The following is a 52,039-nucleotide window of genomic DNA, read 5'->3' as shown; positions in this document are numbered from 1 at the left end:
CATCAATTTTCTGACAAATATTTCTCAAATAAACTTCGAGTAATTTCTACCATCAATCAATGAAAATAATTTCGATCAATCAACCAGTAAAAATCCACACAAGTTGTTCTTCATAATCTCTTAATGATCTTTCTAACACCTCGTCAGTGCTAGAAGCTGGACTTCGATAAACTTAACAACTCCGCCATTCCGCTTCGTTCGTTTCCGTCTATCTCGTCGGTATGTGCTCATTATAGGGCAATTTCTTACACGTGCAAGCGCTTTTAACGCACAGGAATCACGAGTGTTTTATTTTTATGCACCAAATTGGTTCAATTACATACAATCTATTACATAAGTACATATTTTTAAAACAGAAATATAAATGAAATATTTCTGCTTTATTCTATGCCTAGTTTTTCACGACTGGTGCTTTAATCGTCACACTGGTGATTTTTACAGGGTTCACCGGCACATTTTGATGCATTCCATAGTTTCGGGTCGGTACTTTGGCAATCTGGTCGACGATATCCATACCTTTAGTGACCTTACCAAACACCGCATAGCCGGCATTTCTAGCAGAACGATCCAGGAAATCATTATCGACCAGGTTCACAAAGAATTGTGCTCGGGCAGAATCCGGCTGATTGGTACGGGCCATGGCTAAAGTACCGCGTTTATTTTGCAGACCATTCGACGATTCGTTTTTAATGGGTGCTTGAGTATTGGCTTTTTCTTGCATGTTCACATCAAAGCCACCACCCTGCACCATAAAGCCTGGAATGACGCGGTGAAAAATCGTGTCCTTATAGAAGTTGCTCTTTACATAGCTTTCGAAGTTCTTTGCCGAGATTGGGGCTTTGTCATTAAAGAGTTCAATTTCAATATTTCCAGATGAAGTCTTCATCTCAATAATCGTATTGGCAGCAAAGCTTGGCAGACTGACCGCAGCAAGTGCGATGACACATAATGATTTCTTTAACATTTATTAACTCATCTACTTAGAAGTAATGGTTGTGAATGACTATATATTAATCTTTTATAACTCATAATGCAGTGACCTGCCGACTAAAGACAAGAGAATAAGAATGAAGCATGCATTATTACAGGAGCAAAATATCCACCAGTTTCCACCGTGGCGTTTGCAGGGTGAGGGTTTTATTCTGAATTATTGGCTGACCCCCAGCTTTATTGAGCAAGCAAAACAGTTCCGTATTGCCCCTTCTCCACTGGGTCGTATGATTCAAGTCTTATTGGTGCGTTATCACACCTCGCCGATTGGCCCTTATGATGAGTTACTGATTCTGGACCATCCTTTAATTAGTAAACGGCGCCTCAGCTCGATTCCTAAAATTTATGTATCTACCCATGAGTCTGTGGTACATGGTCAGCATTTATGGGGCATTCCCAAAGAACATGCGCAGTTTGAATGGCAGGAAAAGGATCAGGAAGTACTGTGTCAGATTCAGCACCAGAACCAGCATATGACGATTCGATTGAAGAAAACTAAATCTGCACGCCAGTTCTATATTAATAGTCATCATATTCCAGCGTCTATGTTGAAAATCCAGCAAGCCTGGAAAGGGCAGCGTTTTCAGTTTAGTCCACAGTTCCGCGGTCATCTCTCCAAACTCTCACAAGTAGAGTGGAAAGATGCCGAGAATATATTTCCAGATTTTTCCAAAGCCAAATTGCTGCAAAGCTTTTATGTCCCCAAATTCAATCTGATCTTTCCTGAAGCGCAGATCAGTAGCAAAGTGTAAAGACTGATAAAAACTTAGCTATAAAAAAAGGTGTTTCATGAGAAACACCTTTTTGCATTCATGCTTTCGATTTAACTATTTTTGTCCCAGAATTTGCGGAAGTTTTTGCTGATCTCAATCACATATTTTTTGGCACGGCGGGAGATCGGCGTCAGATTGATAAAACCATGTGCCTGATCGGTATATTCATCATAATGAACACTCACGCCATTCTGACGTAGTTTATGTGCATAGATTGAACCTTCATCATGCAGAACATCATGACGTGCAGTAATTACATAGCTCGGCGGCAAGTTCTGCAATTCACCATAGGTCGGCGAAATCAGTGGGTCATCCAGTTCAATCTGATGAGTTTGGGCATACATGAAGGTCACCAGATCAATATCCTGCTCCGAAAGTACCAGTCCATCTTTATAAGCATAAAAAGAAGGATGGCGACTTTTAAAGTCGAGCGCCGGATAAAGCAAAAGCTGTGCTCGTGCGGCATAAGATTTACCGGCACTGCGCTGTGCCACGACAGTAGCCAGATTCCCGCCCGCGCTGTCCCCTGCCACGGCAATGCGATTTTTATAGACTTTTAGCTGCTTGCTATGCTGATGTGCCCAAGCCAAGGCATCTTCACAGACTTGTACCATTTGTAAGGGACTAAATTCTGGCGTCAGCGGATAAGCCACACTTAACACCTGTACTTTGGCATGCACTGCCAGCAAGCGACAGAATTCATCATGACTGTCCAGACCACCCACCATAAATGCACCACCATGATAAAAAATCACCATCGGCAACTTCTTTTGTGGAGCTGGATGATAATGCCGGGCAAAGATGCTGCCACTCTGTAGAGGAAGGCGAAGCTCTTCGACAAATTTGACCGCGGTCGGTCTAGCCCGGATGGCTTTCATACGTGCATCAAACAATGTGCGCGAATGTGCCAGATCCTCACTGATAAAACTGCTATGCCCCTGTTTTATCTGGATGGCCATCAGACATTTAACCAAAGGGTCTAAATCAGGATAGACATGAGGATAATCCAGAGTCTTAACCAATGCTTCCTGTGCAATGCCAGGTAAACGGTCCAGCATACGCGCTGCCGTCCCTTGTCCTTTTTCCATCACACTTTTCAGAACCGGAGGATTCACAGTCATTATTTTTAGTCCTTATTCTCTTAATTCTTCATAGTTTCTACACGATTAGCGTTTCAGTGACCATATTCTTATAGAAGTCTTAATATCAATGTACATATAGCTTCTGCCCGATACGTTACCCTCATTTATAGAAGATGTCATTGACCGTTTAAAGGTTATTTTTGACGTACTTTTGCGAGCTTAAGTATATTTTTTATTACAAATCGGGAGGATGCCTATGGCTAGCAAAATTATAGCTTTGTCTTTGGCGACTGCATTTTTAGCTGTAGGCTGCGTCGCATTTCCTGAAGATGGTGGCTATTATGATGGCCGCTATGATCAGCGTTATGACCGTCGCTATGAACTGGACCGGCGTTATGAACAAGATCATCGCTATGAGCGGCAACGCTGGGAATATGAACAGCAACGCAAACGCATTGAACTGGATCGACGTAAACAGGAATTACAACGTCGCAATTGGGAGCAGGATCGTAAAAGACAGTTAGAGCTGGATCGACGTAAAAGCCAACTGGAACGGCAGCGCCATGAACAGCAACGTAAAAATATCATGACGCAACGGCAAAAACAGGTAGAGGCAGAACGTAAACGTCGTCAGGATCTGGAGCGTAAACGTGCAACAGATCAGCGCAGTAAAAAAGTCCAGCAAAACCGTTCTAATCAACGCTGGAATGACAACCGACGCCATCAGGAACAACGCTCACGCGATCGTCGTGATTAAGACTTGAATTGTCTTCTCTATTAAAAGCCCAGACTGAGCTTTTTAAATCGAAAAAGATAGCTTCCTGATAAACAAAGGCCCTAAAGAAAATTTCTTTAGGGCCTTTGTAGAGGGTTATGTTAAACGAACTTCCACTTCGCTTATGCTTCTCAGCAATTCAACCAGAACATCCTGTTCTCTACATAAATTATCCTATCGGATCAACTGGCTCTGATGAAGCCGAGATTCACTATCCAAGCTGTAAGTTTTATCTTACATAACGCTAAAATAGAGACAACTGATTCCAACAAATTCAAAATCGGTAAATTCTAGGCAAAAAAAAGGCTTATCTAGAGAACAGGATAAGCCACGAAAACACATTTCAAAATAAGAAGAAACTACAGCGATAGAATCTGGAATAAATATTAACTAAAAGTTCATCTATTGTGAAAGACTTTATTGCTTAGATATTAATCGTTTTTATGTCTAATAAATAAACAGGCAAAAAAAAGCTGAGTTTTGGGGATACTCAGCTTGAAAAAAGCAACTTTAAAATAGGGCAACAGCAACCCGGTTCGGCTCTCTCCTCTGAACAAGGTCGCTGTTAATAGGAATATAATGCAATTTTTTTACCCATACTTAAAACGGATTAAAATTATTAATTTGATTCAAAAATACGATTATTAATTTTTTATATTTATTTTCAAATAATTAAATCTTGGATTTAGTCGCGAATTAAATCTATTTAGCTCAAAATCCGGATTCATGGCTGCTTATACCCGTGTATTTTATTCTCATCCCATCCTGTTGTTGTGTTCTGAATAGCTTGTTCTGCTGTCCGCTGGATTCAGTATTTTGCATAAATCTTAAATTTAATCTGGGTCGACGCTTGAATTTTTACACCCTGCCCCGATTTCTTTAGGTAATCAAGAACTTCACAACCATGGCAGTTCAGCATAAACGCAGTGAACACTGAGGCCTAAGGACTGTACATGTTTAAGAACCCATTTAAACGGAGTAAATCAATGGCGACTGAGCAAAACGAGCAAGCTCAACAACTTGAGCAAGAGCAAGCGGAACAAGATACAGCGCAAACTCAAGCTGAAACCGAGCAGGCTGAAGTTTCCGTTGAGTCTTTACAAGAGCAGATTGCGCAGCTTGAAGGTGACTTGAAGTTAGAAAAAGCCCGTACCGCCAATGCAGTCTATGAAGCACAAAAGAGTGTTGAACGTATTCAGCGTGAATCTGAAAAGCATAAAGATACGGTTCTGGAAAAGTTCTCTAAAGAGCTTCTAGAAACAGTCGACAATCTGGAGCGTGCCATTGTGGCTGCAGGTGAAGAGCAAACACCATTGCGTGAAGGCGTTGAACTGACGCTTAAATCTTTATTGCATACCTTGGAGAAATTTGGGGTTGTGGCAGTAGACACCAACAACGGTTTCAATGCTGACCTGCACCAGGCAGTCGGGATTGATCCAAATGCCAAAGCAAATGAAATTGGGACTGTTTTGCAAAAAGGCTACACGCTTAACAGTCGCTTATTGCGTCCTGCCATGGTGATGGTCGGCGCTTAAGCCAAATAAATTCGGGAGTTTGTGAAATTTTTCAAAAATTTTACTTGAAAAAAATCGAACGGCTCTCATATCGGATAACAAGTGTAAATCACAAAAAAATTTTAGAGGAAACATCCAAATGGCTAAAATCATTGGTATTGACTTAGGTACTACAAACTCATGTGTTGCAGTACTTGAAGGCGACAAAGTTAAAGTAATCGAAAACGCTGAAGGCGCGCGTACCACTCCATCTATTATTGCCTATAAAGATGGCGAAATTCTGGTAGGTCAATCTGCAAAGCGTCAAGCAGTAACGAATCCGAAAAATACATTGTTCGCGATCAAACGTTTGATCGGTCGTCGTTATGAAGACCAAGCGGTACAAAAAGATATCGGTCTGGTTCCTTACAAAATCATCAAAGCTGACAACGGTGATGCTTGGGTTGATGTCAACGACAAAAAATTGGCGCCACAACAGGTTTCTGCTGAAATCTTGAAAAAGATGAAGAAAACTGCTGAAGATTACCTGGGCGAAACCGTAACTGAAGCTGTTATTACTGTTCCTGCTTACTTCAACGATGCACAGCGTCAAGCAACTAAAGATGCAGGTAAAATTGCAGGTTTAGAAGTTAAACGTATCATCAACGAGCCAACTGCTGCGGCACTTGCGTTTGGTATGGACAAGAAAGAAGGCGATCGTAAAATCGCGGTTTATGACTTGGGTGGTGGTACTTTCGACGTTTCAATCATTGAAATTGCGGACCTTGATGGCGACCAGCAAATTGAAGTATTGTCGACTAACGGTGATACATTCCTAGGTGGTGAAGACTTCGATAACGCGTTAATCGAGTTCCTGGTTGAAGAGTTCAAGAAAGAACAAAACTTTAACCTGAAACAAGATCCACTTGCACTTCAGCGTTTAAAAGAAGCTGCGGAGAAAGCAAAAATCGAGCTTTCTTCTTCAAATGCAACTGAAATCAACCTTCCATACATCACTGCTGATGCGACTGGTCCTAAACACTTAGTGATCAACGTAACACGTGCAAAACTTGAAGGTTTAGTTGCTGACCTGGTTGCTCGTACGATTGAGCCTTGCCGTATTGCGCTTAAAGATGCAGGTCTTTCGACTTCTGACATCTCTGACGTGATCCTGGTAGGTGGTCAGTCTCGTATGCCAATGGTTCAACAGAAGGTTCAAGAATTCTTCGGTAAAGAGCCACGTAAAGACGTAAACCCTGACGAAGCAGTAGCCATGGGTGCTGCGATTCAAGGTGCGGTACTTTCAGGTGACAAAACTGACGTACTTTTACTTGACGTAACTCCGCTGACACTTGGTATTGAAACCATGGGCGGCGTATTGACTGCAATCATCGAGAAAAACACCACGATTCCTGCGAAGAAATCTCAAGTGTTCTCAACTGCTGCGGACAACCAGCCTGCTGTAGACATTTCGGTTTACCAAGGTGAACGCAAAATGGCGCAGCAAAACAAACTGTTGGGTAACTTCCAGTTAGGTGACATTCCACCTGCGCCACGTGGTGTGCCACAAATTGAAGTATCTTTCGACATCAATGCTGACGGTATCTTGAAAGTATCTGCAAAAGACAAGAGTACTGGTAAAGAGCAATCGATCCAGATTAAAGCAAACTCAGGTTTGTCTGATGCTGAAATCGAAGCAATGATTAAAGATGCTGAAGCGAATGCTGAAGAAGACCGTAAATTTGAAGAGCTTGCAAAAGCACGTAACGAAGCGGATGCTTTAGTTGCTTCTTCACAAAAAGCAGTGAAAGATCTTGGTGAACAAGTGACTGCAGACGAAAAAACTGCAATCGAAACTGCGGTTTCTGAGCTTGAAGCTTCAACCAAAGAAAATGACGTTGAAGACATCAAAGCGAAAACTGAAGCGCTGCAAAACATCATCATGCCAATTACACAACGTGCATATGAAGCAGCTCAAGGCCAAGGCGGTGCGCAAGGTTTTGATCCAAACGCATTCCAAGGTGGCGAAGGTCAATCTCAAAAAGCGGACGACGGTGTTGTAGATGCCGAGTTCACTGAAGTGAAAGATGACAAAAAATAATTTGTCGCTTTAACTGAAAAAACCGCGCGAAAGCGCGGTTTTTTTATGTCTCTAATTAAAAGAATAGAAGAAAAATGACCAAAATTTGATCGTATTTTCAGAAAAAGCTGTTTAAGTTAAATCAAACATTAAAATACCCTGAACCCATGAAAATTCTGATTTTGCTACCTTTACTGAGTTGCTTGGGCCTGACAGCGTGTACCTCACCTGTTTCATCTTTCCCTTCTCAGATCACTTCAACTCAATCGACTCAAGCCATTGCCCAATTATTTGATCAGGCGCAAAGTTCTGGCGTTTTAGTGATTCAGCGTGGTCAAAAAGTACAGGTCTATGGCAATGATTTAAGCCGTGCAGGTACCGAATATGTTCCAGCCTCTACTTTCAAAATGCTCAATGCCCTGATTGGTCTACAACATGGTAAAGCCACAACCAATGAGATTTTTAAATGGGATGGCAAGAAACGCAGTTTTGCAGCCTGGGAAAAAGACATGACGCTCGGCGAAGCCATGCAAGCTTCTGCTGTACCCGTCTATCAGGAACTGGCACGTCATATTGGTTTGGAATTAATGCAGCAGGAAGTACAACGCATCCAATTTGGTAATCAGCAGATTGGTCAGCAGGTCGATAACTTCTGGTTGGTAGGCCCTTTGAAAATCACTCCAAAACAGGAAGTCGAATTTGTCTCTGCTCTAGCCCGAGAGCAACTAGCCTTTGATCCTCAAGTCCAGCAGCAAGTCAAAGCCATGTTACTTCTACAGGAACGGCAAGCTTATCGCCTGTATGCCAAATCCGGTTGGGGCATGGATGTAGAACCGCAAGTCGGCTGGCTCACCGGGTGGGTCGAAACACCGCAGGCTGAAATCGTGGCATTTTCTCTAAATATGCAAATGCAAACCAATATGAATCCAGCCATTCGCCTTGAAATTTTACAGCAGGCTCTGGGCGAATTAGGGCTTTACCCAAAAGTGGGGCAGCAAAGCAAATAGGCATGGGAAAAGTATTAAAATTAAGCTATATTTTTAAAAAATAAACATTTAAATAAAAAATATGCGTCTTCTGCTCTGTCTGCTCGTGGTGGGATTGATCATGTCTGCCTATCTGCATATGCAGGCCAAAACCCATCCTCAACTGCGCTATAACTCGCTGGCTGATCGTTTGACTCATCCTTTCGATACCCGCTTACGTTTCCGGATTGATCAGGTCGATTCAGGCTTTGGACTGAGTAAAGATCAAGTGATTCAACTGAGCAAGGAAGCCATCGAGATCTGGCATCAGGGAAGCAATCGTGACGATTTGATGGTCTATGATGAAAATGCTAGGCTGAGTATTCACCTGATCTATGATCAGCGCCAGCAAGACTATGATGCCTTAAAGAAAGTCGAAAAACAGTTGCTGGCAGATGACGCCAAGTATCAACGTCAGGTCAAAAACCTGGAAGCATCCCATCAGCATCTGGAAAGTCAGCAGCAACGCCTGATCCAGCAAAGAGATCAGATCAATAGTGAATTTCAGGCCTTACAGCAACGACGCCGTCAGCCGAATTTATCTGCTTATGAGCGTGAGCAAATTGAATATGAAGTTTTGGCTTTACAGCGTAAATCGGAAAATTTTCAACGGGAACTTCAATACCTGCAGGAACAGCAAAGTTCCTTTAATATGAATGTTTCCATGCATCAACATGGTCTGCAAAATCATCAACAGAATATCATTCAAGCCCAACAGCGTTTCCCTGCCCGCGAATTTCATAAAGGTGTGTTTATGGGCAATCAAATTCATGTCTATCAATTTGATGCAGAAGATGATCTCCGCCTGACTCTGGCACATGAACTCGGACATGCCTTGGGTCTGTATCACCATAATGACCCGGAAGCACTGATGTATCCGGTGCTGGGTAAACAGAATCTGCAACACTTCCAGCTGCGACCTGCAGACAAGACCTTGCTTTATAACCGTTAAATGATCAGCTTGAATTCCTTAATTAATTTAAGTGTATAAGTATTATAAAAAACACTCTATTCTGATTTCATGTTATTGTGATTGGCTACATTGTTTAGGCCATCTTTGGAGATTCGTGTGAGTTACTACCATATTTTAATTGAAGTAAATGACCACATTAGTACGATTGATGAAACCCGTGATATCGAGATCTTTGATATCGAGGACATCCAACCCTATCTTCATTCGATTTTGCTGCCTTATTTCAATGAACAACTGATTGAACTCGACGATGAAAATCTGGAATATAAAGATATTCTGCATTTGGAAATCAAACAGACCTTATTGCCGATTAATGACCTGATCGAAGAAGAACAGCGTCTGTTACCAAGTGATACCGACATTACCATTAGCGCCTATGAAATTTTTAATAACCGCGAGTTGAATCAGGATGTCACCAGCGTGATCTTTGACCTGCTTGAAGCGGTAAAACTGGATAGCTAAACTTTTTCCATGCATAAAAAAAGTCCTCATTGAGAGGACTTTTTTTATGCATGGATTTAGATCGAGAATGAAGATCCACAACCACAGGTCGTGGTCGCATTCGGGTTTTGTACCACGAAACGTGAGCCTTCCAGACCTTCTAAATAATCTACTACCGAACCAACCAGATACTGATAACTCAGTGAATCGACCAGGACTTTAACATCGCCATTGGCAAATTCTGCATCATCTTCATTCTGGCTTTCCGCAAAGTTAAAGCCATAAGAGAAACCTGAACAGCCGCCACCGGTCACATAGACACGGAGCATTAAGTCTTGGTTACCTTCACTGTCACGCAACTGGCGTACTTTATTTGCGGCATTGTCGGTGAGCACAAGCGCTTGGGCATTCATGGCGGATTCCTCTGTTGAATGGAATGTCTTTAAAAAGAAAAGACCATATTTAAGTATAGCACACTCAATATATGGTCAGTCTCTACAGATTAAAAGTCAAATCAGAGTAATTTTATCAGGATTATTTGTAGTTCTCATCCTGTAAGGCACATTCAAAATTTGTCGGATTCTGTTTGCAACGGAATTGCCACAGCAATTTCATCATGCGTTTGTCATAAACGCCGCGTTTGGTCAGGTCAATTCGGGAATCCCGCATCATTTTCTGATAACCTGGTTTATCTGCCGCAGGAATATCCATCCAGTATTTCGAAGGAATATCCGCTTTCATTTTACCCAAAATACCAAAGGCACGTGGTAACTGGCTCTTGACCCATTCACGTGATTTTTGTCCGTATCCTGCCGGGAATTTATCAGGACGGATAATAATATTACCTGTAACCTGCAATACCGGATAATTCACAATCGCACCTTTACTACCCAACCCTTTATGTAATTCTAAAGGCTTAAATGCTGCAGCTGGTGCACCGATAATATCCACCTGACCATTGTTAAACATACTGGCAAAATTGCTGATTTCGGCACTCACTGCTTGTGCACCAACCTGCTGTACCATGATTTTTTGTGCTTCGTCATGGCTTAGTACCGCAATTTTTTTACCGGCTGCTTTGGCAACAGTATTGATACTGCGGTCGTTCACTAACAGAAAAGCATCACCTACCGGAATCACTCCAACAATTTCATATTTACCTTGCAGCATTTGTTTGGCGAAGGTGGGACTGGCCAGGCCCTGCATGACTTTAACCGCCAGATTCAGATCGGTGATAGCCCCGATTGCATCCAGAGAACCGGTAAACTTGTTAAATTGACGGCCACGCATTCCAGTCACACTAATGCCGTCACATTTCCCGGCTTTAAAATCTTCTGCGACCACGGCTTCATTAGTATTCACCCGCAATTCGACATCTGCCCCCCAGTTTTTGGCCGCCAACTGATAGTCTTTCATCACACTATAGACATCACCGTTTTTACCGACCAGATCAAATACGCAAATCACCTGTTTGGCTTGCGCCAGACCTGAAACAGCCAGTGTCGCTGTAGCCAATGCCAGTACTTTCCATCCTCTATGCATCATCTTCATTTCCTTATCGCTTGTTTTTGTTATTGAAGTTTTAGTCACATGTGATTGTTTTTTATATGAAACATTCGAATTTAATATTTAGATTAAGCTTAAGCTATTTTATTTGCTGCACAATGGCAGATCTGACCTGGTTCAGCCATAAAAAAAGCCTAGATCACTCTAAGCTTTTTGCTTTAAAAATCAGATTATTCGCCAGCCATTGAACATTCAAAGTTGGCCTTATCGACAGAACAACGGGCACGTTTTAATACTGACATCATGCTGGCATCATAGATTCCACGTTTGGTCATGTCCATCCGGCCATCACGTAACATTTTCTGATACTTGGTTTTATCTTCAACGTTCAGGTTCATTTTATATTTCGACGGAATACCGGCTTCCAGACGTTTGATCATGGCCATGCTCTTTGGCAGGTTTTTGATAAACCAGTCACGCGATTTCTGTCCAAAACCTGCGGGGAATTTTTCTGGACGAATCACAAAATCAGACGTCACATGCAGCACCGGGAAATTAAACATCGCGCCGTTATTACCCAGACCTTTATAGATTTCTAATGGCTTGTAGGCATAGGCAGGCGCACCCACCATATCCACCTGACCATTGTTAAATTTGGCCACAAAGTTGGACACATCGGAAATGACGGCCTGTGCACCGACGCGCTGTACCATGATTTTCTGGGCATCGTCATAGCCGAGTACTGCGAATTTTTTACCTGCAGCCTTTTCAATCGAATTGATATTTTTGTCACGAACAAAAATAAATGCCGAACCCAGCGGAGAAATACCGGCAATTTCATATTTTTTGCCGCCCATATTGGTCACCATTTTGCCTGCATTACGTTTGTCGAGAGCAAAACTGATCGCACGCTGGGCAATAGCATTACTTGGTGCACCACCCAGTGCATCAATAGAACCGGCAAATTTATTGTATTGACGGGCACGCATGGCGGTCATAAACACGCCATCACATTTACCGGCCTTGAAGTCATTGTCGGCAACCGCTTCATCCTGACGGGCAATCAGATTAATTTCTGCGCCCCAGCCTTTTGCAGCCAGTGCCCATTCTTGTGCCATCTGGAAAGACTCACCGGATTTACCCAGTAAGTCAAACACACAGATATCGACTTTTTCTGCATGCGCCGCACTTGCAAAACCAAATGCAGAGAATGCAGCCAATGATAAGAGTGTTTTTTTCATTGTAGTTATCCTTTGAAATCTTGTTATTCGCTGAGTGTCCGTACACGGGACAAATATTAAGCAAGTTTAATTAAAAAAAATAGAGCATTTACTCCATTTAAAACCGGCATTTTGGCCTATAAAGATAAATCAGCAATAGTTGCCTAAGTTATTTTTAAATATATATTTAAATATCAATATCTTAATATTTAAAACTGCTTTCTTATAATTACATTTACCCAGATATAGTTACAAAGATATACATGATTTCAGATTTATTCGCCACCAATCGAACATTCAAAATTGGTTCTTTCTACCGTACAACGCGCGCGTTTCAATACGTTCATCATGCCCTGATCATAAATCCCCTGTTTGGTTAAATCGATCCGCCCATCACGCAGAATCTTTTGGTAGGCCACACGATCTTCACGGCTTAGATTCAGAATATATTTGCTTGGAATCTCAGCTTCCATGCGCTTGACCATGGCAAAGCTGCGCGGTAACTGTTTCACAAACCAGTTTCGGGATTGTGCGGCAAAGCTTGCCGGAAACTTTTCCTGACGAATAATCAGATCAGCAGTGACATTAATCACCGGAAAATTAATCATTGCGCCTTGACGGCCTAGTCCTTTCTGTAATTCCAGCGGTTTAAATGCATAAGCCGGTGCAGCGACAATATCCACTTCGCCCTGATTAAACTTGCGAATAAAATTGGAAATTTCCGACATGACCGGTACTGCTTCAATCCGGTCGACCATGATTTTTTGCGCATAGTCATAATGCAGCACGGCAAATTTCTTGCCTTTGACCTGTTCCAGTTTATTTAGAGTACGATCACGAACAAAAATATAGGCTGGGCCAATCTGACCAATACCCGCCACTTCGAATTTTTCTTTGCCAATCTGGGTGATCAGGCGTTTGCTATTGCGTTTATCCAGTACATAGCTGATGGCTTTCATGGCAATGTCATTATTCGGCACGCCGCCAATTGCATCAATCGATCCAGCAAATTTGTTATAAGCCCGGGCACGCATTGAGGTCATATAGAAGGCATCACATTTTCCGGCTTTGACGTCCTGATCGACCTTGGCTTCATCCTGATAAGCGCTTAGCTGAATTTCGGCACCCCAGCCTTTTGCTGCCAGCGCCCATTCCTCCAGCAGTTTGTAAGACTCACCAGATTTCCCCAGTAAATCAAAAACACAGACATTCACTCTGGCTTGAGTTGAAGTCGACACCAAAATGCCCAGTGCCGATAAAATTAAACATCCCTTTTTCATTTTTATTTGACTCTATGATATTTTTTGCTCCATCAGCCTGAACTATAAACCACTGTTCATGCATAAAATAGAGCTTTTACTCAACTTATGCGTCTATCCCAGATGAATTGACAGAGATGAAAAGCACAATCATTTCAGCAAAACCGGTAAGATTTTTCATTTTCACAGGGCTTTCCTTTAGAATAGGCGCATCTTATTTCTTAGCTTTGATTTCTCAATGATTCAGTTAGACCAGTTATCTATACGTCGCGGTGGACGTGTTTTATTTCAAAAAGCGTCGATGCAGTTACACCCAGGATGGAAAATTGGCCTAACCGGTGTCAATGGTGCCGGGAAATCAACCCTGTTTTCAGCCTTGCTGGGCGGCATGGAGTCAGATACGGGTTCATTGACCCGTCCTGCGGTGTGGACCGTGGCGCATATGGCTCAGGAAATTAAAGCGCTGAATATGAAAGCCATTGATTTCGTATTATCAGGTGATGAAGAATACTGGGAGATTCAGCAGAAACTTGAGCAGCCAGATCAACTGGATGATGCAGAACTAGGGCATTTATATGGCCGTTTTGATGAAATTTCAGGTTATTCAGCTCCTGCCAAAGCCTCGCAATTGATGGCGGGTCTGGGCTTCTTTGAACATCAATCACAACTGGATGTTTCAAGTTTTTCCGGTGGCTGGCGTATGCGTCTGAATCTGGCACGTACCCTGATGAGCCGCTCAGACTTACTGCTCCTCGATGAACCGACCAACCATCTGGACTTGGATGCGATTCTCTGGCTCGAAGACTGGCTCAAGGCTTATGAAGGTACGCTGGTGCTGATTTCACATGACCGAGACTTCCTCGATGCGATCACCGATCATATTTTACATATCGAAAATCAGGAACTGACTTTATATACCGGCAACTACTCGACTTTCGAGCGTACCCGCAGTGAACGTCTGGCGCAGCAGCAACAGGCGTATGAAAAGCAGCTGGAAACCCGCGCGCATCTGCAAAAATATATTGACCGTTTTAAAGCGCAAGCGACCAAAGCCAAACAGGCTCAAAGCCGGATTAAACAGCTGGAACGCATGCAGGAACTGTCTGCTGCGCATGTCGATACACCATTTACTTTCAGTTTCCGTGAACCGACCAAAATGAGTTCACCGTTATTGCAACTGGAACATGCCGATATTGGTTATGGCGACAAGCTGATTGTGACCAATGTAAATTTACAGATCACGCCAAACAGCCGGATCGGTTTACTCGGGATGAATGGTGCTGGTAAATCCACACTGATTAAATCGCTGGTCGGTGACCTGAAACTGATTCAAGGTCTGCGTAAAGATTCAGAACTATTGAATATTGGTTATTTTGCCCAGCATCAGATGGATGCATTGGATGGCAATGCCAGCCCGATGTTACAGCTGGCACGTATTGCCGATAAAAAAATCAATGAAGCCAGTCTACGTTCATTTTTAGGCAGCTTTGGTTTTAGCGGCGAACGTATGGATACGCCGAGTGAAAGTTTTTCGGGTGGTGAACGTGCACGTTTGGCCTTGGCACTGATTGTCTGGCAGCGTCCAAATGTACTGATTCTGGATGAGCCGACCAACCATTTAGACCTGGATATGCGTCATGCACTGACTATGGCCTTGCAAGATTTCCAGGGCGCGGTGGTTCTGGTTTCGCATGAACGTCAGCTCATCGCCAGCGTCTGTGATGAACTGCTATTGGTACATAATGGTCAATGCCGTGAGTTTGATGGTGATCTCACTGCCTATGCTGACTGGTTACGCCAGGCCCGTATTGAAATGATCAAAAATGGACAGAAGCCAGCAAAACCGGTGAAATCCCAAGTCGAAGTCAAACCGACCATTTCCAAACTGGACAAGGAAGCACAACGTAAGGAAGCTGCTCGCCAGCGTGAGATAAGTCGTCCGATTCGCAAGAATATTGAAAAATGCGAAGCACAGATGGCCAAACTGCAGCCACGACTGGCTGAAATTGAAACCCTGCTAGGTGACAGTGCTTTATACGAAGCATCACGTAAAAATGATTTGCTGAAACTGATGAATGAGCAAACCGAGCTAAAAGCCAAACTGGAAACAGCCGAAGAGCAAATGCTAGAACTGATGATGGAACTGGAAAGTCTGGAACAGACGTTCTAAAGCTCTTTTAGTAAGATTTAAGATAAGAGATGAATGACCAACGTTGTTCATCTCTTTTTTATTCACTATTTTTAATGTTTTCTCTTCCATTTTCCCCCCTGTATTTTTTCATCTACGTCTAGATGTTTCTTTAATTCTGTTCTTTTCTATTCATTCGACACATAAGGTCATGAATTACGCAAACCCTATATAAGTTTATTTTTTAAACAGTTGGATGCCTTATTTCATACATTAATTTACAGCGCGCTGTTTCATCCTAAGGCTCTAATATAAGTGTTTTTTAATTTTTGGCAGCCTTGCTACGAGTCTGTTTAATGTTGAACTAGAGAGAGGAAATCCGCATGCGTGCTCTTACCTATCATGGTGCTCGGGATGTACGAGTTGAATCCGTTCCAGATCCAGTGATTCAGGAACCAGATGACGTTATTTTAAGGGTGACAGCCACCGCCATCTGTGGCTCAGATCTGCATTTATACCGGGGGAAAATTCCGGCCACTGAAGACGGTGATATTTTCGGCCATGAATTTATGGGAATTGTAGAAGAAGTCGGCCCAGAAGTAACCGAAGTCAAAAAAGGTGACCGGGTGATTATTCCCTTTGTGATTGCATGCGGTCACTGTTTTTTCTGTGAACATGAACTCATGGCTGCCTGTGAAAATACCAATACCGGTCGTGGTGCAATTCTCAACAAAAAACAGATCCCACCAGGGGCAGCTTTATTTGGCTTTAGCCATCTGTATGGTGGTATACCGGGTGGTCAGGCTGAATATGTACGGATCCCCAAAGGCAATGTCGGACCATTTAAGGTGCCGGGTTCCCTGCCTGATGAAAAAGTATTATTCCTGACCGATATTCTGCCAACTGCGTGGCAAGCAGTGAATAATGCCCAAGTCGGTCGAGGTTCCAGTGTGGCGATTTATGGTGCTGGCCCGGTCGGTCTGCTGGCTGCTGCCTGCGCGCGGATGCTCGGTGCCGAGCAGATATTTATGGTCGATCACCACCCTTACCGTTTGCGTTTCGCGCATCAAACCTATGGGGTAATTCCCGTCAATTTTGATGAAGTCGATGCCGCTGAATTTATCATTCAAAATACCACGGGTTATCGTGGAGTCGATGCCGTCATTGATGCGGTCGGTTTTGAAGCCAAAGGTAGCATGCTGGAAACCGTAATGACCAACCTGAAATTAGAAGGTTCGAGTGGTTCAGCGCTAAGACAATGTATTGCAGCGGTCCGTCGCGGCGGTGTGGTGAGTGTACCTGGAGTTTATGCCGGTCCAATTCATGGCTTCCTGTTTGGTGATGCCTTTGACAAAGGTTTGACCTTTAAAATGGGACAAACCCATGTGCATAATTACTTGCCGCAGTTGCTAGAACATATTGAAAATGGAGATCTGTCTCCAGATCTGATTATTACCCATCGCATGAAACTGGAAGATGCTGCGGAAGGTTACCGTATTTTTGATAAAAAGGAAGAAGACTGTCGTAAAGTCATTCTAACACCATAAATATGATTAAAAAAAAGCGCCGTCAGGCGCTTTTTTATTTTTCATCGTCATTTTATCAATCCTCTTTTTCTTGTTCCTAATCAATATCATTTCAGCGATTCCCTCCCTCTTTTCTATCGAGTAATAAAAGAAATGCCCGATTTTCAATAATGAAATCAAGAAATAACTCAAAAATGAGAAATAAAAAAGTTAAGCAAAAATCGATAAAAGTATGATTTTAAATAAAAATGAAAGTTCACTTGATTATTAAATCAATTATGTAGTTTAGCTACATCTTGAGTTTTTAGTTAACAATATGTTCCACGGTAATGATTAGAGAAACTACACTATATTTACAAGTATTTAATTTATAATAATTTTTTATTTTAAAGCCAATCCAAGGAATAGTCTGGTCATACTAGCAATATATCGCCAAATCTAGCTTTAAATTTAAAATGCTATTTTAAATTTAAAAACACTTATCCACAAGATAATCGATTTCAAATTTGAATTTAAAATAAAGAATTAATACGTGGATTAAAGCTTGCGGAAAAATACTATCTTATTCACATAAAAATTATGGATAACTTTAGAGTTATCCACATCTCTGATCAGGCTTTCTAGATGCTTGAAGCAATATTATTCACGTATTATTTAGCGTATTAGACCAAGTTTCTTATAAGCTATTGAAAATTGAAAATTTAAAATTTAGTTTTAGCAGCTTTTTATTTATTTTTGAGATATTGGATCTTCTGAATAGGCGATTTATTATTTTTTAGTCGAATCCACCTAAAGTATTCGATCTGTTTTTATTACACGCATCTTTAAATACCACTTTGACTGATCCAGTTTTCACCTAGTGTCGTGAACTGCATGCAAACTTCTCATCGTATAAAGAACGTCTTTCTACCTCACTTTCCTATTCAAAAATTATTTTAGAAGTTCTGATGCAGATCATTTTTATAACGATAGATTCACTCCAGATTTCAGGTATTCTCCCGAGTTGGTAATCTCTATACATAAACCCTTTCTTAGAGTCGATTTGGCTTACTCAACTTGGCTTTTTAAAACCTAAATGAACCCGTTCCATATCTAAAAATCGGTCCAAAATTACTTTATTTTGCCTAGCTCACAGGATATGAGTAAAAAATTGGTCTAAAAAAAGCGCCTCGAAAGGCGCTTTTTTATATCTGATTTTATCCTGAAGGGTTATGCATCAATATCTGCATTCAAGGCATTTTCTTCAATGAAAGCACGACGTGGTTCTACGTCATCGCCCATCAAGCAAGAGAACATACGATCCGCTTCAATCGCATCGGTAACTGTCACTTGCAGCATGTTACGGTTGTCTGGATCCATGGTGGTTTCCCACAACTGTTCCGCATTCATCTCACCCAGACCTTTATAGCGCTGGATCATCATGCCACGACGTGAGTCCTGCAAGATATGCTGCCAAACCTGATGGAAATTGCTAACCTGAATCTTGCGGTCGCCTTTTTGTAAATATGCACCCTCTTCAAGCAGGCTAAACCAACTCTTCGAGTTCTTTAATAAACGTGCATATTCACTTGAACCTAACAGTACTGAGTCTAACAGGTAGCTATGTGGCAAGTTATGTACATAGATCGTGATACGTGGCAACCAGCTTGCAGTTTTTTGACCATCTGCCAGTTCTTTTTCAAAACGTTCTAGGGTTAATTCTGGACGTAATGTAGGCTGAATGGCTTCAATCGCTACACGTAGATTCTCACCCCATGTTTCCACATAGTTTTTGTCTTCCAGCTGATCCAGCTTAAAGCCTTCCAGTGACAGTAGGGCATCAAGCAGACTCGCAGGATAACGTTGGGTCAAACGTGCCAAGCTCTTCTGGGAAGTCTGATAATCAGCAATCACATTCGCCAGTGCTTCACCACGAATCGCAGGCGCTTCTGCACTGATATGCAGTTCCAGCTCATCAATCGCATTCGAAATTAGGTAAGTCTCCAGTGCATCATTGTCCTTGATGTACTGTTCCTGCTTACCTTTTTTCAGCTTATATAATGGTGGCTGTGCGATATAAATATGACCACGTTCCACAAGTTCCGGCATTTGACGGAAGAAGAACGTCAACAGTAAGGTACGGATATGCGAACCATCCACGTCAGCATCGGTCATGATAATGATTTTGTGATAACGCAGTTTGTCCGGATTATATTCTTCACGACCAATACCACAGCCCAATGCGGTAATCAGCGTACCGACTTCAGCAGAGGAAATCATGCGGTCAAAACGGGCACGTTCCACGTTCAGGATCTTACCTTTCAGCGGTAAAATCGCCTGCATTTTACGGTTACGACCTTGCTTTGCCGAACCACCTGCAGAATCACCCTCGACCAAGTATAGCTCAGACAATGCTGGATCTTTTTCCTGACAATCGGCCAGTTTACCTGGAAGACCGGCAATATCCAGCGCACTCTTACGACGTGTCATTTCACGTGCTTTACGCGCTGCATCACGCGCACGTGCTGCATCAATGATCTTGCCAGCAATCGCTTTGGCTGCTTGTGGATTTTCCAATAAATATTCAGAAAATGCCTTATTCATGGCCTGTTCGACAGCCGTTTTTACTTCACTCGACACCAGTTTTTCTTTGGTCTGTGAAGAGAATTTTGGATCAGGCACCTTGACTGACACAATGGCAGTCAAGCCTTCACGTGCATCATCACCCGATACCGCAACTTTTTCCTTTTTCAGGATATTTTCGCTGTCCATGTAGTTATTTAAACCACGGGTCAACGCAGCGCGGAAGCCGGCCAAATGCGTACCACCATCCTTTTGCGGGATGTTATTGGTAAAGCAACGCACATTTTCCTGATAAGAATCATTCCATTGTAATGCGACTTCTACCGTAATACCGTTGTCGGCCTGTGCAGCAGTGAAGTGGAAGATATCATTCAGGTGCGTTTTGCCTTCGTTAATATATTTAACGAACTCAGATAAACCACCTTCGTAGTCATAGACATTCTCAAGATTGACGCGTTCATCACGCAGGACAATACGTACACCCGCGTTTAAGAATGACAATTCACGTAAACGACGCGCTAAAATATCAACATTGAAAATGGTTTGACTAAAGGTTTCAGCACTTGGGTAGAAACGTACTGTTGTACCCGATTTATCAGTTGTACCTGTTTCACGTAATTTATAAACAGGATCACCATGACGGTATTCCTGTTCATAAGTTTTGCCCGCACGGCTAATATTTAATAGCAGTTTTTCAGACAGCGCATTGACCACCGAAACACCAACGCCATGCAGACCGCCAGAGACTTTATAACTGTTGTCGTCGAACTTACCACCGGCATGCAGAATGGTTAAAATTACTTCTGCTGCAGACACGCCTTCTTCAGGGTGAATGTCGGTCGGAATACCACGACCATTATCAGATACTGAAACCGATTCATCTTCATGGATCGTCACTATAATTTCATCACAGTGGCCTGCCAAGGCTTCATCAATCGAGTTATCGACTACTTCAAACACCATGTGGTGCAGGCCTGTACCATCGTCTGTGTCACCAATGTACATGCCCGGACGCTTACGTACTGCGTCTAAACCACGTAATACCTTGATGCTAGAGGAATCATAAGCCTTTTCAATGGTTTGTTCTGTTTGAGAAGCAGCTTGATCTTCTGAACTCATGGTTTCTCCCTAGTGAAAAATAGGTCTATCCAAAGATGGGTAAAACTCAAAAAATATTATTGCACAACTTGAACTGTACCGTTTTCAACACTGAATAACTGATATGAGATAGACAAATCATGTAAGTGCTTTTGTACTGATTCATGGTCTAAGGTGGTAATAAAAACTTGACTACCAAGTTGGCTCAATCGCTCAATTAAACGTTGTTGTGCGGTTAAATCTAATTCTGCTGTCACATCATCTAATAATACCACAGTTTCCTTATTACAAGAATGGAGCATTGCGATTTGCGACAGTTTTAGTGCGATCATCAGCAGCTTTTTCTGACCCCGCGACAGGATCACGTCGGCATCCCCCATCGGGGTCTTTAAACGCAAATCCGCGCGATGTGGACCATATTCGGTATAGCGTCGCTCACAGTCTTTTTCATGCTGGTTGGTCAGATCATTCAGCAGGCCAGTTTCACTGTGAAAGCCCGGACTGTATTCCAGACTGACTTGCAAATCAGGTAATAACTGTTTCAGGTCATCTTCAAAAAAGGGCTTCCATTGTTCCACGATCCCGACACGTTGCGAATGTAAAATTTCACCATATTCACTGAGCATCTGGTTCCACGGTTCCAGATCTGACAGACTGAGAAAGCGTTTGCTTTTGAGCAAACTATTTCGCTGTTTCAGCGCACGAGAATAATATTGCCAGGCATGATAAAACTCTGGTTCCACGTGGAACATTAACCAGTCAAGGAGTTGGCGTCGTGGTTTAGCACCATGATCGATAATATCGGTGCTTTGCGGATCAATCAGCTGCAAGGGCAACAGTTTGGCCAGCTGTCCCTGGGTTGCGACCAGATCACCATTGACCTTGATCAGTTGCTCCCCACTGGCCATTTTTTGCATGCCAATTTTTTCAGTCGCAGACTGTGCAAATACAATCGCATCCTGCGCGCCATGCTGGATATAATTTTTGGGAATATGAGTACGGAAGGAACGACCGGCAGCCAGTAAATGAATCGCCTCTAAAATCGAGGTTTTACCTGAACCATTTTGCCCATAAAAAACATTAAACGGCTGCAATCCGTGGAGAGCAACCGTCTTTAAATTCCGCACACGCTCAATATGTAAACGCGTAATATGCATGTCTTATATGAATATCAGAAGCCGCGGCTTAAACACGCATCGGCATGACGACATAAGTCTGATCAGTATGCGCCGGGTCTTGTACTAAGACAGACTGATTCGCTTCAGTCATAGTCATTGACACATCATCGCCATCCAGCACACCGAGGACTTCAATCAGATACTGCGCATTGAAGGACATTTCTAGCGGTGAATCGGCATATTGAATCGCCAGGTCTTCAATCGCTTCATCCTGCTCCGGGTTATTGGCACGAAGTTGCAAAGAATCAGCATTGAAGTTCAGAAACACACCGCGAAGTTTTTCATTACTTAAAATCGCCACACGCTGCAAAGACTGCTTGAACACGTCATGTGCGATCATCACGACTTTGTCGCCCCCACGTGGAATCACACGGCGGTAGTCCGGGAACTTACCATCAATCAGCTTGGTAGTGAAACGCACGGTAATGTTCGCCTGTTCCTTGTCACGGCTTGGCATATTGATGGTCACATTGAGCAGTTCACGACCAATCAATAGAGATAATTGCTCATCTTCAACGCTGAGCAGGCGCTGTAATTCTGCAACGGCCTTACGTGGCACAATTGCCTGAATCGGCTGTGCTGCAGTGGATTGTGCTGCTGTTTCACACAGTGCTAGGCGGTGGCCATCGGTGGTCACAGCACGTAGCTGATTGGCATCAATTTCCAGCAAAGTACCGGTCAGGTAAAAACGCACATCCTGAACTGCCATGGCAAAGGCGGTTTTTTCGAACAGGCGTTTAAGTTCACGCTGTGTCACCGTCACTTGCGTGCCTTGGGTGTTTTCAGTGTTCAGTAATGGATAATCATCAGCAGGCAAGGTACCCAGTACAAAACGACTGTTGCCTGATTTAAGGATGCAGCGCTGATCTTCAGTAATATGCAAATCCACCAATGCCGCTGAAGGAAGTGACTTACAGATATCAATCAGCTTACGTGCAGGAACTGTGGTCTCGCCTTCCTGCAGACATGCACCTTCAGCCAGTGCTGTACTCGCCACCAGTTCGACTTCCAGGTCGGAACCGGTCACGGTCAATGCTTGCGTAGTCACCTGAATTTTCAGGTTAGACAGGATATTCAAGGTATGGCGACGTTCAACCGCTCCTACGACATGTGAGAGAACATTCAGTAAGCTTTCTTTCGCGATTTTTAAACGCACAGTGCATTCCTCTAAAGCTGAAGATTAATATAGAAAAAGTGATTTTTTTGACGGTTTACTATGCGGCAAAAGCAGCCGCATAGCAAGAATAGAATTTGAGCGATTTAGGTCAACTTTGCAACAGACGCTGCAGGTTTTTATAGTCTTCGTTAAAGATCGGATCTTCTTCACGCAGGCTTTGTACTTTCTCGCAGGCATGCATCACGGTACTGTGATCACGACCGCCAAAAGCCATGCCAATTTCCGGAAAACTGTCGCCGGTTAATTCACGTGCCAGCCCCATCGCCAGCTGACGTGGGCGGGCATAAATCCGGGTACGTTTTGGACCGACCAGTTCTTTCAGTGGAATCCGGAAATACTCACTCACCACACGCTGAATATTTTCAGTACTGATGGTACGGGCACGAATTGCCAGCACATCTTTTAAAGATTCACGCACCACATCCAGATCAATTGGCGTACCTTTAAAACGTGAAATCGCCACCACTTTGTTCAGCGCACCTTCCAGCTCACGCACGTTAGCCACCACCTGCTGGGCAATAAACAGCGCACAGTTACGTGGTAAATCGACCTGGTTGCTTTCTGCTTTTTTCAGCAGAATTTCAATTCGGGTTTCAATATCTGGCGGTTCAACCCCGACCGACAAGCCCCAAGAAAAACGTGAAACCAGACGTGGATCCAGCTCTGTCAGCTCTTTAGGATAACGATCCGAAGTCAAAATAATTTGCTTGGATTCATCCAAAAGTGCGTTAAAGGTGTAGAAAAATTCGACCAGACTGGCCTCTTTACCGGCCAGCAAGTGAATATCATCGACCAGTAATAAATCCAGAGAACGGCAGTTTTTCTTAAACTCTTCGACTTTACCCTGCTGCAACGAGCTGACAAAGTCCTGTACAAAACTTTCTGCGGTCATGTACATGACGCGTGCATTCGGCTTGGCCTGCAACAGCGCATTGCCGACCGCCTGCATCAAGTGGGTTTTACCCAGACCGGTCGGACCATATAAAAATAACGGGTTGTGCTGTGAAGCCCCCAGCTGGGTCAGTACCTTGCGACAGGTTTCTGCTGCCATCTGGTTCGATCGGCCTTCCACAAACAGCGAGAAGGTAAACAATGGATTCAACTGACGTCTACGGCTATTTTTGCCGCTGTCTTCTTTTTCTTTCTTCGGCTTCGGCACTGGCATCGGTGTCGAGGTCAATGCCGCAGTCGTGGTCGCCGGTTGTTCACTGGCAGATAAAATCGCCCCTGGACGTGAATCGACCAAAATCTCGACCTTGCGTACCCGTCCTTCAGACAACTGTTCTGCCAGAATCGTAATCAGTTCCAGATGATGTTCCTGAATGTAACGCGTCCAGTAAGGATTAGGTGCATACAAACGCAAGCTGTCTTCCAGCTCTTCTGCAACCAATGGGCGAATCCACATTGTAAAGACATTTCCAGAGAGCTCTTGTCGCAGGCGATTTAAGCAGTCCGTCCAAAGCATGTGAATCCCCTATTCATTCCATTGTTCATTCAAAAAAGATGACCGCGACCAAAAGCGGGTCGCCATTCTAACCAAGTTATCCACATCTGTCATGGCAATTTCCACAAAAACTGTGCAAAAAGAAATCAACATGTATGAATTTAAATTTAAAACCCAGTGTGGATAAGTTTATCCGCAAGCTGTGGATAAAATATATCATAAAGTTATCCACAAAGTATAAAATTAATAGAAACAGTTTTATCCACAATATAAGTTTATGTTTAATTAAATAAAAAGTGGCTTATCCATAGAAAAAGTGCTCCCTAATAGTAATAAATTTAAATTTATAAATTTGAATTTATTTATAAGATCACTAGTTTTTGTGGATAACTCAAAAAACTTCAAATTTAAATTCAAAACCGTAAGTTAAATTTAAACTCTGGATAACATGTGGATAACTTTGTTGATAGAGTTGTTTATAACTTATATATATTTATATAACAATAACTTAATTTGTGATTAACTTGAATTGAACTATTTTTTATTCAGTTCTTTGAAAAACCAGGGTCTTTATCTTTTTTGATCTTATTTGAAAAGAAAACCGCTTTTGCATTGACAGCTCAAGCAATGAGCACTAAAATCGCGGACCTTCACAGAAAGATCATTTTTTGGAGTTTCAATATGAAACGTACATTCCAACCGTCTGAATTAAAGCGTAAGCGTGTTCATGGTTTCCGTGCTCGTATGGCTACTAAAGCTGGTCGTCAAGTATTAGCTCGCCGTCGTGCAAAAGGTCGTCATAGCTTAACTGTTTAATCAGTTACGCTAAGACGATTTTGGGTGTTATGACAAAACTTTATAGTTTTGGCACAGAGTTCCGATTACGCTGTGCTGCCGATTATAAAGGTGTCTTTGATGGTGCGCTTTTTAAAGTGCATCAACCCCATTTCTTATTTCTTGCAAAACATTCCGAACTGCCAAATAGCCGTTTGGGTTTAGTTGTTGCCAAGAAGAAAGTGCGACGTGCACACGAAAGAAATCGAGTAAAACGACTTGCTCGCGAAAGTTTTCGCCTGCATCAACAGCAATTAGATGACTTAGACATTGTAATCATGCCAAAAATGGGTGTTGAAGCAGTGCCTAATGCAGAATTGCACCAGCAATTACAATTTGCCTGGCAGAAACTGAACCGTCTTGCCAAAAAGCATTCAAAAATAGCCCCCTCCCCACAAAAGTAGAGTTGGCCAATGGTACGTTTACTGCATTGGTTGATCCGTTTCTATCAGATTGCGATTAGTCCTCTTCTTGGACCGCGCTGTCGTTATATTCCAACTTGTTCTCAATATTCCTTGGAAGCAGTCCAGATGCATGGCGCTGGGCGTGGAGTGTGGCTGGCTACTAAACGTATTTGCCGTTGTCATCCGTGGGGGGGCTCGGGATATGATCCTGTTCCCTCAAAAGCGATTCGTTTTATTTCATTTCAGCAAATAGATTCTCAAACGCTTCACGTTGCTGTACCCTTTCGTGATCGTTTATTGAACCAAAATCACTCTCACCACTTGGGGTAATACATATGCAACAATGGGCCAGGATTGCAATTCTCGGAGCCATGTTTGTTGTCGCATATTTGCTCATTTTGGCGTGGCAAAAAGATTATGGAAATGCTGAAACAAAACCGCAGCAGGAAACTGCTGTTGTTTCGCATGACGTATCTGCAGATTTGCCAAATGGTCAGACGGCTACAGTTGCCTCTGATCTGCCACAAGCAAATGTGCCAGCACAGCAAGCCACGGATGCCACAGCACCTGTAAGTCAGCAGCTTATTTCAGTACAAACTGACCTTTATCATCTTTGGATTAATCCTAAGGGTGGTGATATTGTTCGTATTGAATTACTCAATCATGACAAGAACAAAGACAGCGATGAACCGTTCGTCATGCTGGAAAGCGATGCGAAACGTACTTATGTCGCCCAGTCTGGCCTGATCGGTCTGAATGGACCGGACAGCAGCCGTAACGGCCGTCCAATGTATGAGCTGGAAAAAACTGCTTATACCCTGGCAGATGCGAAAACAGTCAAATCCAAAGACGGTGAAAACCTGAAAGTATTGTCTGTACCGCTGGTGTTTAAAACCGCTGACGGGATCGAGATTATCAAGACCTTCAATTTCACTGAAGGTGAATATCCGGTCGTGGTAAATCACAAAGTGGTCAACCGCAGTGGCCAGACCTGGCAAGGTCAGATGTTCGGTCAGATCAAACGCGATAACTCGGAAGATCCAGGCAAGTCCGATCAAGGGATCTTCACGCTGGGAACATTCCTCGGCGGTGCATGGGGTACCCCGGACGAGCAGTACAACAAGCTTAAATTCGACAACTTTGTTGAAGAAAAAGTCAGTACTGAAGCGACAGGTGGTTGGGTGGCAATGGTACAGCACTACTTTGTCAGTGCATGGGTTCCAGGTCAGCTGAAGTTGACTCAAGGCAATGGCGAAGCTTATAGCGCCAAGCTTGAATCACGTAAATCAACCGATAACATGAACATCATCGGTTTTACTTCACCAACGTTTAATGTACCAGCAGGTACCGTGGCTGAAATTGATGCGACTTTCTATTCAGGTCCAAAAATCCAGTCAGAACTGAAAGATTTGGCTGCAGGTTTAAACCAGACCGTTGATTATGGCTGGTTATGGCCAATCGCGAAATTGCTGTTCGTGGGTCTTGAATTCTTCCATGGTCTGGTGGGTAACTGGGGTTGGGCAATTATTCTGTTGACCATCCTGGTGAAAGTGATCCTGTGGCCATTGTCGTCGAAGAGCTATCGCTCGATGGCGAAAATGCGGGTGATTGCGCCAGAAATGCAACGCATGAAAGAAGAGTTTGGTGAAGACCGCATGCGCTTCTCTCAAGAAATGATGGCATTGTATAAACGTGAACAGGTCAATCCGCTTGCCGGCTGTTTACCGCTGTTATTACAAATGCCGATTTTCCTGGCCTTGTACTGGGTATTGATGGAATCTGTGGAACTGCGTCATGCGCCATGGATGCTGTGGATTCAGGATTTGTCTTCAATGGATCCTTGGTTCATTCTGCCGTTGTTGATGGGCTTGACCATGTATATCCAGCAGTCGTTAAATCCGCAGCCGACCGATCCAATGCAGGCGAAAGTCTTCAAGTTTATGCCGATTATCTTTACGGTATTCTTGTTGTTCTTCCCTGCAGGCTTGGTTTTATACTGGATCGTCAACAACTTGATCACGATTCTGCAACAAACTTTGATTAACAAGTCTGTTGCCAAAGATCGTGCCAAACGTGATGAGGCCACTCCAGCCAACTAAGTTGTACGGATAGGCTGAATAAATCCGCTTAAGATGGTAATCTTAGGCGGATTTTTTTTGGCTGTACTTTTGAGTCCTTGCAGGTGAATTTTATGCTCAACCGAACCACAACTATTGCTGCGATTGCAACTCCACCAGGACGTGGCGGCGTTGGGGTGATTCGCCTGTCTGGCCCAAAATCCTATGAAATTGCTCAAGCCCTGACACAAAAAGAACTCCCCCAGGCCCGTTTTGCCGGTTTTCGCCAGTTCTACGATGCGACAGGCGAAGTCATGGATGAAGGACTGGTCATCTGCTTCCCGAATCCAAACTCATTTACCGGTGAAGATGTGGTGGAGCTACAAGGTCATGGCGGTCCGGTGATTCAGAATGCCCTGCTTGGCCGTTTACTGGAGCTGGGAGCCACTGCAGCCAAAGCGGGTGAATTCTCCATGCGTGCTTTCGAAAATGGCAAGCTGGATCTGGTGCAGGCTGAAGCAATTGCCGACCTGATTGATGCAACTTCGCAAGCGGCTGCACGTTCTGCGGTGCGTTCACTGCAAGGAGCTTTCTCGACCAAAGTCAATGCAGTCCTTGAGCAGCTGATTCATCTGCGTCTGCATGTGGAAGCCGCGATTGATTTTCCGGAAGAAGAAATCGACTTTCTGGCAGATGGCAAGATTTTAAATCTGCTGGATGGCGTATCCAGTGCAGTCACTCAAGTCCAGCAATCCGCACGTCAAGGACAGCTTCTACGTGAAGGCTTGCAAGTCGTAATTGCAGGTAAACCGAATGCCGGTAAATCCTCTCTACTGAATGCGCTGGCCGGAATTGAACGCGCGATTGTGACCGATATTGCTGGCACCACCCGTGATGTGCTGCATGAGAAAATTACCTTAAATGGCTTACCGATTACCCTGACCGATACGGCTGGTCTGCGTGAAACCGGTGATATCGTGGAAAAGGAAGGGATTCGCCGCGCGATTAAGGAAATTGAACAGGCCGATTTATTACTCTTGGTCTATGACTTAAGCCAGGGCGAAGATCCGCTGCAACTCGCCCAAGAATATTTTGCCGAACATATCGAGCCAAAACGTTTGATGCTGATTGGCAATAAATGCGACCTGACCGGTGCTGAAGCCGTGATTGGCGATTTAAATGGTTTCCGGCATATTGCAGTCTCTGCCAAACAGGAAACCGGTGTTCAAGCGCTCATAGAGGCGATTACAGCGCATGCAGGCTTCCAGCCTGAGGAAGACACCTTTATCGCCCGTACCCGTCATTTAGACGCAATGAAGCGCACTCAGCTCTATCTGGCTGAAGCGCGTGAACAACTGGTGGTGTATAACGCCGGTGAACTGGTGGCGGAATCCTTACGTCTGGCGCAAAATGCCTTGGGTGAGATCACTGGTGATTTCAGTGCAGATGATCTGCTGGGCAAGATCTTCGGTTCATTTTGTATTGGTAAATAATTATTTAATAAAACATCAAAAAAGCCCTCAACTGAGGGCTTTTTTTAGGCTGGTAGGCGGGATTTTTGATACGCCCACCACAGCGCAAAACACAGCAAACTAATCGCGATACAAAAGCTGATTACGGCGAAATCCAGCCCCCAATGATCGGCCAGATAACCCACAGCAATGATGGGAACAATAGTGCCCAGATAGGCAATAAACAGATAGGTTGACATGACGGCTGCACGGTTGTCTAAGCTGGTCATTTGATGAATCAGGGCAAAAGCACCCATCAGGGCAAAACCATGGCCAATTCCAAAGCAAATATCACTGATAAAAAATAGCAGGCTGATTTTCGAATACATACATAGCGCTAAAACCATCAGGCTCAAGCACATCATCATTAGGCCGATATTCAGACATTTAGACGCTGCGACCGCTTTGGTTATAAACTGCACGATCACTGAAACCACTAAGATACTGGTAATGGCCAGTCCGCTGACCAGAGGGCCATGCCAAGGTAAAATATTTCGGACAAAGGATGGCGACAGGGAAGCAAACAGGCTAAAGGCGGCAAAGGCACTAAAAGCTGTCACTGCAATAATCATAAACACACGATGAAACTGGGCTTCAGGTCGTTGCAGTTTAGGCGCCATGCTAAAGGGCTGAACCTCAAACTTGGGTGCTTTAATCCAGAACAGGCCAATCAGACACAATACGGCACCCAGAATAATCGGCAAATATGGCATCACCAAAGGCGCAGCGGAAAACTGCGCAATCACGCCACCGACCAAAGGTCCCAAACCAAAACCCATTGCGGTGATGATTGAAATCAGTTGCGGTGCAGTGTGCTTATGGCTTTCCGGGATGGTATGCATTAAACCCATCATGGCAGAAGTGGTCATCAAGCCCGAGGCAATCCCAATAATAAAACGGCCAATCGAGAGGATCAGTGCATTCTGGGCAAAAACGGAAATGATCAGACCCAGCGTGATCAGGGCCAGACCAATTTGCAGGGTCCGTAAAAATCCGATGCTGTTACTGGTTCTGCCCAAAAACAACAAGGTCGAGAGACAGCCAAACATATAGGCGACAAAAATGTAGGTGATCTGGCTGGGCAGCAAATGCCAGAGCTGTTGATAAATCGGATAAAGCGGACTGGCCAAAGCGGTGCCAATCGTTCCCATCATTAAAGCCAGGCTGACCATCAAGAACGGTCGCCAGCTGGTCGTTATTGTCATGAAAATGCCGTTATAGTGTTAATCCTTGGCCAATCCATGTCAGGGCGTAGCGAGGAAAATAGAAAGTGTCTGCAGTTTAGAATGGATACAGAAAATCGGTCAAGGCTGAATGAGTAAAATGTTTATCATTTAATATATTTTAATTATATAAAACAATTACTTATTATGAATATTGATGTGTTTTCTAGATAGATTGGAGTTCAATCTAACGCTATACATGGTGTTCCACGTGAAACATTATGAACTTGTTTAACTGAGTCTAAACAGTAACATAAATGTTTGAGAAATTTAAAAGCAGAGCGATTAGAATCGAAGCATATTCTTATCCAATTCATGTAGAACATTCATGTTAAAAAAAACACTGATCATTAGTTTAAGTACATTCATTTCAAGCTTCGCATTTGCCAATATTGATACGGTACAATCTAATTTGGCAAAAAACAGTCCCAATTTAAAAATTGAAAATATTCAGACCACCGAGATGAAAGGCATCTATAGCGGTTCCATGCAGGGCCAAGTGGTTTATCTGAATGAAGATGCCAAGCATCTGATAGCCGGTCCGATGCTGCGGATTCAGGATCAACATAATCTGACCCGTGATTTAATGCTGAAACAAAATAGTATCGACTGGAAAAAATTACCGCTTCAGGATGCTGTAAAAAGTGTAAGAGGTACGGGTAAACGTCAGATTGCGATCTTTTCTGACCCAAATTGCCCGTATTGTAAAAAGCTTGAGCTAGAGCTGAAAAAACTGAATGACTTGACCATTTATACCTTTATTCTTCCTTTAAAACCCCAGTCGGCTGCTCCTTCAAAACAGGTGTATTGCGAGTCTAATCCAGCTCAGGCATGGGAAGATCTGATTGCTCAAGGAATTCAACCTAAATCGAAAAAAACTTGTGCCAGTCCGATTGAACGGAATAAAAAACTGGCTCAGTCTATGGGGGTGAATGGTACACCTGCGATTATTTTTTCCAATGGTTTTAAGGTGATGGGCGCCTATCCGGCAGAGCAGATTGAGCAGATTTTTAAAGAATTCAATTTATAAAAATTAAATAAAGATATCAGTCGCTCAATATAAAAAAAGCACCTCATGGGGTGCTTTTTTTATTAAGGTGATCCAGTCAGCATCAGCTTGATTTAGACCGTGCGGCGTTTGGTCACCATATTATAAATAAACAGAATAATCACAGCACCAATCACGGAAGCAATCAGACCTGCTGCGGAATCTGCCGAGTACAGACCGAGCATACGACCACCAAAAGTCGCCAACAAGGAGCCGGCAATACCCAGCAAGGTGGTCATGATAAAGCCTGCCTTGTCATTACCTGGATGAATGGCACGTGCAATTAGACCTGCTACAAAACCAATGACGATCGCCACAATAATTGTCCACATATGCATACTCCTTCTTATCATGTCTTTGTTTTCACATCTGTTTAATCATCTTGAAACAAAGTCAGGATCATAAAAAGTTGAATCCTGAAACGAGATGTTATTTTTTGTTCCCGGTTTTTTCTGTATTTTAGGTATAAAAAAAGTGGCTTATGCCACTTTTTTCAACCTGATTTTAAAGACCGATTTCACCAATAAATGGCAGGTGACGGTACTTCTGGTCATAGTCCAAGCCATAACCCACGATAAATTTATCTTCAACCTCAAAGCCCATAAATTCGACCTTCAAATCGATTTCACGACGCGATGGTTTACTTACCAAAGTACACAGTTGAATCGAGTTAGGTTCACGGGTTTGCAGGATTTCGAGTACCTTGCTTAAGGTGTTGCCTGAGTCAATAATATCTTCAACCACCAGCACATCTTTACCACGGATTTCACCGTCTAAATCTTTCAGGATTTTTACATCACGTGACGATACCGTGCCACCGCCATAACTGGACACAGTCATGAAATCCAATTCATGCGGTTTTGAAATCACACGACATAAATCAGCCATAAAAATCACTGAACCACGTAATAAACCGATGAGCACAAGTTCTTTGTCACTATTGGCATAGTGTGCATTGATTTGAGCACCAAGCTCTTTGACTTTAGCTTGAATTTCTTCAGCGGAAATCATTACGCTCATTTGAACGGTCATGGGTAGATACCTAAAAAGTAAAAATAGCAAAATAAAAAAGGTGTTGACCTGCAACACCTGAATACGTCGCAATTTTAATACATCCCTAGCAGAGATGCACCTGTTTTGCTGGCTGTAAATGTAATCATTTTTTAGCCGCTGCTGAATCGCGTTTCAATAAAAAAACACAGCCCAGTGCCATTGCAGACAGGATCAAGTATTGGCGACGGCGGGATTTTTTCGGTTTATTCACTGGCTGCTGCTTTGACATAAACGGCTGCTCCATAGACATAGGTGGCTGCAATATTACGGTCATCGCCAAGCATGGTCAGTGCAAAAAATGCATCTTCAATATTTTTAGCTTTGCTCTGGCGTAACTGCTGTAAGGCAGTTGCATTGAGATTCAGCACCACAAAGTCGGCTTCTTTGCCAATATTAAAGTTCCCCAGGCGATCATCCAGACTCAAGGCTTTGGCACCGCCTAAAGTGGCATGATACAAGGCCTCAAGGGCGGAGAGTTTTTCGCCCTGTAACTGCTGCACCTTATAGGCTTCATTCAGGGTTTGCAGCTGATTAAATGATGTTCCTGCTCCAATGTCTGTGCCTAAGCCGACTTTGACTCCTTTGTCCCAAGTTTTTTTCAGGGGAAATAAGCCACTGCCCAGGAATAGATTTGAGGTCGGACAGAAGGCAATGGCGGAGTCGGTCTGATGCATACAATCCCACTCTTCATCTTCCAGATGCACACAATGTGCAAAGACGGACTTGCTCCCGGTTAAACCATAATGATGATACACATCCAGATAACCTTCACGTTCAGGAAAGAGTTCTTTGACCCAAGCAATTTCATTTTTATTTTCACTTAAATGGGTATGCACATAGACATCCGGATATTCGGCTTTGAGCTGCCCGGCTTTTTGTAGTTGTTCAGGTGTTGACGTCGGTGCAAAGCGTGGGGTAATCGCATACAGGTTCCGTCCCTGTCCATGCCACTTTTCAATCAGCGCTTTAGAGTCAATATAAGCCGTTTCTGCTGTATCCGTCAGCGCTTCCGGTGCATGACGATCCATCAGGACTTTACCTGCGATCAAACGCATATTGCGTGTGGTTGCGGCATTAAATAAAGCATCTACGGATTCAGGATGAACGGTACAAAAGACCAGGGCAGTGGTGGTGCCGTTTTTAAGCAATTCCTGCACAAAAAATTCGGCAATTTTTTCGCTATAGGATGCATCTTGAAACTGGATTTCAGTGGGGAATGTATAGGTATTTAACCATTCCAGCAGTTGTTCACCATAAGCCCCGACCATTTCCGTTTGCGGGAAATGAATATGGGTGTCGATAAATCCGGGAACAATCAGTTGATCTGGATAGTGTTGTAATTCAAGGTCGGTAGGAAGTCGTGACTGCCCTTCTTGCCAAGGACCAAACCACTGGATTTTACCTTCGTGAATGATGACTAAACCATCTTCTACATATCGCACTTGGTCGTGTATATCACGTGCTTGGGCAACTGTATTCTGAATATCGAGGAAGCGACCACGGATCGCTGTCGTTGCAATTACAGAAGACATTTTAAACCTACGCTTTTAATTTTTTCGATTGATTGTAGCTGAAAAAATTGCCATGTTTGTATGAACATTCATATTTAAATAGCGATCCAGATTCTTCTATGACCCCATCCAATTATTATGATCAATTTCAACAGATCGTACGTGCGCAGCCGACATTAATGCGCATCTTGCATCAGTTAGCACAATTACACTCTGACGCTTATGTCGCAGCGGGTGTGTTACGTCATGTGATCTGGGCGCATTTACATGGATGGGAATATGAAATAAATCATACTGAGGTCGATGTGATTTTCTATGATGAAAATGAGCAGGCTCGCGTTATAGAACAGCAACTTGCAGATCGGTTAAAAGAGTATTTTCCAGATATCCGTTGGGATGTGACTAATCAAGCCTTTGTACATGAGTGGTATCGTACCGATCAAAATGAAAATATTGAGCCTTTAACTTCAATTAGTCATGCGCTGTCATTATGGCCAGAAACTGTCACGGCCTTGGCACTGCGCCTGAAAGATGATGAATTGGAGTTGATTGCTCCTTTCGGTTTAGCAGATTTATTTGAGTTAAAGCTGCGTTGGAATCCGAATTTAGTCAGTTATGCCGTGTTTGAACAACGCATGCTGGGCAAACAGTTTTTGCAAAAATGGCCCAAATTATCCCTGATAGAACAATAAAAAAAAGCCTGCTGATGCAGGCTTTTTTGATGATTACTTTTTACAGGGTGGTTTCGTTATATTTCTTGCTATGACGAATCGACAAGATCGCGGTCACAGTCAGGACAATCACAATAAAGCTCAAAGAAATCCAGATCGGCATATGGAACACATCCAGCATCAGCATTTTAAAGCCGATAAAGACCAGAATGATCCCGAGACCATAAGGCAGATAATGCATTTTTGAGGCTGCGCCCGAGAGCAGGAAGAACATCGCGCGTAGGCCTAAAATCGCCATCAGGTTTGCGGTAAGGACAATAAAGGGATCGGTGGTGACGGCAAAAATAGCTGGAATAGAATCGACGGCAAAGATCACATCAGAGGCTTCAACCAGGATCAGGACCAAGAACAACGGCGTTGCCCAGAGCAAACCATTTTGACGGACAAAGAATTTGTCGCCCTGAAGTTGCGGGGTAATACGCATATGTTTACGTAGCCATTTCAGAATCGCCATATCTTCAATATTGCTGTCTTCTTCATGCTGACCACGCAGGAATTTGAAGCCGGTATACACCAGGAACGCACCGAAGATATACAGAATCCAAGAGAATTCCTGTACAAACCAGGCGCCAATAAAAATAAAGATGGTTCTGAGTACAATCGCACCCAGTACGCCATATAACAGCAGTTTACGTTGCAGTGCGGGTGGAATGGCAAAGGCCGCGAAGATCATCAGCCAAACAAAGACGTTATCAATCGCCAGGGATTTTTCCAGCAGATAACCGGCAAAGTATTCCATGACCTTGGCATTGGCAATTGCCGTGCCTGCGGTCTGTTCCAGATACAGCCATAAGCCGCCACCAAATAAAGTCGCGACACTGACCCAGGCAATACTCCAGTATGCAGCGGTACGGACTTTAACTTCCTGACCATGCTGATGCTTAAAGCCGACAAAATCGATTACCAGCATGACTGCGACAATCGCGAAAAAGACAAGATACAGCCAGAGCGTACCAATGGTTTCCATGTGAATTCTCCACATCGGGCGACTGGCCATAAAAAAACCTTGACCAGTTGCCAGATGAAAAACATCTATAACAACATGATCAAGGTCTTGCCTACATCTTACTGTTTCACTTTTTTATATAAAGTGTGACTTCAAGATGCTCAGATACCGACTTTTTGCAAAGTGTAATGACGATATTCTGACACGTTTAAAAATTGAAATTTCATTCTTAAACGCTTGGAGGAGGCTACTCCCCTTGTTCAAACTAAATTTTGTTTGAGCGGTAGCTCAATGTGCAGCAAGCATGACAGATTTTTGCTAAGACTACAATTTCATTTACAAAAATCATGCTTCAAGGTGCTTTCTTACCTAAGAAATCCGGACGCTGAATCAGATATAAGCTGATCAGAAAACCTAGGCTAGCCAAGATGGCTCCTACCCAGCCAATACTATGTAATCCGATATGTGCCGTTACCAGACCGCCGAGTAAGGCACCGCCGCCAATCCCGACATTGTACAAACCTGAAAAAATCGCCATGGCGACATCAGTCGCATCGGAAGCCAGATTTAAGGTCTTGGCTTGTAGGGCCAGACTAAACCCAATAATGCTGATGCCCCAGATTAACGCTAGGCTATTGAGCTGAATTACACCCTGAGACAGGGGCAGCAATAACAGCAGCGAGATCCCTAGCCCGAGTGTAAATAGCGGAATGGTGAGTCGGGGAAAATGCGGTGCAAAGCGGCCAAATACATAAGACCCGATCAGGCCCGCACCGCCATAAATTAGCAATAAGCTGGTGGTTTGCGCAGAGCTGAATTGCGCAATATTCAGCGCAAAGGGTTCAATGTAACTATAGGCGGTAAATTGTGCACTAATCATAAGCACGGTAAGCGCAAAAACCAGCATCAAGCTGGGACGTTTCAACAAGCTTTTTAAGCTACTGAACGATCCTGAATTGACACTTGGCAATAAAGGCAAGGTTTTGGCCAGCAGCCCGCAGACCACGCTCGCCACAATCCCAATCAAGGCAAAACTATTGCGCCAGCCATAGGCCTCCCCGACCATCCGGCCAAAGGGAATTCCCAGAACCATGGCCATAGCGGTACCGGTAGCCAATAAGCCCAGTGCCTGAAACTCTTTGCCCTTTGGCGCAACCCGCACGGCAAGCGACGCCGTAATTGACCAGAACAGCGCATGTGCCACGGCAATACCAATCCGGCTCAGCACCAGAATGCTAAAGCTCCAGGCAAAATAGGACAGTACATGACTGAAAATAAACACCGCAAATAAAACCATTAGCAGAAAGCGCCGTTCAATATTTTTGGTCAGTAACATCATTGGCAAAGACAGCAGCGCCACAACCCAGGCATAAATCGTCAGCATCCACCCGACCTGGGTCGGTGACATGGAAAAACTTGCGCCAATATCACTTAATAGTGCCACCGGGATAAATTCGGTGGTATTGAAAATAAAGGCAGCAGAGGCTAAAGCAATCACACAGACCCATTGACGTGTCACCGAGGAGGTGGAAGAAGAGCTGGACATACATATCTGATAAAAAGAACCGGCCGGCAGTTTAAATCTGTTGAGCAAAATGCGGTATTGGTCAGAAGGACAGATTCACAATCTTTTAAAAGAAATCTAACAATAGAGCAGGGAAAAATATGTCAGTCTGGCTTAAAAACAAGGAGAGGATCGGCATGTTGATTGAGCATCAGCAACAGGACACTGGAGGTTTATGGTTTGTAGAGCCAAATGAAAAACGTCTGGCAGAAATGAGTTATTCCAGAGTAAATGAAGATCAATTAGTGATTGAACACACCTGGGTCGATGACAGCCTACGCGGACAGCACGTCGGGCATCATCTAGTCGAGGCCGCTGTGAATTTTGCCCGTGAACACGGCATCAGGATTATTCCAAAATGCCCTTTTGCCAAATCCATGTTCGAGCGAGAGCCTCGCTTTAATGATGTTTTATAATTTTAAAATGATAACAAAGGTTTAGATTCGTATGGAAATTAAATATCAAGATTCAAAACGCGGTGGTGTATTTTTTATGGAAGATCAAGGACGCCGTCTGGCGGAGATCACTTATCAATGGCGGGGCGATGCCGTCATCATTGCCGATCACACCTGGGTCGATGATTCCCTGCGTGGCCACGGTATTGCCCGAAAAATGCTGGATGTACTGGTCGATTTTGCCCGTGAAAAAAGTTTAACCATCATCCCGCAATGTTCTTATGTGGATGTCATGTTTAAACGTGACCGAAGTCTGGCAGATGTCGCAGCAACTGCTATTTAACTACCCAAGGGGATTTCCCGAAAGATAAATGCAGTTTTTCTTTCAAGGCAGGAATCAATATAACCTGTAACAGGGTATATAAACCGAAACCTGCCATCACGCCGGTCATGGCCCAGAAAATTTCTTCAAACTGTTGCAGCATCACTAAAATTGCCATGATCAGCAGGTAACTGGCATGAAAATAAATACGATGTCCAACAAATTTCAAAATCGCCCAGCTAATAAAAATTGAACTGATCAGCAGATTGGTTTGAGCGCTGAAATGCCAATTATTTAAAGTGATGATCAGGATAAAACACACACATAACAAGGCGAGGGTTAAAATCAGATCTTTTAACATCAAGTGATCCTCATGTTCATGGTAGGTGTATGAAAATATTCGTTTAATAATTTAGGCACTATTGTTAAAAGTTTAATCCAGAAATGCAAACTGAAAACCGTGTAAGCAAAAACGGATATTTGCTTAAAAAATAGTCGACTTAATTTAAAATTATTGATTAAATTGTGTTTTTAATTCTTCCCTCTAGAGAGATGGCATGATGCTACAGCTTTGCTATGCCAGTGAACGCATAGAATCTGAACAAGAGTTGTTACAAGATTTGAGCGATATTTTAGCCACTGCCCGGAAGTTTAACCTTCAGCATCAGATTCATGGGGTGTTGTATTATTCCCATGGCAAATTTTTCCAGTGCCTTGAAGGTCGGGCTGAAGTAGTGGAAAGTTTATTTCAGAGCATTTGTCAGGATCTCCGCCATCACAATGTCCTACGTTTTGCAGATGCAATAGTAGAGCAGTCCCATTTCTCGGAATGGTCAATGAAATATGTGCATAAACACAGTGAAATTTCTTCTTTATTTTCACGTTTAGGTTTTAAGCAATTTGATCCGCATGCCTTACAGCAGTCAGGAATTGCCGAATTCCTCAAAGTACTGTATCGCCTGGAAGAAAATCAGGCCAGTCTGGCATCGCCAAAAGGCTATAAGCAGCGTGGTTATGTCCCCTATTTCTGATCTGAGGGGTAAATGCTGAAAATAAAAAAGTCCGCATAGCGGACTTTTTTGTCTGATGTGGATTAGCTCATGTCAATCATGACTTTTAAGGCCTTTTCATCGGAGGCATGTTTAAACACATCATAGGCTTTTTCAAAATCGGCAAATTTAAAATGATGGGTCGCCAGTTTTTCTAGGGGCAATTTTCCGGAACAGCAGGTTTTCAGCAGCATGCCTGTGGTATTGGCATTCACCAGACCGGTGGTGATGGTCAGGTTTTTAATCCAGAGTTTGTTCAGTTCAAAACTTACCGGTTTACCATGCACGCCGACGTTGGCAATATGCCCGCCCTCTTTCACGACATGCTGGCAAATATTCCAGGTGGGTTCTACCCCTACTGCTTCAATGGCACAGTCAACCCCGCGTCCATCGGTAATCTCTAGGATCTTTTGAATGGCATCTTCTTTAGCAGAGTTGATGGTATGTGTTGCGCCGACAGTCTTGGCAAATTCCAGCCGGTTATCATCCATATCCACCATAATAATATTGGCAGGTGAATAGAACTGTGCGGTGAGCAGACAGCTCATGCCGATTGGTCCTGCTCCGACAATCGCCACATTGTCGCCCGGTTTGACATCGCCATATTGCACGCCAATTTCATGTGAAGTTGGCAGGATATCTGAAAGGAATACGGCCACATCTTGATTCAGGCCTTCGGGTAAATGATAGAGTGAGGTATCGGCAAAGGGCGTACGTACATATTCGGCATGGGTGCCGTCAATCATATAACCCATGATCCAGCCGCCTTCATTGCGGCAATGTGCATACAGCTGTTTCTGGCAGTTTTCACAGGTTCCGCAGCGGCTGACACAGGAAATAATCACCCGGTCGCCCTTTTTGAAGTTCTGCACGGCGGAACCGACTTCTTCCACAATACCAATGCCTTCGTGACCTAAAATACGCCCGTTAAAGCTGCCCTCTTTTCGTGTGGCCTCCTGCTCAATTTCCGGGTTTTTACCTTTCCAGATACCCAAGTCGGTACCACAGATGGTGACTTTTTCGAGTTTAATGATGGCATCGCCGGGATGCAAAATGGTGGGAACTGGACGGTCTTCAAAGCGGATATCATTTGCGCCGTAATAGACCATCGCTTTCATCGTTGTCATGACACATCTCCTAATGGAGTGAGGAATGAGAATGACCTGACTCAGCGAGAATAATGAACGCCTCGATTGCTTTTATACAGTGACAGCGATGGGCTGATTCATGATCTGGCTTTCAGGCCTATAAATACCTGTGTTCTTCCCGATTGTGCCTTGAGTGATAGGGTGCTGCAATGAGTCTTGTGTACAGATTGCAACAAAAAATCATCAAGGATAGTTCAGAGATAAATCTGCTCTTTGGGTTAATATTTAAATCATAGGATTGCAGGATCAGAACAGTCCTTCACTTTTTCTCAATCAACGTTTTAATACGCTAAAAAAAAGCCCGCTAGGCGGGCTTCTTCACTTCACTTAAATCTGTTTTATGCTTGTAAAACAGTGATCAGCTTCTGATGCAAACCGCCAAAACCGCCATTCGACATAATTACTACGGCATCGCCCTCGCCTGCTTCTGCCACCACAGTCTGAATGATGTCATCCAGTGTGCGTGCAACTTTGGCCTTGTTTGGCGCAGCCTCAATGACCGGTTGCAGATCCCAGTCCAGTCCTTCCGGTTGATACCAGATCACTTCATCGGCCAGACGTGCTGAATGAGCCAAGCCATCTTTATGACTACCCATGCGCATGGTATTGGAGCGCGGTTCAATAATTGCCCAGAGTTTGCGTTCACCCAGACGTTTGCGCGCACCTTCTAAGGTCGTATCAATCGCTGTCGGATGATGGGCGAAGTCATCATAAACCTCGATACCACGAACAGTGCCTAACAGTTCCATACGGCGTTTCACCCCACCAAAATTCGACAGCGCTTCACAGGCGGTTTCAATTGATACGCCAACATGTTCAGCAGCGGCAATGGTGGCCAAGGCATTGGCCACCGAATGCTGCCCGGTCATATTCCACTGTACTTCGCCTTTGACAACGCCCTGTTGCAGGACTTTGAAATGTGAACCATCTGCTGACAATTGTTCGGCATAAAGTTCAGATTTTGCGTTGGCATCCAGACTGGTGCGCACTACAGGTGTCCAGCAGCCCTGCTCCAGCACTTCATCAATATTGCTTTCAGTAATCGGCGCGATAATCCGGCCTTCACTTGGAATGGTACGAACTAAATGATGGAACTGCTTTTGAATCGCTGCCAGATCATCAAAGATATCGGCATGGTCAAATTCCAGGTTATTTAAAATTGCTGTTTTTGGATGGTAATGCACGAACTTGGAACGCTTGTCGAAGAAAGCGGAATCATATTCATCGGCTTCGACACAGAAATATTTCCCACCACCGAGACGCGCACTTTCCGAAAAGCCCAATGGCACACCGCCAATCAGAAAACCTGGCTCCAGACCGGCTTGATCCAGTACCCAAGCCAGCATCGTGGTGGTCGTGGTTTTACCATGTGTTCCGGCGACACCCAGCACGTGTTTACCTTGCAGAACATGATCAGCCAGGAACTGCGGACCTGAAATATAAGGCAGACCTGCATTCAGCATATATTCGACTGCATCAATACCACGCTTCATGGCATTGCCGACGATCACCAGATCCGGATGAGGCTGTAAATGACTGCGGTCATAACCCTGCATTAAAGTGATGCCCGCATTTTCAAGTTGGGTCGACATGGGTGGATACACATTCAGGTCTGAACCTGTTACCTGGTGGCCCAGATCGCGTGCAAGTAGCGCTAACGAGCCCATAAAGGTGCCACAAATACCCAAAATATGCAGATGCATCTACTTTACTCCGTTCCTGTCTGACCCATCACTTTATATTGGTGCTGTTGTCATGATTTATTCAATTTGCAAGCAACGATAGCAAGGCTTTAGCTGAAAAGATAGTGAAAATTCTGGCCTTGTTGTGGGATTTTTTAAATCCTGTTTCACGGATAAATTCAAAGAAAATTTCAAAGCGATGCAATATCTTTTCGCCAAATAAACCGTAAAATAAGTTCGACTTTTTTGCAGAGTGCATGCAAATGCTGCCGGCTTTATTTCTTCTGGTAATTGCCAACTGTTTTATGACCCTGGCCTGGTATGGGCATTTAAAATTTTTGCCGCATGATGCACAGCTCTGGCAAGCGATTTTGTTCAGCTGGGCCATTGCCCTGTTTGAATATAGTCTGATGATTCCAGCGACCAAATTACTGGCGCAGCAAGGCCTGGCAGTCGGTCAAATGAAAATCACCCAGGAAGTCGTGACCCTACTGGTCTTCGTTCCTTTTATGATTTTCATGTTTAAGCAGCCTTTTAAACTGGATTATCTCTGGGCCGCTTTATGTCTGTGTGGATGCGTCTATTTTATCTTCCGTACCCCTTAACTTAATCTAATGGCTCAGCTGAGTCAGTGGGAAATGGCTTCTAAATTCGGAAAGTAATTTCTGCCGATCCGGTTCAAATTCCAGTTTATTCAGGCAGCGCTGGATTAATTCAATCGCCATTATTTCTGCAGCCTGTTTTAGTTCAGGTTCGGGTACGTTATGTTGAATCATCGCTAAACATTTCAATATTCTCTGATTGAGTTCAATACAGCCCACACAATCTCGGGCCATCGGGGCAAAACTACTGTAAATCAAATCCCCGAAATCAAAGATATCCACACTGATATGCGGACAATCCCGCTCCGGTAAATCTTCCGCGGCCTTGCTATCAATCAGGATTCGAGTTAAGGCATCAACGGCATTAATCGCTGATCCAACATCGTTCACTGCGGGAGACATCGCCTTCTGCCCTACTTCGCTCATCACCACTACACCAAAACGTGGGTCCTGTAAAAAGCTGCGATTGGTTTCAATGATTACATGATTCAAAATGGAGTTTCGGATCTCCTGCTGCTGTTCCGGGCTGAAATCGCGGTCGCTATATACCTCTGCCAGTGCCGTCATTGGATCCAGAAATTTTCCGGGTAGCTGGGGAAGATGGATATGCAGCTGCTGGCTGACGGCCAGTTGCTCCAGTCCTTCACTATTAAAATTGGTGAAATAGCCGGTCTGGGTACTAAAAACACGAAAGGCAACTGCTTGCTCTGGGCGTTGTCCGGTGGCACCAAAATTCGGCTGATGTCGAAACTCCGCCAAGGCGGTAGAAGCAGCGACTTCAATTTTGTGAATGGTGGTGGTGAGGTTGCCTAGTTGCGACAGGGTGTGTACCCAGCGAATCAGGATATAAATCAGGTACATCAATACCAGAATGGTACTGATAAACAGTACAAATCTGCCTGCAGAACCATAATAGCCAAGCCCGAGCGCAATCTTGGCAATCACGGCATAAATAAAAGCCGAGATAAAACTGCTGATGGCAAGGCGGGTATTGTCATCACTCATCATCAGCTGATAGGCACGTGGTGTCCCGCTGGATGAGGCAGATGCAAAGGCTGCGACCATAATCGACAGGGAAAAAGTGGTGACTGCCAGCATGCTGGAGGCAATAATATCTAGCAGGCTGCTCAGGGTTTCAATACTGATATTGGGAACAGTGCTGGTCGGGATGAAATAGCGACTGGCGATTGCAAACAGCGAGAAAAAGGTCGCAAAGAGGGCGCCAAGGGCTGGCATCAGCCATAAGTTTTCTGAGGGGTTCTGTAGCCAGATTTTTAGTTTGTACCACATAAAAATGCCCTGCCAATGTATAGATTTTAGTATTAAGTTATTCATTGCAAAAAAGTTTTATCTTGATAGTTATACTTTTTTTAATGTGATGTATGTCCTATTTTTGTATTTTTAGCCACAAAATTATCTTTTTATTTTCGACTATTTTCCAAACAGATAATTTTAATTCTTAATTGTTGAGCTGAACTTTAGACCAAATCAATTTCAGTCTATAATGAGTACTCCTATTCAAGCTTGGCTCTCTCGTCGAGATTTATCTTTTCTCACTTTAATCTCTGGAAAATTTGCAATGAATGCGGCTGCTGCACAAGATACTCCTCTCGTAGGTATTATCATGGGTTCTCAATCAGATTGGGCAACTCTCGAACACACTGCCAATATGCTCAAGCAGCTTGGTGTCCCATTTGAAGCCGAAGTTGTTTCTGCACATCGTACTCCAGACCGCCTGTTTGAATATGCCGAGCAAGCGCGTGATCGTGGTATTCAGGTGATTATTGCTGGTGCAGGTGGCGCAGCGCATTTACCGGGGATGTGTGCGGCAAAAACTGATCTGCCAGTTTTGGGTGTACCTGTGAAATCTTCGATTTTAAACGGTGTTGATTCATTGCTGTCTATTGTGCAAATGCCAGCCGGTATTGCAGTCGGTACCTTGGCCATCGGTCCTGCCGGTGCAACCAATGCTGCCATTATGGCGGCGCAAATTCTGGGTTTGACGCGTCCAGAGATCGCAAAAAATGTTGCAGATTTCCGTGTAGCGCAAACAGATAAAGTCGCAAGTAACAATATTCCAGGCCAGGCTTAAGTCGAGATACAGATTATGGATAAAACCATCGGTATTTTTGGTGGCGGTCAGCTGGGTCGTATGATGGCGCAAGCGGCACTTCCATTAAATATTCAATGTACATTTTTTGAAGCCAGCACAGACTGTCCTTCTGCTGCTTTGGGTCCGGTGATTTCGAGCCAAGCTGAAAATGGTCTGCAAGACTTTATTAACAGTGCAGATGTATTTAGCCTTGAGTTTGAAAATACGCCACTTGCAGATGTTGATGTACTGACGCAAAGCAAGCAACTGCATCCGCCGCGTCAGGCTTTGGCGATTGCCCAGCATCGTCTGTCTGAAAAAGCCTTGTTTGATGAACTGGCTATTCCGGTTGCACCGTACAAAGCGGTCACTTCACTGGAAAGCTTACAGGCTGCTGTAGCTGAACTGGGCTTGCCGATCGTACTGAAAACTTCGCGTGGCGGTTATGATGGCAAAGGTCAATTTGTTTTACGTTCGGCCGATCAGATGGATCAGGCCTGGGCAGAATTGGGCCCTGCGGGTGAACTGATTGCTGAAAGTTTCGTGACTTTCTCGCGTGAAGTTTCAATCATTGCAGTACGCGGCCAAGATGGTGATGTAAAAACCTGGCCATTGGCGGAAAATCATCATCATGACGGCATTCTGTCGCACTCGATTGTGCCAGCACCGGACAGTACTGACTTGCAGCCGGTAGCACAAGAATACATCACTCGCCTGCTGAATCATCTGAACTATGTCGGTGTGCTGACCCTTGAGCTGTTTGTGACAGACAATGGCCTATATGCCAACGAGATGGCACCACGTGTGCATAACTCGGGTCACTGGTCGATTGAAGGTGCAGTATGTTCGCAGTTTGAAAACCATGTGCGTGCCGTGGCAGGTTTACCTTTAGGTTCAACTGAAGTGATCCGCCCAACTGTCTTGGTGAACATCATTGGTCAGCATCCGAAATCTGCAGATGTACTTGCTCTGGAAGGTGCACATTTGCATCTTTACAATAAGTCAGAGCGCGAAGGCCGCAAGATTGGTCACATTACCCTGATGCCAAATGACAGCGCGCAATTGTCTGTACTTTGCCGCCAACTGGCGAAAATTTTACCGAATCCATTGGCATTGAGCGAAGATATGACCATCTAGGCTTTAACTTGCTGATAAAAAAAGCGATCACTTTGGTGATCGCTTTTTTATTTGTCTGCTTTCAGGCATGATTGCGCCTCTTCAAAAATACCTGCCATTGGTCGGATCAGTTTTTAAATCAATTGCTTATAAACTGATCAATTGAGTATAAATATAACAATCCAATAAAACCTTTTTTACAGCTGAATTTTGCCATATTCACTTGTAGATAAGCTTGAAATCAAAGTTTGAATTTAAAACTGGAAAGCAGTTTTGAATTTAAATTCATAAAAATAAATTCAAATTTAAATCGCACTTTGAATTTAAACTTGCGCTTTTAAATTCAAAAAATATGAATTCAAATTTAAAACTGGATAAATGAATTCAAAGTTTTTGAATTTAAAAATATTAGCTCATTATTCAAATGAATTTAAAACAAAAACGAGTGTAATTAGAGCATGTTGATGATCGTGACTCGCTTTTCCTGAAACAAGTTATCCCCAGTAATTTTTTAAATTCAAAAATAATTCCAAATGTTTTGAATTTAAATTTAAAAATCCTGCTGATTTGAATTTAAAACAAGCTTGTGGATAACTCGTGTTTAAATTTAAAGATTACAAAATGAATTTAAAAGTGTAGGAATTATGAATTTAAATTTACGCATTGGCGCTTTAATTTTCATCATGAGCTGCTAAGGTAGAAGCATAATTCAAAATCTAAATATTCAAGGGTCTTATGCAACGGCTTGCACTTTTTATTGGTTCTGTGGTCTTGGCTGCTTCACAGGCACAGGCTGAACTTATTATTAATGGTCAACGTGTCACGCCGACTGATTTGACCTCTAGTTCAAATATCCCGAATTATGCCTCCCAAAATAATTTTCAAAACTGTCTCGCTAATTTGCGCAGTCAAGCTGTTGCTAGAGGTGTAAGCGGCAGTACCTATGATCGTTATACCCAGAACTTAAACCCGGATTATTCAGTGATTGAACGCCTGAATTACCAGCCTGAATTTTCTACCCCAATTTGGGATTATTTGTCTGGTTTGGTGGATGAAGAGCGGGTTCAGCTCGGCCGGCAAAAATTACAGCAACATCGTGAGGTGCTCAATCGTGTTGCTGCCACCTATGGTGTACCTGCAGAAACGGTGGTTGCGGTCTGGGGCGTCGAGAGTAATTTTGGCGATATTTCCGGGAAATATCCTTTATTACAGGCTTTGGGGACTTTGAGCTGTGAAGGTCGTCGCCAGAGTTATTTCCGCGGTGAGTTTTTTACCACCATGAAACTGTTACAGCGTGGTGATGTGCGCGAAGAACAATTAAAGGGTTCCTGGGCAGGCGCGTTTGGTCATACCCAGTTTATGCCATCGACTTATGATGAGCTTGCAGTTGATTTTGATGGTGATGGACGACGTGATCTGGTTTCAAGTATTCCGGATGCACTGGCATCGACCGCCAACTTTTTAAGTAAGCGTGGCTGGCAGAGCGGACAACCTTGGGGCTTTGAAGTCAAGATCCCGCAAGGCATGTCGATTTCCGGTGAAGGCCGTCGCAATAAAAAATCGCTAAGTAGTTGGATTAATCAAGGTGTAGTTCGTGCCGATGGTTCGGCATTGATTCAAGGAAATTTATCGCAATCCTCTCAAGCCGGATTGCTTGCACCTGCAGGATCGAATGGCCCAGTATTTTTAGTATTTAAAAACTTCGATGCCATTTATAGCTATAACGCGGCAGAAAGTTATGCCTTGGCCATTGCCCATTTATCAGACCGTTTGCAGGGTAAAGGTAGCTTTGCGGCCACATGGCCTACTGATGATCCGGGAACTTCGCGTGCAGAACGTCGTGAGATCCAGCAATTTCTGTTAAACCGTGGCTATGATATTGGTGCAGTGGATGGTCTAATTGGAGATAAAACCCGTCAGGCGATTCGTCAGGAACAGCAGCGTTTGGGCTTAAGTCCTACAGGTCGTGCCGGTCAGCAGATTCTGCGTGCTTTTAGAAATGAAAATGCCAAACGCATGATGCAATAAAAATATTGAAAACGAAAAAAGGTCTGCATTCATGCAGACCTTTTGTGATGACTGTTTTTGAGTAGCTATTATAGTCATGCAAGATAATAGTAATTCGCTGAATTTAAACAGCAGTAATGGTGCCGAGGACGCGATAGCCAGCGGCACCAGTGACTGCAGGCAAGTTACCATTCAGCTGGTTCATAAAACGCATGGCCAGCCAGGCAAAGGCAGTAGCTTCTACCCAGGTCGGACTGAGGCCCAGATCGGCGGTAGTCTGTACGCTCCATTCATGTTTGCGCAGGCGCCAGCGCAACTGCTCCAGTAAATGTGAGTTGTAGGCACCACCACCGCAAACAAAAACCTGTCCGGTATCCATGCCGGAGCGGTAAATGGCTTTTTTAATGGCACGGGTGGTGAGCTTTAATAAAGTCGCCTGTACATTTTCCGGGGTATCTTCCAGTTCATCGTATTGCAGGTCATTGCGCCAGTCAGCAATCTGTTCATCCAGCCATTCCAGGTTGAAATCTTCACGACCAGTACTTTTCGGAGGTTCTTTGGAGAAGAATTCGTGTGACTGCAAGCGATCGAGTAAACTGCGAATCGGGGTGCCATAGGCTGCCCAGTTACCATTTTCATCAAAAGGCTGACCGGTATAACGGGCACACCAGGCATCCATCAAGATATTGGCCGGTCCGGTATCAAAACCATAAACCTCTTCAGGCTTCCCGGCAGGCAGCAGGCTGACATTGGCAATGCCACCCAGATTTAAAATTACCCGGTGAATGCTGTCATGCTGGAAAATATCCTGATGAAATGCCGGAACTAAAGGTGCTCCCTGACCACCTGCCGCCAGATCACGACGACGGAAATCTGAAATCACCGGAATCTGGGTAATTTCAGTAATGATGTTCGGGTCACCAATTTGCAGGGTGAAGCCATGTTCAGGACGATGCCGGATGGTCTGGCCATGCGAGCCAATCGCCTTAATTCTGGATTTATCGAGGTTATTTTTTTCAATCAGCGCATTAATACCATGACCAATCATTTGTGCCAGTGCAACATCGGCCTTACCCATGCGGTCAATTTCATTGTCATCAGGCAAAGTCAGTGCCATCAGTTCATCCCGAAGGTCAGGATCAAATGCCAAAGTGAGTGTGGCGTGAAGCTGGAGTGGATCAAAAGAAGCAGCAACAATATCGACACCATCCATGCTCGTGCCGGTCATTACCCCAATATAGATCGCTGTCATGGTTATTCTTAAGCCTGCAATATGCTGAAAAAGTGTTAGTATATCGCACAAATTGAGTAACTGATGTATTGGATTTTGTGATGTCAAATTTCCTGCCGGCTGAAGAACAACTTGCCCTCATTCAACGAGGCACCCACGAAATTATTTCTGAAGAAGATCTTCTCAAGAAATTAAAATTGAATCGTCCATTAAAAATTAAAGCGGGTTTTGACCCGACTGCGCCTGATTTGCACTTGGGCCACACGGTTCTCATTAATAAGTTAAAAGTATTCCAGGATTTGGGTCATGAAGTATTGTTTCTGATCGGTGACTATACTGCGATGATCGGTGACCCGACCGGCAAGAGCGCAACACGTCCACCATTGTCACGTGAACAGGTTTTAGAGAATGCTAAAACATATCAAGAACAAGTATTTAAAATTCTTGATCCCAACAAAACCAAAGTGGTGTTTAACTCGGAATGGTTTGCACAAAAAACTGCGGCTGATTTAATTCAATTGGCATCACAGCAAACGGTTGCGCGTATGCTTGAACGTGATGACTTCACCAAGCGTTATAACAACCAGCAGCCAATTGCGATTCATGAATTTTTGTACCCATTGGTACAAGGCTATGACTCTGTTGCGCTGGAAGCAGATGTTGAATTGGGTGGTACAGACCAAACCTTTAACCTGTTGATGGGTCGTACCTTACAAGGTCGTTATAACCAAGAAGCACAAGTCTGTATCACAGTGCCAATCCTTGAGGGTTTAGATGGCGTCAACAAGATGTCTAAATCTTTAGGTAACTATATTGGTGTATTTGATGCACCGGGCGCGATGTACCAGAAAGTGCTTTCAATGCCGGATGCATTGATTGAGCGTTATTTTGATCTGCTCAGCTTTAAAACCATTGAAGAAATTCAACAGTTATTAAAAGAAGTGGCAGAAGGCCGTAATCCTCAAGAAGTGAAAAAGATTCTTGCGTTGGAGCTGGTCGAGCGTTTCCATGGTACAGAAGCGGCTGCCAATGCCCACAAAGGCGCGGGTAATATCATTACTGAAGGTGAATTACCCGAAGGCACGCCAGAAGTGACCATTTCACGTGGCGAGTTTGGTGGTGAAATCTTTATTACCTCGATTTTACGTGAAGCAGGCTTAACCAAAAATGCAGCTCAAGCTAAGGATGCATTAGGCCGTGGTGCAGTGAAAGTGGATTGGCAGACGGTAGATACGACCTATTCTGTGAAAGAGAACGTGACTTTGATTGTTCAGGCCAGTAAAAAAGCAATCGCTAAAGTCACTTTTGTTGACTAAAAAGCGGATAAGTTATTGAAATAAAAGCAGGCTTCGGTCTGCTTTTTTTGTTGATGTTCTATATTTAAAAATCAAATAAGTAAAGTCAAAAAAAACCCTATGAAAACAAGAGTTAATTTTTCCCAAATCACTTGCTTTTCATCTTTATTATGTATAGGATTTATTCATCTAGAGAATTCGTTTAGAGCATCTAGAGGGTAGTAAAAATAATAGTACTCCACAACTGAGAAAGTCTCTTTTCCAAGAGGCTCTTTTTAAAAGCTTTAAAGCGAATAACTATAATAATGACATAATGGATCGGGTAAAGATTCAATTGTAAGGAGGAGATTTTGGGAGAGATCTCTTCCTTTTTTATTTATTCTGATTGCGTAATCAAGATATAAATCTGCATGCCCACTCTTGTCGTTGAGCAACTAAACTTAAAATTAACTAGCAAATTGGGCTTAGGTGAATGACCTCTAAGAATGAGTTCATTTCAATTGACTGTGAAAAAAGAGCAAAACATAAAAAATTAAAGCAGAGGTGATTGAATGTATCGCTTTCCAACAGAAAATATTTTTGATGAACAAATTGATTGCATATTACGGTTCTTATTTGAATACCAGCCAGTCGAACAAAAACAGCAACTCTATGGATCTGTCTATACTTTATTTATGCAGCTTGATCTGGCCGCGCATTACTTTCTATTTTCCCTGATTGAAGAGCAGTTACCGCGACGCGCGAAATTATTCTTTATTGCCGAGGATTATCAGGGTAAGAAAGACATGATTGTAGAGGTCATGCAACATTGGCGTGGACAGCAACAGCAGGAAAAAGTCGCTTAATGCAAAATAACAGACTTTATCTTCTATATATAAGTGATCTACGCATGGTTTTGGGATTCGAAAACTAAAAATGAATACTTCTTTTATATAGCAGCCCAAGAATAGGCTTTTATAAAAGCTTTTTACGTAAAAAATAACTCACAAATTAAGGAGTCTAGGATTTAGATCGGCTTACTGAGCGAGATAGATTAATTTTGGTTTTCTTTTGACGTGCTAATTTAAATAAAAGACAAGATTTCAATGTTAAAAGGCTAAAAATACTATTTTAACGATTATTGTGATAGCTTTTAGGTCTAAATGAATTTTCAGTTATAAAAATAAAATGACGTGTTTAGTGCATTTATTAAATAAAAACGCTTAAAAATTAGATAAAAAAGCGATTTTTTAGCAATTTTTGTAGAAAAAAAAGACATACGTGAAAAATATAGTGAATTGGGGGTTGCAATGATTCTAAAATCCTCTAGAATGCACCCATACCGACGAGATAGACGGAAACGAACGAAGCAGAATGGCGGAGTTGTTAAGTTTATCGAAGTCCAGCTTCTAGCACTGACGAGGTGTTAGAGAGATCATTAAGAGATTATGAAGAACAACTTGTGTGGATTTTTACTGGTTGATCGATCGAAATTATTTTCATTGATTG

47 protein-coding genes are annotated in these 52,039 nt (G+C 43.5%); 25 read left to right on the top strand and 22 right to left on the bottom strand.

The window, feature by feature from the left end; genetic code table 11:
• Positions 1–391: 391 nt before the first annotated feature.
• The gene (locus PV763_RS10730; protein ID WP_004647112.1) at positions 392–964 is read right to left on the bottom strand and encodes a peptidylprolyl isomerase A; all 573 of its coding nucleotides are present in this window, start codon (positions 962–964) and stop codon (positions 392–394) included.
• Positions 965–1,067: 103 nt separating this feature from the next.
• On the opposite strand from PV763_RS10730, the gene PV763_RS10725 reads away from it, so the two are divergent.
• A complete protein-coding gene (locus tag PV763_RS10725) occupies positions 1,068–1,742 on the top strand; it encodes an acetoacetate decarboxylase family protein (RefSeq protein WP_005268228.1) in 675 nt (224 codons plus the stop codon).
• Positions 1,743–1,813: 71 nt separating this feature from the next.
• Here PV763_RS10725 and PV763_RS10720 read toward each other — a convergent pair whose 3' ends face one another.
• Positions 1,814–2,884, bottom strand: coding sequence for an alpha/beta hydrolase (locus PV763_RS10720; RefSeq protein ID WP_420937809.1), 1,071 nt, complete (start codon positions 2,882–2,884; stop codon positions 1,814–1,816).
• Between the two features lie 217 nt (positions 2,885–3,101).
• Between PV763_RS10720 and PV763_RS10715 the strand changes: the two genes are divergently transcribed.
• The 6 genes from PV763_RS10715 to PV763_RS10690 all read left to right on the top strand — a co-directional run bounded on the left by PV763_RS10715 (position 3,102) and on the right by PV763_RS10690 (position 9,653).
• Entirely contained in the window at positions 3,102–3,602 is a 501-nt protein-coding gene (locus PV763_RS10715) for a hypothetical protein (RefSeq protein WP_005104971.1), read from the top strand.
• A gap of 1,004 nt (positions 3,603–4,606) precedes the next feature.
• Positions 4,607–5,155 carry a nucleotide exchange factor GrpE gene (gene grpE / locus PV763_RS10710; protein ID WP_004647116.1) on the top strand — a complete coding sequence of 183 codons (549 nt, stop codon included), beginning with the start codon at positions 4,607–4,609 and terminating at the stop codon, positions 5,153–5,155.
• Between the two features lie 118 nt (positions 5,156–5,273).
• Positions 5,274–7,214, top strand: coding sequence for a molecular chaperone DnaK (gene dnaK / locus PV763_RS10705; RefSeq protein WP_004281948.1), 1,941 nt, complete (start codon positions 5,274–5,276; stop codon positions 7,212–7,214).
• 146 nt (positions 7,215–7,360) lie between these two features.
• Positions 7,361–8,200, top strand: coding sequence for an OXA-134 family carbapenem-hydrolyzing class D beta-lactamase OXA-646 (locus PV763_RS10700; protein WP_039902635.1), 840 nt, complete (start codon positions 7,361–7,363; stop codon positions 8,198–8,200).
• Between the two features lie 61 nt (positions 8,201–8,261).
• Positions 8,262–9,170, top strand: coding sequence for a matrixin family metalloprotease (locus tag PV763_RS10695; RefSeq protein WP_420937808.1), 909 nt, complete (start codon positions 8,262–8,264; stop codon positions 9,168–9,170).
• 105 nt (positions 9,171–9,275) lie between these two features.
• Positions 9,276–9,653 carry a hypothetical protein gene (locus PV763_RS10690; protein WP_420937810.1) on the top strand — a complete coding sequence of 126 codons (378 nt, stop codon included), beginning with the start codon at positions 9,276–9,278 and terminating at the stop codon, positions 9,651–9,653.
• A gap of 56 nt (positions 9,654–9,709) precedes the next feature.
• Here the strand turns inward: PV763_RS10690 and erpA are convergent, their stop codons facing one another.
• The 4 genes from erpA to PV763_RS10670 all read right to left on the bottom strand — a co-directional run bounded on the left by erpA (position 9,710) and on the right by PV763_RS10670 (position 13,638).
• Positions 9,710–10,045 (bottom strand): iron-sulfur cluster insertion protein ErpA, encoded by a 336-nt coding sequence (erpA, locus tag PV763_RS10685; protein ID WP_004281944.1) that lies wholly within the window; start codon positions 10,043–10,045, stop codon positions 9,710–9,712.
• Between the two features lie 121 nt (positions 10,046–10,166).
• Positions 10,167–11,174 (bottom strand): putative solute-binding protein, encoded by a 1,008-nt coding sequence (locus tag PV763_RS10680; RefSeq protein ID WP_005104964.1) that lies wholly within the window; start codon positions 11,172–11,174, stop codon positions 10,167–10,169.
• A gap of 194 nt (positions 11,175–11,368) precedes the next feature.
• Positions 11,369–12,379 carry a putative solute-binding protein gene (locus tag PV763_RS10675; RefSeq protein ID WP_005268232.1) on the bottom strand — a complete coding sequence of 337 codons (1,011 nt, stop codon included), beginning with the start codon at positions 12,377–12,379 and terminating at the stop codon, positions 11,369–11,371.
• Between the two features lie 254 nt (positions 12,380–12,633).
• Positions 12,634–13,638: a putative solute-binding protein gene (locus PV763_RS10670; RefSeq protein ID WP_005094847.1), complete on the bottom strand. Its 1,005-nt coding sequence runs from the start codon at positions 13,636–13,638 to the stop codon at positions 12,634–12,636.
• A 217-nt stretch (positions 13,639–13,855) separates the two neighbouring features.
• Between PV763_RS10670 and PV763_RS10665 the strand changes: the two genes are divergently transcribed.
• Positions 13,856–15,787 carry an ATP-binding cassette domain-containing protein gene (locus PV763_RS10665; RefSeq protein WP_420937807.1) on the top strand — a complete coding sequence of 644 codons (1,932 nt, stop codon included), beginning with the start codon at positions 13,856–13,858 and terminating at the stop codon, positions 15,785–15,787.
• Between the two features lie 341 nt (positions 15,788–16,128).
• Positions 16,129–17,292: a zinc-dependent alcohol dehydrogenase gene (locus PV763_RS10660; RefSeq protein WP_001202407.1), complete on the top strand. Its 1,164-nt coding sequence runs from the start codon at positions 16,129–16,131 to the stop codon at positions 17,290–17,292.
• 1,188 nt (positions 17,293–18,480) lie between these two features.
• On the opposite strand, the gene gyrB is transcribed toward PV763_RS10660, so the two are convergent.
• The 4 genes from gyrB to dnaA form a co-directional block, all read right to left on the bottom strand.
• Positions 18,481–20,952 (bottom strand): DNA topoisomerase (ATP-hydrolyzing) subunit B, encoded by a 2,472-nt coding sequence (gene gyrB, locus PV763_RS10655; RefSeq protein WP_004728977.1) that lies wholly within the window; start codon positions 20,950–20,952, stop codon positions 18,481–18,483.
• A 56-nt stretch (positions 20,953–21,008) separates the two neighbouring features.
• A complete protein-coding gene (recF, locus tag PV763_RS10650) occupies positions 21,009–22,088 on the bottom strand; it encodes a DNA replication/repair protein RecF (RefSeq protein ID WP_004728979.1) in 1,080 nt (359 codons plus the stop codon).
• A gap of 28 nt (positions 22,089–22,116) precedes the next feature.
• Positions 22,117–23,265, bottom strand: coding sequence for a DNA polymerase III subunit beta (gene dnaN, locus PV763_RS10645; protein WP_004647129.1), 1,149 nt, complete (start codon positions 23,263–23,265; stop codon positions 22,117–22,119).
• A 109-nt stretch (positions 23,266–23,374) separates the two neighbouring features.
• Positions 23,375–24,751 (bottom strand): chromosomal replication initiator protein DnaA, encoded by a 1,377-nt coding sequence (gene dnaA / locus PV763_RS10640; protein ID WP_004281934.1) that lies wholly within the window; start codon positions 24,749–24,751, stop codon positions 23,375–23,377.
• Positions 24,752–25,411: 660 nt separating this feature from the next.
• Between dnaA and rpmH the strand changes: the two genes are divergently transcribed.
• From rpmH to mnmE, 5 genes are all read left to right on the top strand, one after another.
• Positions 25,412–25,546: a 50S ribosomal protein L34 gene (gene rpmH / locus PV763_RS10635; protein ID WP_000831329.1), complete on the top strand. Its 135-nt coding sequence runs from the start codon at positions 25,412–25,414 to the stop codon at positions 25,544–25,546.
• 29 nt (positions 25,547–25,575) lie between these two features.
• Positions 25,576–25,968 (top strand): ribonuclease P protein component, encoded by a 393-nt coding sequence (gene rnpA, locus PV763_RS10630; RefSeq protein WP_004728981.1) that lies wholly within the window; start codon positions 25,576–25,578, stop codon positions 25,966–25,968.
• A 9-nt stretch (positions 25,969–25,977) separates the two neighbouring features.
• Positions 25,978–26,298: a membrane protein insertion efficiency factor YidD gene (yidD, locus tag PV763_RS10625; RefSeq protein ID WP_004281931.1), complete on the top strand. Its 321-nt coding sequence runs from the start codon at positions 25,978–25,980 to the stop codon at positions 26,296–26,298.
• Between the two features lie 5 nt (positions 26,299–26,303).
• Positions 26,304–28,067: a membrane protein insertase YidC gene (gene yidC / locus PV763_RS10620; protein WP_004728983.1), complete on the top strand. Its 1,764-nt coding sequence runs from the start codon at positions 26,304–26,306 to the stop codon at positions 28,065–28,067.
• Positions 28,068–28,159: 92 nt separating this feature from the next.
• Entirely contained in the window at positions 28,160–29,518 is a 1,359-nt protein-coding gene (gene mnmE / locus PV763_RS10615) for a tRNA uridine-5-carboxymethylaminomethyl(34) synthesis GTPase MnmE (protein ID WP_396470078.1), read from the top strand.
• Between the two features lie 44 nt (positions 29,519–29,562).
• Here mnmE and PV763_RS10610 read toward each other — a convergent pair whose 3' ends face one another.
• The gene (locus PV763_RS10610; RefSeq protein ID WP_396470087.1) at positions 29,563–30,708 is read right to left on the bottom strand and encodes an MFS transporter; all 1,146 of its coding nucleotides are present in this window, start codon (positions 30,706–30,708) and stop codon (positions 29,563–29,565) included.
• Between the two features lie 379 nt (positions 30,709–31,087).
• Here PV763_RS10610 and PV763_RS10605 point away from each other — a divergent pair, with 379 nt between their 5' ends.
• Positions 31,088–31,789 carry a DsbC family protein gene (locus tag PV763_RS10605; protein WP_420937806.1) on the top strand — a complete coding sequence of 234 codons (702 nt, stop codon included), beginning with the start codon at positions 31,088–31,090 and terminating at the stop codon, positions 31,787–31,789.
• A 92-nt stretch (positions 31,790–31,881) separates the two neighbouring features.
• Here the strand turns inward: PV763_RS10605 and PV763_RS10600 are convergent, their stop codons facing one another.
• From PV763_RS10600 to guaD, 4 genes are all read right to left on the bottom strand, one after another.
• Complete coding sequence (locus PV763_RS10600; RefSeq protein WP_004281926.1) at positions 31,882–32,139, bottom strand: GlsB/YeaQ/YmgE family stress response membrane protein; 258 nt, start codon at positions 32,137–32,139, stop codon at positions 31,882–31,884.
• 172 nt (positions 32,140–32,311) lie between these two features.
• A complete protein-coding gene (hpt, locus tag PV763_RS10595) occupies positions 32,312–32,839 on the bottom strand; it encodes a hypoxanthine phosphoribosyltransferase (RefSeq protein WP_004647133.1) in 528 nt (175 codons plus the stop codon).
• Positions 32,840–32,963: 124 nt separating this feature from the next.
• Positions 32,964–33,089: a hypothetical protein gene (locus PV763_RS10590; protein ID WP_276534081.1), complete on the bottom strand. Its 126-nt coding sequence runs from the start codon at positions 33,087–33,089 to the stop codon at positions 32,964–32,966.
• The gene (gene guaD / locus PV763_RS10585; protein WP_420937805.1) at positions 33,064–34,392 is read right to left on the bottom strand and encodes a guanine deaminase; all 1,329 of its coding nucleotides are present in this window, start codon (positions 34,390–34,392) and stop codon (positions 33,064–33,066) included. The genes PV763_RS10590 and guaD overlap by 26 nt, the downstream gene beginning before the upstream one ends.
• A 98-nt stretch (positions 34,393–34,490) precedes the next feature.
• On the opposite strand from guaD, the gene PV763_RS10580 reads away from it, so the two are divergent.
• The gene (locus PV763_RS10580) at positions 34,491–35,063 is read left to right on the top strand and encodes a nucleotidyltransferase family protein (protein ID WP_420937804.1); all 573 of its coding nucleotides are present in this window, start codon (positions 34,491–34,493) and stop codon (positions 35,061–35,063) included.
• 40 nt (positions 35,064–35,103) lie between these two features.
• Here the strand turns inward: PV763_RS10580 and PV763_RS10575 are convergent, their stop codons facing one another.
• Positions 35,104–36,069 (bottom strand): TerC family protein, encoded by a 966-nt coding sequence (locus PV763_RS10575; protein WP_004647138.1) that lies wholly within the window; start codon positions 36,067–36,069, stop codon positions 35,104–35,106.
• 331 nt (positions 36,070–36,400) lie between these two features.
• Entirely contained in the window at positions 36,401–37,594 is a 1,194-nt protein-coding gene (locus PV763_RS10570) for a sugar transporter (RefSeq protein ID WP_420937803.1), read from the bottom strand.
• A gap of 155 nt (positions 37,595–37,749) precedes the next feature.
• Here PV763_RS10570 and PV763_RS10565 point away from each other — a divergent pair, with 155 nt between their 5' ends.
• Both PV763_RS10565 and PV763_RS10560 read left to right on the top strand, forming a co-directional pair.
• Positions 37,750–38,028, top strand: coding sequence for a GNAT family N-acetyltransferase (locus PV763_RS10565; protein WP_219307891.1), 279 nt, complete (start codon positions 37,750–37,752; stop codon positions 38,026–38,028).
• A gap of 31 nt (positions 38,029–38,059) precedes the next feature.
• Positions 38,060–38,350, top strand: a complete 291-nt coding sequence (locus tag PV763_RS10560; protein WP_005108225.1) for a GNAT family N-acetyltransferase — start codon at positions 38,060–38,062, stop codon at positions 38,348–38,350.
• Here PV763_RS10560 and PV763_RS10555 read toward each other — a convergent pair.
• Positions 38,343–38,690, bottom strand: coding sequence for a hypothetical protein (locus PV763_RS10555; protein WP_219307893.1), 348 nt, complete (start codon positions 38,688–38,690; stop codon positions 38,343–38,345). The two genes, PV763_RS10560 and PV763_RS10555, sit on opposite strands and share 8 nt — an antisense overlap.
• A 196-nt stretch (positions 38,691–38,886) precedes the next feature.
• Between PV763_RS10555 and PV763_RS10550 the strand changes: the two genes are divergently transcribed.
• A complete protein-coding gene (locus PV763_RS10550; RefSeq protein ID WP_219307895.1) occupies positions 38,887–39,360 on the top strand; it encodes a BLUF domain-containing protein in 474 nt (157 codons plus the stop codon).
• A gap of 62 nt (positions 39,361–39,422) precedes the next feature.
• Here PV763_RS10550 and PV763_RS10545 read toward each other — a convergent pair whose 3' ends face one another.
• Together PV763_RS10545 and mpl are read right to left on the bottom strand one after the other, a co-directional pair.
• Positions 39,423–40,505 (bottom strand): zinc-dependent alcohol dehydrogenase family protein, encoded by a 1,083-nt coding sequence (locus PV763_RS10545; protein WP_219307897.1) that lies wholly within the window; start codon positions 40,503–40,505, stop codon positions 39,423–39,425.
• A gap of 359 nt (positions 40,506–40,864) precedes the next feature.
• On the bottom strand, positions 40,865–42,229 hold the full coding sequence (gene mpl / locus PV763_RS10540) for a UDP-N-acetylmuramate:L-alanyl-gamma-D-glutamyl-meso-diaminopimelate ligase (RefSeq protein WP_219307901.1): 1,365 nt from the start codon (positions 42,227–42,229) through the stop codon (positions 40,865–40,867).
• A gap of 242 nt (positions 42,230–42,471) precedes the next feature.
• Between mpl and PV763_RS10535 the strand changes: the two genes are divergently transcribed.
• Positions 42,472–42,813 carry a DMT family protein gene (locus PV763_RS10535; protein WP_219310104.1) on the top strand — a complete coding sequence of 114 codons (342 nt, stop codon included), beginning with the start codon at positions 42,472–42,474 and terminating at the stop codon, positions 42,811–42,813.
• Positions 42,814–42,819: 6 nt separating this feature from the next.
• On the opposite strand, the gene PV763_RS10530 is transcribed toward PV763_RS10535, so the two are convergent.
• Positions 42,820–44,100, bottom strand: coding sequence for a DUF2254 domain-containing protein (locus PV763_RS10530; RefSeq protein WP_219307903.1), 1,281 nt, complete (start codon positions 44,098–44,100; stop codon positions 42,820–42,822).
• Between the two features lie 289 nt (positions 44,101–44,389).
• Here PV763_RS10530 and purE point away from each other — a divergent pair, with 289 nt between their 5' ends.
• The 3 genes from purE (at position 44,390) to PV763_RS10515 (ending at position 48,046) form a co-directional block, all read left to right on the top strand.
• Positions 44,390–44,902: a 5-(carboxyamino)imidazole ribonucleotide mutase gene (gene purE, locus PV763_RS10525; protein WP_420937802.1), complete on the top strand. Its 513-nt coding sequence runs from the start codon at positions 44,390–44,392 to the stop codon at positions 44,900–44,902.
• Between the two features lie 15 nt (positions 44,903–44,917).
• Positions 44,918–46,039, top strand: coding sequence for a 5-(carboxyamino)imidazole ribonucleotide synthase (locus PV763_RS10520; protein ID WP_004281903.1), 1,122 nt, complete (start codon positions 44,918–44,920; stop codon positions 46,037–46,039).
• A gap of 714 nt (positions 46,040–46,753) precedes the next feature.
• Complete coding sequence (locus PV763_RS10515; RefSeq protein WP_219307905.1) at positions 46,754–48,046, top strand: lytic murein transglycosylase; 1,293 nt, start codon at positions 46,754–46,756, stop codon at positions 48,044–48,046.
• Between the two features lie 103 nt (positions 48,047–48,149).
• Here the strand turns inward: PV763_RS10515 and PV763_RS10510 are convergent, their stop codons facing one another.
• Complete coding sequence (locus PV763_RS10510; RefSeq protein WP_396470085.1) at positions 48,150–49,277, bottom strand: anhydro-N-acetylmuramic acid kinase; 1,128 nt, start codon at positions 49,275–49,277, stop codon at positions 48,150–48,152.
• Between the two features lie 80 nt (positions 49,278–49,357).
• On the opposite strand from PV763_RS10510, the gene tyrS reads away from it, so the two are divergent.
• Together tyrS and PV763_RS10500 are read left to right on the top strand one after the other, a co-directional pair.
• The gene (gene tyrS / locus PV763_RS10505) at positions 49,358–50,572 is read left to right on the top strand and encodes a tyrosine--tRNA ligase (protein ID WP_005264466.1); all 1,215 of its coding nucleotides are present in this window, start codon (positions 49,358–49,360) and stop codon (positions 50,570–50,572) included.
• A 530-nt stretch (positions 50,573–51,102) separates the two neighbouring features.
• Positions 51,103–51,396 (top strand): hypothetical protein, encoded by a 294-nt coding sequence (locus PV763_RS10500; protein WP_004647152.1) that lies wholly within the window; start codon positions 51,103–51,105, stop codon positions 51,394–51,396.
• Positions 51,397–52,039: the final 643 nt, after the last annotated feature.

It is taken from the genome of Acinetobacter sp. AS5, from assembly GCF_048957595.1.
Lineage (GTDB): Bacteria > Pseudomonadota > Gammaproteobacteria > Pseudomonadales > Moraxellaceae > Acinetobacter.
The sequence above is the reverse complement of the archived record's forward strand: the minus strand, read 5'-3'. Positions and strand labels throughout refer to the sequence as shown.

What these genes read in the sequence shown, in the direction of transcription:
- PV763_RS10500 (WP_004647152.1), top strand. Translation starts at nt 51,103, where the DNA reads ATGTATCGCTTTCCAACAGAAAATATTTTTGATGAACAAATTGATTGC.
- hpt (WP_004647133.1), bottom strand. Translation starts at nt 32,839, where the DNA reads ATGACCGTTCAAATGAGCGTAATGATTTCCGCTGAAGAAATTCAAGCT.
- PV763_RS10610 (WP_396470087.1), bottom strand. Translation starts at nt 30,708, where the DNA reads ATGGTCAGCCTGGCTTTAATGATGGGAACGATTGGCACCGCTTTGGCC.
- recF (WP_004728979.1), bottom strand. Translation starts at nt 22,088, where the DNA reads ATGCATATTACGCGTTTACATATTGAGCGTGTGCGGAATTTAAAGACG.
- PV763_RS10695 (WP_420937808.1), top strand. Translation starts at nt 8,262, where the DNA reads ATGCGTCTTCTGCTCTGTCTGCTCGTGGTGGGATTGATCATGTCTGCC.
- PV763_RS10545 (WP_219307897.1), bottom strand. Translation starts at nt 40,505, where the DNA reads ATGACAACGATGAAAGCGATGGTCTATTACGGCGCAAATGATATCCGC.
- tyrS (WP_005264466.1), top strand. Translation starts at nt 49,358, where the DNA reads ATGTCAAATTTCCTGCCGGCTGAAGAACAACTTGCCCTCATTCAACGA.
- PV763_RS10515 (WP_219307905.1), top strand. Translation starts at nt 46,754, where the DNA reads ATGCAACGGCTTGCACTTTTTATTGGTTCTGTGGTCTTGGCTGCTTCA.
- PV763_RS10550 (WP_219307895.1), top strand. Translation starts at nt 38,887, where the DNA reads ATGATGCTACAGCTTTGCTATGCCAGTGAACGCATAGAATCTGAACAA.
- mnmE (WP_396470078.1), top strand. Translation starts at nt 28,160, where the DNA reads ATGCTCAACCGAACCACAACTATTGCTGCGATTGCAACTCCACCAGGA.
- PV763_RS10670 (WP_005094847.1), bottom strand. Translation starts at nt 13,638, where the DNA reads ATGAAAAAGGGATGTTTAATTTTATCGGCACTGGGCATTTTGGTGTCG.
- dnaK (WP_004281948.1), top strand. Translation starts at nt 5,274, where the DNA reads ATGGCTAAAATCATTGGTATTGACTTAGGTACTACAAACTCATGTGTT.
- rpmH (WP_000831329.1), top strand. Translation starts at nt 25,412, where the DNA reads ATGAAACGTACATTCCAACCGTCTGAATTAAAGCGTAAGCGTGTTCAT.
- PV763_RS10555 (WP_219307893.1), bottom strand. Translation starts at nt 38,690, where the DNA reads ATGTTAAAAGATCTGATTTTAACCCTCGCCTTGTTATGTGTGTGTTTT.
- PV763_RS10680 (WP_005104964.1), bottom strand. Translation starts at nt 11,174, where the DNA reads ATGCATAGAGGATGGAAAGTACTGGCATTGGCTACAGCGACACTGGCT.
- purE (WP_420937802.1), top strand. Translation starts at nt 44,390, where the DNA reads ATGAATGCGGCTGCTGCACAAGATACTCCTCTCGTAGGTATTATCATG.
- PV763_RS10720 (WP_420937809.1), bottom strand. Translation starts at nt 2,884, where the DNA reads ATGACTGTGAATCCTCCGGTTCTGAAAAGTGTGATGGAAAAAGGACAA.
- yidD (WP_004281931.1), top strand. Translation starts at nt 25,978, where the DNA reads ATGGTACGTTTACTGCATTGGTTGATCCGTTTCTATCAGATTGCGATT.
- PV763_RS10580 (WP_420937804.1), top strand. Translation starts at nt 34,491, where the DNA reads ATGACCCCATCCAATTATTATGATCAATTTCAACAGATCGTACGTGCG.
- gyrB (WP_004728977.1), bottom strand. Translation starts at nt 20,952, where the DNA reads ATGAGTTCAGAAGATCAAGCTGCTTCTCAAACAGAACAAACCATTGAA.
- grpE (WP_004647116.1), top strand. Translation starts at nt 4,607, where the DNA reads ATGGCGACTGAGCAAAACGAGCAAGCTCAACAACTTGAGCAAGAGCAA.
- PV763_RS10510 (WP_396470085.1), bottom strand. Translation starts at nt 49,277, where the DNA reads ATGACAGCGATCTATATTGGGGTAATGACCGGCACGAGCATGGATGGT.
- PV763_RS10725 (WP_005268228.1), top strand. Translation starts at nt 1,068, where the DNA reads ATGAAGCATGCATTATTACAGGAGCAAAATATCCACCAGTTTCCACCG.
- PV763_RS10605 (WP_420937806.1), top strand. Translation starts at nt 31,088, where the DNA reads ATGTTAAAAAAAACACTGATCATTAGTTTAAGTACATTCATTTCAAGC.
- PV763_RS10665 (WP_420937807.1), top strand. Translation starts at nt 13,856, where the DNA reads ATGATTCAGTTAGACCAGTTATCTATACGTCGCGGTGGACGTGTTTTA.
- erpA (WP_004281944.1), bottom strand. Translation starts at nt 10,045, where the DNA reads ATGAATGCCCAAGCGCTTGTGCTCACCGACAATGCCGCAAATAAAGTA.
- PV763_RS10560 (WP_005108225.1), top strand. Translation starts at nt 38,060, where the DNA reads ATGGAAATTAAATATCAAGATTCAAAACGCGGTGGTGTATTTTTTATG.
- yidC (WP_004728983.1), top strand. Translation starts at nt 26,304, where the DNA reads ATGCAACAATGGGCCAGGATTGCAATTCTCGGAGCCATGTTTGTTGTC.
- guaD (WP_420937805.1), bottom strand. Translation starts at nt 34,392, where the DNA reads ATGTCTTCTGTAATTGCAACGACAGCGATCCGTGGTCGCTTCCTCGAT.
- PV763_RS10700 (WP_039902635.1), top strand. Translation starts at nt 7,361, where the DNA reads ATGAAAATTCTGATTTTGCTACCTTTACTGAGTTGCTTGGGCCTGACA.
- rnpA (WP_004728981.1), top strand. Translation starts at nt 25,576, where the DNA reads ATGACAAAACTTTATAGTTTTGGCACAGAGTTCCGATTACGCTGTGCT.
- PV763_RS10520 (WP_004281903.1), top strand. Translation starts at nt 44,918, where the DNA reads ATGGATAAAACCATCGGTATTTTTGGTGGCGGTCAGCTGGGTCGTATG.
- PV763_RS10590 (WP_276534081.1), bottom strand. Translation starts at nt 33,089, where the DNA reads ATGTCAAAGCAGCAGCCAGTGAATAAACCGAAAAAATCCCGCCGTCGC.
- mpl (WP_219307901.1), bottom strand. Translation starts at nt 42,229, where the DNA reads ATGCATCTGCATATTTTGGGTATTTGTGGCACCTTTATGGGCTCGTTA.
- PV763_RS10570 (WP_420937803.1), bottom strand. Translation starts at nt 37,594, where the DNA reads ATGTCCAGCTCTTCTTCCACCTCCTCGGTGACACGTCAATGGGTCTGT.
- PV763_RS10730 (WP_004647112.1), bottom strand. Translation starts at nt 964, where the DNA reads ATGTTAAAGAAATCATTATGTGTCATCGCACTTGCTGCGGTCAGTCTG.
- PV763_RS10575 (WP_004647138.1), bottom strand. Translation starts at nt 36,069, where the DNA reads ATGGAAACCATTGGTACGCTCTGGCTGTATCTTGTCTTTTTCGCGATT.
- PV763_RS10675 (WP_005268232.1), bottom strand. Translation starts at nt 12,379, where the DNA reads ATGAAAAAAACACTCTTATCATTGGCTGCATTCTCTGCATTTGGTTTT.
- PV763_RS10660 (WP_001202407.1), top strand. Translation starts at nt 16,129, where the DNA reads ATGCGTGCTCTTACCTATCATGGTGCTCGGGATGTACGAGTTGAATCC.
- PV763_RS10535 (WP_219310104.1), top strand. Translation starts at nt 42,472, where the DNA reads ATGCTGCCGGCTTTATTTCTTCTGGTAATTGCCAACTGTTTTATGACC.
- PV763_RS10565 (WP_219307891.1), top strand. Translation starts at nt 37,750, where the DNA reads ATGTTGATTGAGCATCAGCAACAGGACACTGGAGGTTTATGGTTTGTA.
- PV763_RS10600 (WP_004281926.1), bottom strand. Translation starts at nt 32,139, where the DNA reads ATGTGGACAATTATTGTGGCGATCGTCATTGGTTTTGTAGCAGGTCTA.
- PV763_RS10715 (WP_005104971.1), top strand. Translation starts at nt 3,102, where the DNA reads ATGGCTAGCAAAATTATAGCTTTGTCTTTGGCGACTGCATTTTTAGCT.
- PV763_RS10530 (WP_219307903.1), bottom strand. Translation starts at nt 44,100, where the DNA reads ATGTGGTACAAACTAAAAATCTGGCTACAGAACCCCTCAGAAAACTTA.
- dnaA (WP_004281934.1), bottom strand. Translation starts at nt 24,751, where the DNA reads ATGCTTTGGACGGACTGCTTAAATCGCCTGCGACAAGAGCTCTCTGGA.